Origin of the sequence: Enterobacter cloacae complex sp. IR53041, assembly GCF_049238285.1 — a bacterium.
Taxonomy (GTDB): Bacteria; Pseudomonadota; Gammaproteobacteria; order Enterobacterales; family Enterobacteriaceae; genus Enterobacter; species Enterobacter roggenkampii.
In genome coordinates this window covers 1-52,765 of record NZ_JBMKHB010000032.1, presented here as the reverse complement: position 1 = coordinate 52,765, position 52,765 = coordinate 1, and the positions used below count along the sequence as shown (strand labels likewise).

Annotated in this window: 39 protein-coding genes and 3 pseudogenes; 17 read left to right on the top strand and 25 right to left on the bottom strand. The window is 54.7% G+C overall.

Annotated features, from left to right (window positions below; all coding sequences use genetic code 11):
* Positions 1–78, top strand: a 78-nt coding sequence (locus tag ACOTXF_RS19385; protein ID WP_001401901.1) for an IS1 family transposase, incomplete at its 5' end; no start/stop codon positions are given.
* A gap of 15 nt (positions 79–93) precedes the next feature.
* On the opposite strand, the pseudogene ACOTXF_RS19380 reads toward ACOTXF_RS19385, so the two are convergent.
* From ACOTXF_RS19380 to ACOTXF_RS19360, 5 genes and pseudogenes are all read right to left on the bottom strand, one after another.
* Positions 94–1,221, bottom strand: a pseudogene (locus tag ACOTXF_RS19380) (TniQ family protein); the annotation flags it as partial.
* A 40-nt stretch (positions 1,222–1,261) separates the two neighbouring features.
* Positions 1,262–2,710 (bottom strand): ATP-binding protein, encoded by a 1,449-nt coding sequence (locus ACOTXF_RS19375; protein ID WP_001049180.1) that lies wholly within the window; start codon positions 2,708–2,710, stop codon positions 1,262–1,264.
* The gene (locus ACOTXF_RS19370; protein ID WP_000351433.1) at positions 2,710–4,833 is read right to left on the bottom strand and encodes a transposase; all 2,124 of its coding nucleotides are present in this window, start codon (positions 4,831–4,833) and stop codon (positions 2,710–2,712) included. The genes ACOTXF_RS19375 and ACOTXF_RS19370 overlap by 1 nt, the downstream gene beginning before the upstream one ends.
* Positions 4,820–5,662, bottom strand: a complete 843-nt coding sequence (locus ACOTXF_RS19365) for a TnsA endonuclease N-terminal domain-containing protein (RefSeq protein ID WP_000090707.1) — start codon at positions 5,660–5,662, stop codon at positions 4,820–4,822. The genes ACOTXF_RS19370 and ACOTXF_RS19365 overlap by 14 nt, the downstream gene beginning before the upstream one ends.
* A 142-nt stretch (positions 5,663–5,804) precedes the next feature.
* A complete protein-coding gene (locus ACOTXF_RS19360) occupies positions 5,805–7,007 on the bottom strand; it encodes an NAD(P)/FAD-dependent oxidoreductase (RefSeq protein WP_046092622.1) in 1,203 nt (400 codons plus the stop codon).
* Between the two features lie 228 nt (positions 7,008–7,235).
* Between ACOTXF_RS19360 and pitA the strand changes: the two genes are divergently transcribed.
* The 3 genes from pitA to ACOTXF_RS19345 all read left to right on the top strand — a co-directional run bounded on the left by pitA (position 7,236) and on the right by ACOTXF_RS19345 (position 9,684).
* Positions 7,236–8,735 carry an inorganic phosphate transporter PitA gene (gene pitA, locus ACOTXF_RS19355; RefSeq protein WP_008503116.1) on the top strand — a complete coding sequence of 500 codons (1,500 nt, stop codon included), beginning with the start codon at positions 7,236–7,238 and terminating at the stop codon, positions 8,733–8,735.
* A gap of 174 nt (positions 8,736–8,909) precedes the next feature.
* A complete protein-coding gene (locus ACOTXF_RS19350) occupies positions 8,910–9,299 on the top strand; it encodes a polymorphic toxin type 44 domain-containing protein (RefSeq protein WP_032637895.1) in 390 nt (129 codons plus the stop codon).
* Positions 9,277–9,684 carry a hypothetical protein gene (locus ACOTXF_RS19345; RefSeq protein ID WP_047746371.1) on the top strand — a complete coding sequence of 136 codons (408 nt, stop codon included), beginning with the start codon at positions 9,277–9,279 and terminating at the stop codon, positions 9,682–9,684. Before ACOTXF_RS19350 ends, ACOTXF_RS19345 begins: the two co-directional genes overlap by 23 nt.
* Before the next feature lie 43 nt (positions 9,685–9,727).
* Here the strand turns inward: ACOTXF_RS19345 and uspB are convergent, their stop codons facing one another.
* Positions 9,728–10,063 (bottom strand): universal stress protein UspB, encoded by a 336-nt coding sequence (gene uspB, locus ACOTXF_RS19340; protein WP_003861224.1) that lies wholly within the window; start codon positions 10,061–10,063, stop codon positions 9,728–9,730.
* A 283-nt stretch (positions 10,064–10,346) separates the two neighbouring features.
* On the opposite strand from uspB, the gene uspA reads away from it, so the two are divergent.
* A complete protein-coding gene (uspA, locus tag ACOTXF_RS19335) occupies positions 10,347–10,784 on the top strand; it encodes a universal stress protein UspA (RefSeq protein ID WP_003861223.1) in 438 nt (145 codons plus the stop codon).
* Between the two features lie 60 nt (positions 10,785–10,844).
* On the opposite strand, the gene rsmJ is transcribed toward uspA, so the two are convergent.
* Both rsmJ and prlC read right to left on the bottom strand, forming a co-directional pair.
* The gene (gene rsmJ / locus ACOTXF_RS19330) at positions 10,845–11,597 is read right to left on the bottom strand and encodes a 16S rRNA (guanine(1516)-N(2))-methyltransferase RsmJ (RefSeq protein WP_048963141.1); all 753 of its coding nucleotides are present in this window, start codon (positions 11,595–11,597) and stop codon (positions 10,845–10,847) included.
* 7 nt (positions 11,598–11,604) lie between these two features.
* Entirely contained in the window at positions 11,605–13,647 is a 2,043-nt protein-coding gene (prlC, locus tag ACOTXF_RS19325; protein ID WP_048963142.1) for an oligopeptidase A, read from the bottom strand.
* 207 nt (positions 13,648–13,854) lie between these two features.
* Here prlC and ACOTXF_RS19320 point away from each other — a divergent pair, with 207 nt between their 5' ends.
* From ACOTXF_RS19320 to ACOTXF_RS19310, 3 genes are all read left to right on the top strand, one after another.
* Entirely contained in the window at positions 13,855–14,697 is an 843-nt protein-coding gene (locus tag ACOTXF_RS19320; protein WP_048963143.1) for a 23S rRNA (adenine(2030)-N(6))-methyltransferase RlmJ, read from the top strand.
* Positions 14,698–14,768: 71 nt separating this feature from the next.
* On the top strand, positions 14,769–16,121 hold the full coding sequence (gene gorA / locus ACOTXF_RS19315; RefSeq protein ID WP_008503120.1) for a glutathione-disulfide reductase: 1,353 nt from the start codon (positions 14,769–14,771) through the stop codon (positions 16,119–16,121).
* A 183-nt stretch (positions 16,122–16,304) separates the two neighbouring features.
* Complete coding sequence (locus ACOTXF_RS19310; protein WP_008503121.1) at positions 16,305–17,954, top strand: alpha,alpha-trehalase; 1,650 nt, start codon at positions 16,305–16,307, stop codon at positions 17,952–17,954.
* Positions 17,955–18,001: 47 nt separating this feature from the next.
* On the opposite strand, the pseudogene ACOTXF_RS19305 reads toward ACOTXF_RS19310, so the two are convergent.
* Positions 18,002–19,590 (bottom strand): annotated as a pseudogene (locus ACOTXF_RS19305) (STY4199 family HEPN domain-containing protein).
* Between the two features lie 147 nt (positions 19,591–19,737).
* Between ACOTXF_RS19305 and ACOTXF_RS19300 the strand changes: the two are divergent.
* Both ACOTXF_RS19300 and ACOTXF_RS19295 read left to right on the top strand, forming a co-directional pair.
* Positions 19,738–20,277, top strand: a complete 540-nt coding sequence (locus tag ACOTXF_RS19300) for a GNAT family N-acetyltransferase (protein WP_023294760.1) — start codon at positions 19,738–19,740, stop codon at positions 20,275–20,277.
* 71 nt (positions 20,278–20,348) lie between these two features.
* Positions 20,349–20,687: a lysozyme gene (locus ACOTXF_RS19295; RefSeq protein WP_008503124.1), complete on the top strand. Its 339-nt coding sequence runs from the start codon at positions 20,349–20,351 to the stop codon at positions 20,685–20,687.
* Here the strand turns inward: ACOTXF_RS19295 and ACOTXF_RS19290 are convergent.
* Together ACOTXF_RS19290 and ACOTXF_RS19285 are read right to left on the bottom strand one after the other, a co-directional pair.
* Positions 20,666–21,268 carry a response regulator transcription factor gene (locus tag ACOTXF_RS19290; protein ID WP_232926878.1) on the bottom strand — a complete coding sequence of 201 codons (603 nt, stop codon included), beginning with the start codon at positions 21,266–21,268 and terminating at the stop codon, positions 20,666–20,668. The two genes, ACOTXF_RS19295 and ACOTXF_RS19290, sit on opposite strands and share 22 nt — an antisense overlap.
* A gap of 154 nt (positions 21,269–21,422) precedes the next feature.
* Positions 21,423–22,181, bottom strand: a complete 759-nt coding sequence (locus tag ACOTXF_RS19285) for an SDR family NAD(P)-dependent oxidoreductase (RefSeq protein WP_045909056.1) — start codon at positions 22,179–22,181, stop codon at positions 21,423–21,425.
* A gap of 119 nt (positions 22,182–22,300) precedes the next feature.
* Here ACOTXF_RS19285 and ACOTXF_RS19280 point away from each other — a divergent pair, with 119 nt between their 5' ends.
* The 3 genes from ACOTXF_RS19280 (at position 22,301) to ACOTXF_RS19270 (ending at position 25,859) form a co-directional block, all read left to right on the top strand.
* Positions 22,301–23,200, top strand: a complete 900-nt coding sequence (locus ACOTXF_RS19280) for a LysR family transcriptional regulator (RefSeq protein ID WP_045909057.1) — start codon at positions 22,301–22,303, stop codon at positions 23,198–23,200.
* A gap of 50 nt (positions 23,201–23,250) precedes the next feature.
* Positions 23,251–24,276, top strand: coding sequence for an inner membrane protein YhjD (yhjD, locus tag ACOTXF_RS19275; RefSeq protein WP_047746383.1), 1,026 nt, complete (start codon positions 23,251–23,253; stop codon positions 24,274–24,276).
* A gap of 260 nt (positions 24,277–24,536) precedes the next feature.
* A complete protein-coding gene (locus ACOTXF_RS19270; protein ID WP_008503129.1) occupies positions 24,537–25,859 on the top strand; it encodes an MFS transporter in 1,323 nt (440 codons plus the stop codon).
* Positions 25,860–25,952: 93 nt separating this feature from the next.
* Here the strand turns inward: ACOTXF_RS19270 and ACOTXF_RS19265 are convergent, their stop codons facing one another.
* Entirely contained in the window at positions 25,953–27,995 is a 2,043-nt protein-coding gene (locus ACOTXF_RS19265) for an AsmA family protein (protein WP_047746385.1), read from the bottom strand.
* Positions 27,996–28,060: 65 nt separating this feature from the next.
* On the bottom strand, positions 28,061–28,834 hold the full coding sequence (pdeH, locus tag ACOTXF_RS19260) for a cyclic-guanylate-specific phosphodiesterase (RefSeq protein ID WP_048963146.1): 774 nt from the start codon (positions 28,832–28,834) through the stop codon (positions 28,061–28,063).
* Between the two features lie 229 nt (positions 28,835–29,063).
* Here pdeH and ACOTXF_RS19255 point away from each other — a divergent pair, with 229 nt between their 5' ends.
* Complete coding sequence (locus tag ACOTXF_RS19255) at positions 29,064–29,993, top strand: sugar kinase (protein ID WP_045336755.1); 930 nt, start codon at positions 29,064–29,066, stop codon at positions 29,991–29,993.
* Between the two features lie 57 nt (positions 29,994–30,050).
* On the opposite strand, the gene ACOTXF_RS19250 is transcribed toward ACOTXF_RS19255, so the two are convergent.
* The 9 genes and pseudogenes from ACOTXF_RS19250 to bcsR all read right to left on the bottom strand — a co-directional run bounded on the left by ACOTXF_RS19250 (position 30,051) and on the right by bcsR (position 45,920).
* Positions 30,051–31,544, bottom strand: coding sequence for a M16 family metallopeptidase (locus ACOTXF_RS19250; RefSeq protein ID WP_008503229.1), 1,494 nt, complete (start codon positions 31,542–31,544; stop codon positions 30,051–30,053).
* Between the two features lie 227 nt (positions 31,545–31,771).
* Positions 31,772–33,058, bottom strand: a complete 1,287-nt coding sequence (locus tag ACOTXF_RS19245) for a dicarboxylate/amino acid:cation symporter (protein ID WP_021242141.1) — start codon at positions 33,056–33,058, stop codon at positions 31,772–31,774.
* Positions 33,059–33,217: 159 nt separating this feature from the next.
* Complete coding sequence (hmsP, locus tag ACOTXF_RS19240; RefSeq protein WP_023345069.1) at positions 33,218–35,224, bottom strand: biofilm formation regulator HmsP; 2,007 nt, start codon at positions 35,222–35,224, stop codon at positions 33,218–33,220.
* Positions 35,225–35,343: 119 nt separating this feature from the next.
* Positions 35,344–38,826, bottom strand: a complete 3,483-nt coding sequence (bcsC, locus tag ACOTXF_RS19235; protein WP_232926875.1) for a cellulose synthase complex outer membrane protein BcsC — start codon at positions 38,824–38,826, stop codon at positions 35,344–35,346.
* On the bottom strand, positions 38,808–39,914 hold the full coding sequence (gene bcsZ, locus ACOTXF_RS19230; protein ID WP_047746392.1) for a cellulose synthase complex periplasmic endoglucanase BcsZ: 1,107 nt from the start codon (positions 39,912–39,914) through the stop codon (positions 38,808–38,810). Before bcsZ ends, bcsC begins: the two co-directional genes overlap by 19 nt.
* 6 nt (positions 39,915–39,920) lie before the next feature.
* On the bottom strand, positions 39,921–42,341 hold the full coding sequence (gene bcsB / locus ACOTXF_RS19225; RefSeq protein WP_045353332.1) for a cellulose biosynthesis cyclic di-GMP-binding regulatory protein BcsB: 2,421 nt from the start codon (positions 42,339–42,341) through the stop codon (positions 39,921–39,923).
* Positions 42,342–42,351: 10 nt separating this feature from the next.
* Entirely contained in the window at positions 42,352–44,967 is a 2,616-nt protein-coding gene (gene bcsA, locus ACOTXF_RS19220; RefSeq protein WP_232926872.1) for a UDP-forming cellulose synthase catalytic subunit, read from the bottom strand.
* Positions 44,964–45,720, bottom strand: a pseudogene (gene bcsQ / locus ACOTXF_RS19215) (cellulose biosynthesis protein BcsQ). Before bcsQ ends, bcsA begins: the two are co-directional and overlap by 4 nt.
* 11 nt (positions 45,721–45,731) lie before the next feature.
* Positions 45,732–45,920, bottom strand: coding sequence for a cellulose biosynthesis protein BcsR (gene bcsR, locus ACOTXF_RS19210; protein WP_008503237.1), 189 nt, complete (start codon positions 45,918–45,920; stop codon positions 45,732–45,734).
* Between the two features lie 174 nt (positions 45,921–46,094).
* On the opposite strand from bcsR, the gene bcsE reads away from it, so the two are divergent.
* The 3 genes from bcsE to bcsG are packed head-to-tail and all read left to right on the top strand — an operon-like array spanning position 46,095 to position 49,520.
* Positions 46,095–47,657: a cellulose biosynthesis c-di-GMP-binding protein BcsE gene (gene bcsE, locus ACOTXF_RS19205; RefSeq protein ID WP_048963149.1), complete on the top strand. Its 1,563-nt coding sequence runs from the start codon at positions 46,095–46,097 to the stop codon at positions 47,655–47,657.
* Complete coding sequence (bcsF, locus tag ACOTXF_RS19200) at positions 47,651–47,848, top strand: cellulose biosynthesis protein BcsF (RefSeq protein ID WP_024908822.1); 198 nt, start codon at positions 47,651–47,653, stop codon at positions 47,846–47,848. Before bcsE ends, bcsF begins: the two co-directional genes overlap by 7 nt.
* A complete protein-coding gene (bcsG, locus tag ACOTXF_RS19195; protein ID WP_421635292.1) occupies positions 47,841–49,520 on the top strand; it encodes a cellulose biosynthesis protein BcsG in 1,680 nt (559 codons plus the stop codon). The genes bcsF and bcsG overlap by 8 nt, the downstream gene beginning before the upstream one ends.
* A gap of 54 nt (positions 49,521–49,574) precedes the next feature.
* Here the strand turns inward: bcsG and ACOTXF_RS19190 are convergent, their stop codons facing one another.
* The 3 genes from ACOTXF_RS19190 to murB are packed head-to-tail and all read right to left on the bottom strand — an operon-like array spanning position 49,575 to position 52,571.
* Positions 49,575–50,567 carry a glycosyl hydrolase family 8 gene (locus ACOTXF_RS19190; protein WP_047746399.1) on the bottom strand — a complete coding sequence of 331 codons (993 nt, stop codon included), beginning with the start codon at positions 50,565–50,567 and terminating at the stop codon, positions 49,575–49,577.
* A 16-nt stretch (positions 50,568–50,583) separates the two neighbouring features.
* On the bottom strand, positions 50,584–51,546 hold the full coding sequence (gene birA, locus ACOTXF_RS19185) for a bifunctional biotin--[acetyl-CoA-carboxylase] ligase/biotin operon repressor BirA (RefSeq protein ID WP_008503241.1): 963 nt from the start codon (positions 51,544–51,546) through the stop codon (positions 50,584–50,586).
* Positions 51,543–52,571, bottom strand: coding sequence for a UDP-N-acetylmuramate dehydrogenase (murB, locus tag ACOTXF_RS19180; RefSeq protein ID WP_047746401.1), 1,029 nt, complete (start codon positions 52,569–52,571; stop codon positions 51,543–51,545). Before murB ends, birA begins: the two co-directional genes overlap by 4 nt.
* Positions 52,572–52,765 lie beyond the last annotated feature (194 nt).

Genomic DNA, 52,765 nt, shown 5'->3' with positions numbered 1-52,765 from the left:
TCACTGTCGTTCTCAAAATCGGTGGAGCTGCATGACAAAGTCATCGGGCATTATCTGAACATAAAACACTATCAGTAAGTTGGAGTCATTACCAGCTCCTTCCGATAATGAGTTTTTCTCAGCTATGGATGCCAGACTAAACCCCCTTACAGCCATAGACTTGATAAGCAATTCAGTGAATATATTAATTTTTGTGTTTCGTTTAAACGCCCTCAGGTATTTTTTATAAATAAGTGTTTTAATGTAACATCTGCTGCGACTAAATTCCTTCCCAAGGTTGCTAACACTAGTATTATTTTCAACTATATGAAAACTGTATTTCTTATGACTTTTAAAGATTTCTTTCTTTTTATTAGTACGACTTCCTGCATACGTTGGCCAGCAAGTATTTAACAAACAATAACAAAGCAAAAGATGCTTTGTGGGATGCTGACAACATTTGTCTTTGAGTATAGGCTCCCAGTAATGATAATCAGTTAGGGATGTTGGTATAAGTCCCGATGAACCCTCCCCAAATAACTGGCACTTAGCATAAACATGTGCGTAGAATACATTTTTCTTTAAATTTCCATCCAATGATAATAAATTCAACTTTTTAAGTACATCCATGTAATTGGGGTGTGTAATATCTTTTCTTCTGATTATATTTAGGGACTCATAACAAAACTTAGCAAAATCGAAGTCTATCTCATTGCTAAGTTGTTCTGTATACGAAACAGGAGGCATCAGTCCAATACGTATGTGCGGTGAAGAAGGGACATGGATGCTTTCAAGCGCTACCGGATGCCGATGGCAGGTTGTAACCCCATGAAGCTGATGCGCCAGATGCCAATAAGTAACACCATAATGAAAAGTATCTTCACGAGCGCAAACCGGGCAAAACTTCAGTAGTGTGCGCTGCCCTAGTGAAAAATTACTAAGGCGGCACAATCGATTAAGCCTGGCAGGGGTCGTGTTGAAATCCATAATTTCATTACGACTGATTGGTAGTGCCCAGGCAAAAAGAGGGAGTAAAGTCTGTTCATGCCAGAGCTGATCTGCACTTTCGGATGTATGAAGAGAAATAGCCTTTAATCCTGAATTGAGAATTGGATGGACGTTCATATCAGGTTTGTTGAAAATGATCGTTAACAGAGAAGATGGGGACATACCATACACGGTAGTTGTCCGACAAAACCGGCTGAACAAGGATTCATCAGGCAAAACAGGCAACATTCTCATTTCCCACCCCTCTCTTTGACCGTTACGAACTGTTACCTCATTACAATTTATTAAGTGGATCTATATTTATAAGCCCGCAACGCTGAAGAGCATCGTAGGTATTTTTCTTTTCAGCTGTTCTGTTGATAACAAGATCGTGGTCAAGAGACAGTATTTTCTCGTCGAAATTGCGCAAAACCTCGTCTATTTTTCCTACGAATTCCTTGTGCTGTGGCCTGTCTATATCCCCAGGGATCAAAGACTTTAGGGACTTCTCTGCCATGATTTTAGCCGAAGCATCACCCTCATTAGATGCAGAGAGCCATTTAGCTTCCTCATCTTCAGTCGCGGCCCCCGGGAGTGGAGTATCCTTATATTCCTCCGTATGACTCACGAGTACCGGTACAGAGGCCGACAAGACTGCGCCAGTGATGATTTCATTGCCGCTACCGATAACCTTTAATTGTGCCCCCCGATAAATCATCTGAGCCAATCCAATATTGCCTTTAGATAAAATGAATAATTTTTCGTTTAACTCATCATTTAATGGAGTTTCAACATTTGTCCATTGTAATGGCCATAAATAATGAATAAACGATTGCCAGTCTTGTGAATCGTATCTAACATTCTTAATTTTCATGTAACCACCAGACTCTGCCCGCCTGGCAATTCTCATTTTCTTTGTCAGCGTCTCGTCAAAAGGATGATTTCCACAAAAAACCATAGATACCCCCATGGAATCTACAATTTCATGTAAAAAATCAATCAACTTACTCTCACCCCCGGTTCTTGAAAATTTAAGCCTCTGCATTTCATCAATAACAAGGATACCCAAAAATGATGATTTAATTCTTTGTGCAATCTGGCGAGCCAGAGCACCATTTCTAATCTCAGGTGTAGTTCGTTCAATACCAATTGCATCATCTAATTTTTGTAAAATCTCTTCACAAAGGTCTCTCACACTTGAATTGTATGGACAATTAATCTTTACCCATACAATTTGCTTACTGAAGCCGGGAAAAACTCCTTTATAGCTGCTGTGTTCTATAATCTGAGGGAAATGATCCATGACTTGCTCAATCATGGTAGTTTTTCCAGAACCACTCATTCCAACTATCGTAATAGTTTCAGCCTGGGATTTAAAATATCCACTTTCTGGCTCAATATCAGGACGCTCATTTCCATAGTAATGAAGATATTGAATTGTTCCGCTTTTTAAAGGATTACGAGCTGCATAGCTTTCCCTAAGTGCCCGTAAGATCATCTTATAAGCCTGGATAAGATTGGTTTGAGGGCAACGGAATTTCTTTATACGTTCGACATACTGCTCTCTAACATTCGCCGGGGCAGTCCAGCGGATTTTTTCGTCAATTTCGGGGAAATAACTCATTTCCAGAAGTACTTCATCTTCCGTAAGCGCTTCAGGAAGTGCTTCAATTAAGGGATTGCCACGATACTCAGGTAACTCCTGTTCTTTATATATCGCTGAAACGCGCCGTATAAGGTTCATTATTCTGCGTCCTCAGTCTTCTTCTTACCTTTTAACCATCTTTGTTTCTCCTCCCGGCCAGGCAAAAGCAGAACATTACTGGATGAAGGAAGTAGGGGTTCAGATCTTCCATTAGCAACATGAGTTCGCCCTAATGAATCAAGTTCATTTTTCCTGTTCTTTTTAATATCTTTACCATGTACCCGGCGAGATTCGTATATTTCATTTAATCTTTCGTTACCTTTCCTGTTAAATTCATCTTTATTATTGATATTGCTGAGCGAATCCAGAGTAAATAAATTAATTTCTTTTTGAGTATCTACCCAATCAGCCATTACATCTGTATCAAGATGAGCTTTCCCTTTAAATACATCTCTTTTCTTAAGTAGGTAATGTTTTTTGAAAATGCTATTTTTGTCAAATCTTACATATATATAATCTACGCAATTGTCATCTATTCTTGCTTCACAAGTGGTTCTTCCAAATACTCTGACACCTGATGCAATTTCAGGATCACATTCATAAAAAAGATTATTGTACTGAATCCCACCGGCGGTAATGTTAGCGTTCACAGGGATTAACAATCGTGCGATCACTTCGTCGGCCCCAACGGCTCTTGCGCTGAATCTCCCGTGCTTTAAGCTTATCATCCAACTATTTTTTGGTGATATTACGAGATCATTTTCAATCAGTAAGGGATTGATATAAGCCAGTTCCTCATACGTTCTCTGATTATGTGCAAGTATCTCCCGAATCAGTAAAGACGTGACCTCCTGAATCGTTAAACAAGCCCTGGATTGCGGTGTTGGCTCTCCTTTAACAATCTTTCCCCTTCGTGTTGTTCCAATAAGCCTATGAATAACCTCATCATTCAGAATGCCGAAACAGCGTTCAACAATGCTTTTTCTGTCGCCTCTACCGACTGGCGCAAACTCAAGTTTTGTCAGGGGGGTCATCTCTTCCTGAGGTTTAAGACCAATCATCTCCCCGTTGTCACACATCAATGTTAATGGAATGTGAGAACAAGGCCAATCATCATCAGTAATAGAGATTCCAAATAATCTACAATATTCTTTTTTTGGCATAAAGCAATTTGCTAACGCTTGTCGGGCGGCTCGCCATGAAGCATGGTATAAAGAAACATGAAGGCCAACAATCATTCTTGTTGCACGATCCACCACTGTATAAATAGTAGGACGCCCAATGACTTTTCGTCTGTTTAAACTCGAAATAAGATGTACATCAGCGACAGTTGAGTCTATTTCGAAAACATCACCCGGCAAAACAGTTGTATTAGCCACACTACCTAAAAGCGCCCGCATTTTGAGGTCTATTTCTTTTTTCGTGTTCTTCTTATTTATCGAGAAATCTTTAGTGAAGAGTTTTTTATTCCAGTATGAAAATTGTTTTAAAGAAGGAACATATGGAGCTCTATTTTCTAGGTTTGCTGTTTTAATTTCATCCCTAAAATACAAATCAATATGTCTCTCTAATGTTTTCTTTATCGTATCTCCGTTAACTTTATAATGATACGTAATGAGAGATTTTCTAATATTATTTATATCTCTTTCATTAAGAATGAAAACACGTGATCGTTCATTAGGTAATGCTCTGTTTTTTTTGGAATTCCCAAGTTTAATTTCATGTTTGATTCTACTTTTCCCAGCGGCGCCACAGTTCGAGAATGCGGGTAGCAATGCATAAATATCCTGCCCATGTCGCCAATACAACGCCAGAAGCGTTCTGATAGTATATTGTGATATTTTTTTATTTCTGGAGTAATCCATTAAAAGGTGCGACTTTTTATGTAATGCATAGTCGAACAGAAACATTCTGTCATCTACAAGATCTTTAATGATATTGTAATTTTCATCTCGCCTTCCTCTGTCTTTATCTGTTATTTCTTTCTCATCTACTAACATATATGAAGGATATATATAATCTTTACAAGTTATGCTATTTGATTCAATATAATATTTAAACATTGAAAATGAGAAAGGGATTGGCTTACCCGTTCTTTCTGATTTTATTTTAAACAAAATTAACAAATCGACCTTTCTGTCAAAATCCAAAACACGGTAAAGTCCCTCTGCAAGCAAATCAGTGCCTTGAGAGAGCCAGACTGAATTCCTAATAATATCCATTTGCGTTCAGTCCTATATAGTGGTCATTGGAAATTATCTTTATCAGACCGGTTTCGAGTATTGGATATGATAAATCAACATTTATCATTTTTAATCCAATCATTGCCTGCAATAACATCATCGCTTCTTGTGCATCTACCCCAAAGATTGATGAAATCATTGCACGTAGTCCTACTATGGGATAAACATCTGGTTTAAGCTTCCATAGGATTTTATCAAGAGGATATTTATCATAAAATTCAGAACCATCTCTTAATACAGAAGTAGCCCAGCAAATGTTTTTACCGACGACGTTATTGAGTTCCGAGCCAACATAAATTTGAAACTCAACATCAATCAACTGCCAAAACATCCTCTCTATTTCAAGTTTTTGGGCTTCGCGTTCAGGTATGCTCTCGTTATGTTTTACTGCTATAGCTTTGTATCGAAGTCCGCCTTCAGGAGTTCTCAAGGTCAGTAAAAAATCGGTTGTCATAACATTCAGAACTTCGACAGGTACTCCTCTTACTCCCCTCACCATAGGATGTTGAAAATGTAGATGATTTGCTATTTGTTGGGTAAGCCGGAGAGGAAAGAGTGGGAATTGTTCCCGGATATCAATCACCGAGTCATTAAACTCAGCCAGATAGAAAAAGTTACTTTCGACAGAAGAAAGGAGATGATGGTTTCGAAACGTCTTAAGGCCAAAGACTATCGAACGGTTTCCACGGGATTTAACGTCCTGAGCTCTAAGCCAGGGCTGATAACTTTGGCCATAGCCCACTCCTATGCCGTCACCTAGCGCATTTTCATAATCCAAATAGGATTTGAGACGCCTACCCCTAGCCATGATCGTACCCTAAAAACGACATTGATACGTACCTATATGTGCATTTTATAGTCTCCAACCCTATAACCACACATTCAGTAAGTATACAACATTAGCGTCGTTTTTTGAGAATGGTTACAACTTTAGTGCTTTGTGTACAACTTTATTGTCCTCGGACATCTGCCAGCGCCTGAGCACACGCCCAGGCACTTGCCCAGGCCCACTGGAAGTTATACCCGCCGAGCCATCCGGTCACATCCATCACTTCACCGATGAAGTAGAGCCCCGGCACGTTGCGCGCTTCCATGGTACGGGAAGAGAGTTCATTCGTGTCGACTCCGCCCAGCGTGACTTCCGCCGTGCGGTAGCCTTCCGTGCCGTTTGGCTGCACGCGCCAGTTTGTTAGCGTCTCGACCAGCGTTTCCTGCTCGCGGCTGTTAAGCTGCTTTAGCGACACGTCGGGGATCTGCCCCAGCACCTGCAAACATTCCACCAGACGCTTCGGCAGCTGCATTGCGAGGGTGTTTTTCAGGCTCTGATTCGGGTGCGCGGTACGCTGCTCGTTGAGGAAGGCATCCAGATCGCAATCGGGGAGCAGGTTAACCGTGACAAACTCTCCCGGCTGCCAGTAGCTGGAGATTTGCAGGACCGCCGGGCCGGAGAGGCCGCGATGGGTAAAGAGCAGGTTTTCGCGAAACACCGTGCCGTCTTCGGCGGTGATAACGGCGGGAACGGACACGCCAGACAGCGTCTGAAGCTGTTCCAGAAGCGGTTTATGCAGCGTGAACGGCACCAGCCCGGCGCGCGTAGGCAGGACTTTCAGGCCAAACTGCTCGGCGATTTTATAGCCGAACGGGGAAGCGCCCAGCCCCGGCATAGACAGGCCGCCGCTGGCAATCACCAGATTATCGGCGCTGACGGTTTCACCGTTGAGCTGCAGCGTGTAGCCCTGGTCATCGCGGGAAACGTCCAGCACTTCGGTGCGCAGGCGCATGACCACGCCGCCCTTCTCGCACTCGGCCACCAGCATATCGACAATCTGCTGGGCGGAGTCGTCGCAGAACAGCTGGCCCAGCGTCTTCTCATGCCATGCGATACCGTGCTTACCCACCAGGTCGATAAAGTCCCACTGGGTATAACGCGCCAGCGCAGATTTACAAAAATGACGGTTTTGGCTCAAATAGGCCGCGGGTTCAACATACAGGTTAGTAAAGTTGCAGCGCCCGCCGCCGGACATCAGGATCTTGCGGCCTGGCTTTTTACCGTTATCCAGCAGCAGCACGCGACGACCCGCCTGTCCGGCCATTGCCGCACAAAACATACCCGCCGCACCGGCGCCAATTACCACGGCATCAAACCTTTCCACGTCAAAACCCTCTTTGTTAACTGCCGCGGATTGTAAAGTTTCCTCTGTGGTCACACCAGCGTAAAAAGATATTACAAAGCCATTCCATTGAAATTTAAAGAATATCCTTTCAGGCACTTTTCTCAAATCAGGTGGTATGTCAAAAAAAGTCTATATTTCACTTTGCCCGTTGCGCATTTGTCCTGGATAATGCGCCGCGTTCATGTCCTCAAAATGGCGTAACGTCCTATGCTACATTTGTTTGCCGGCCTGGATTTACATACCGGGCTTTTACTCTTGCTTGCTCTGGTTTTTGTACTGTTTTACGAAGCGATCAACGGCTTCCACGACACTGCAAACGCAGTAGCGACGGTTATCTACACTCGCGCAATGCGATCGCAGCTTGCGGTTGTTATGGCGGCGGTATTTAACTTTTTTGGTGTCCTCCTGGGCGGACTGAGCGTTGCGTATGCGATTGTGCATATGCTGCCAACAGATCTGCTGCTTAACGTAAGTTCTGGCCATGGCCTCGCTATGGTGTTCTCAATGCTGCTTGCTGCAATTATCTGGAACCTCGGTACCTGGTATTTCGGCCTGCCTGCATCCAGTTCTCACACCCTCATCGGCGCGATTATCGGTATCGGGTTAACCAACGCCCTCATGACCGGTACATCGGTTGTTGATGCGTTAAATATCCCGAAAGTACTGGGGATCTTTGCCTCTCTCATCGTCTCCCCTATCGTGGGTCTGGTGGTGGCGGGCGGGCTGATCTTCATCCTGCGTCGTTACTGGAGCAATACCAAAAAACGCTCCCGTATTCACCTGACGCCGGCAGAGCGTGAAAAGAAAGACGGCAAGAAAAAGCCGCCATTCTGGACGCGTATTGCCCTGATCATTTCCGCTATCGGCGTGGCTTTCTCACACGGCGCGAACGATGGTCAGAAAGGCATTGGTCTGGTGATGCTGGTACTGATCGGTGTTGCTCCGGCAGGCTTCGTGGTTAACATGAACGCCTCCGGCTACGAAATCACCCGTACCCGCGATGCGGTCAACAACGTTGAAACTTATTTCCAGCAGCACCCTGAACTGCTGAAAAAAGCGACCGGCGTTGACCAGTTAATCCCGTCTCCGGAAGCCGGTGCCACGACTGCGCCAGGCGAGTTCCACTGCCATCCGGCAAACGCGATTAACGCGCTGGAACGTGCGAAAGGCATGCTGGGCAATATCGAAAGCTATGACAAACTGACCGTTGAGCAGCGTGGTCAGCTGCGTCGCATTATGCTGTGCATCTCTGATGTGACGGATAAAGTGGCGAAGCTGCCAGACGTGAATGCTGACGACCAGCGTCTCCTGAAGAAACTGAAAGGCGATATGCTCAATACCATTGAGTACGCGCCAATCTGGATCATCATGGCGGTCGCACTGGCACTCGGTATCGGTACGATGATTGGCTGGCGCCGCGTGGCGACCACCATCGGCGAGAAGATCGGTAAGAAAGGCATGACCTATGCGCAGGGTATGTCCGCGCAGATGACGGCGGCAGTGTCTATCGGTCTGGCGAGCTACACCGGTATGCCGGTATCCACCACCCACGTACTCTCCTCGTCCGTGGCAGGTACCATGATTGTTGACGGTGGCGGCCTGCAGCGCAAAACCGTGACCAACATTCTGATGGCCTGGGTGTTCACCCTTCCGGCGTCCATCCTGCTGTCTGGCGGGCTGTACTGGATTTCGCTGAAGCTGATATAATCGGTTGAAGGCGACAAAAAAGCGGGTCAGGAAACTGACCCGCTTTTTTTATGGCTGTTAGTTGCAATCGGAAAGTGTATAACATCAGGATTTCCTGAACATTTTTTGCCCAACGAAATTGCGCAGGTAATACTATGATGGCGATCGGAAGAAAAACCAGACAAAGGAGAATGTATGGCTTCTGTCCCTCTTTCAGGACCAGGTTCAATGGTTATAGCAAACAACATGCGTGAAGCACGCCTTCATGGCATGTCGCGTAATATGGCCACGCCTTCAACGTATTACTGGTTCTACCAAAAAGTACGAAATGGTGGTCCCTGGGATTACAAGAAATTCGACCCTTATTTTGCTGCATTTGGAAATTTCAACTTCGGAGCCGCCGGGACTGCAGCAGGAATTCCTGCAAACATCCTGCTTATGGGCGCTGGCTGGGCTCAAGGCCGCGCTGGCACGTCAAAACCTGAATGGGGAAAATGGCACGAAAAGCCGCCTTACGGGGACGATCCAACGGACCAACGCAATATCAGAGAAGGAATAGAGTATGCCATTCAAAACGGCTACTAAATGGATTCATCGCCTTGTTACCGTTTCGCTTCTGGCGCTGGTCATTGGATTTTTGTGGCTCAACCACCAGCCCAACCGGCAAGGGAGCGATGAATTACAACACGTTTATAAATTATCTGACAGCGTCTGGCTCTATATGACCGTGAACAATCAGGGTGACGCAACCGTACCCACAATCTACCGTTACTATCTTTCGGAAAAGATAACAGGGAAAGACACCGACATTATCCATCAGTTGGCTAAGAAGCATCCTGTCATTGAAGGTACGGGTACAATTACTGCGGCCAGCATTGATACAAACGGAGACGTTAACATCGCCTATAGCGGGAAGGTTACTTCGATTGAGACCAATATCTCCAATCTGCGGTTCTCAGTGAAGCCCTGAACCAGAGGAAAGAAGGCGGGGCTGGCCCCGCCTGCTGTGGTAATCAGTGCCAAATCATCAATGCAATCATGCTGACCACGACCAGGCCACACAGGGCACTGGTCAAAATGAACTGACGACGCAGGCGCTCGCAGCGACGGATAAATTCTTCATCGTGATGATCGCGGTAGCGCTGGTAGTAGATATATCCCACCAGACGCATCTGTTTGCTGGGCTGTCCATGCGAGGTGAAGAACCCTCCACCGTCCACATACTGATACAGCAACGGATCGCAACCACGAAGTACCACTAACAGCGCACGTAACGATGAGAAGTAGCGCGCCATATTCACTATGCAAACTACGCATAACGCCCAAAACAATGCGACGGTGCTAATCATACATCCTCCCCGGCGTCCGCCCACGAAGCAAGGCTCCTGAGCTACCGCACCCCAATGCCCTGACAGACAGTTCAGTGAAAGAATGACTAAAAGTCGATCCGGTTCGCGTTTTAATATCCGAACGGCTCATTAAATAGTGTAGGAGATCCGTTAATTTTTTTGCCACAAGGTTAATCGTTATCAACACCAAAGCTTGAAAAATATGTTTAACTGGGCCGTAATGAAAGCATCAGACGACGGCTTTCCCATTTAGTCATCGATAACTTAAGGAAGGAGTAACACTATGGCTTACAAACACATTCTTATCGCGGTAGACCTCTCCCCGGAGAGCAAAGTGCTGGTTGATAAAGCGGTATCTATGGCACGTCCCTACAACGCGAAAGTCTCCCTGATTCACGTTGATGTGAATTACTCCGACCTCTACACCGGTCTGATCGACGTCAATCTGGGCGATATGCAGAAACGCATCTCTGAAGAAACGCATCACGCGCTGAGCGAGCTCTCCACCAACGCGGGCTATCCGATCACCGAAACCCTGAGCGGCAGCGGCGACCTGGGTCAGGTGCTGGTTGATGCGATTAAGAAATACGATATGGATCTGGTGGTATGCGGTCACCATCAGGACTTCTGGAGCAAGCTGATGTCTTCCGCGCGTCAGCTGATTAACACCGTTCACGTGGATATGCTGATTGTTCCGCTGCGCGATGAAGAAGACGAGTAAGTGCAAAAAAAGCGGCACTGAAAGTTGGCCGGGTAAGGCGAAGCCGCCACCCGGCTTTTTTTATTCCGGCGTGCCGGAGTAGATATCAAACCGGTGCCCTTTCGTGGTCACCGCGTTGGTCGTAGCAACGTCCGCCAGCGGCGGCGCGTAGTCCGGGCGCTTCACCACCACCCGCTTCGTCGCGAGCTGACGAGCCGGCTCCAGCAGGCCATCCGCATCCAGATCCGGTCCCACCAGCGACTGAAATACCCGCATCTCTTTCTTCACCAGCGCGCTTTTCTGCTTGTGCGGGAACATCGGGTCGAGGTAGACCACCTGCGGACGCGGGGTGATGTCCGTCAGCGCCGTCAGGCTTGACGCGTGGATAAGCTGCAAACGCTCCTGCAGCCACGGGCCGATTTCCGGGTCCGCATAGCCTCGCGTCAGCCCGTCGTCGAGCAGCGCGGCGACAACCGGATTACGCTCCAGCATCCGCACCCGGCAGCCCACCGACGCCAGCACAAACGCATCGCGCCCCAGCCCCGCCGTGGCGTCCACCACGTCCGGAAGATAGCTCCCCTTAATGCCGACCGCTTTGGCCACCGCTTCGCCGCGACCGCCGCCGAACTTACGCCGGTGCGCCATCGCGCCACCGACAAAATCGACAAAAATCCCGCCGAGCTTGGGTTCGTCGCGCTTGCGTAATTCGAGATGTCCTGTCGTCATCACCAGCGCCATCAGGTTATCTTCATCATGTTCCAGCCCCCAGCGGGCGGCCAGAACAGATAAGGCGCCGTCTCCGGCGCCTGTTTCATCCACTAAGCAGATCTTCACGTAACAATCAGCCTTTGATCCCGTAATGCTCAAGCATCGCGTCCAGCTGCGGCTCGCGCCCGCGGAAGCGTTTGAACAGCACCATTGGCTCTTCGGAACCGCCGCGGGTCAGGATGTTGTCGAGGAACGACTGGCCGGTTTCGCGGTTGAAAATCCCCTCTTCTTCGAAGCGCGAGAAGGCATCCGCCGCCAGCACGTCGGCCCACAGGTAGCTGTAATAACCTGCCGCATAGCCGCCTGCGAAGATGTGGCTGAACGCGTGCGGGAAACGACCCCAGGTTGGCCCAGGGATCACCGCGACCTGCTTTTTAATCTCCGCCAGGGTTTCAAGGATTTTCGCCCCCTGCTCCGGGCTGAACTCGGCGTGCAGGCGGAAGTCGAACAGGCCGAACTCCAGCTGGCGCAGGATAAACATCGCCGCCTGGTAGTTCTTCGCCGCCAGCATTTTATCCAGCAGTTCTTTCGGCAGCGGTTCGCCGGTCTCGTAGTGGCCGGAGATAAACGCCAGCGCGTCCGGCTCCCAGCACCAGTTTTCCATAAACTGGCTTGGCAGCTCGACCGCATCCCACGGCACTCCGCTGATGCCGGCGACGCCTGCGGTTTCGATGCGGGTCAGCATGTGGTGCAGGCCGTGACCGAACTCGTGGAACAGGGTGATCACTTCGTCGTGGGTGAACAGCGCAGGTTTGCCGCTTACCGGACGGTTGAAGTTACAGGTCAGATAGGCGACCGGTTTTTGCAGGGAACCGTCTGCTTTACGCATCTGACCCACGCAGTCGTCCATCCACGCCCCGCCGCGCTTGTTCTCACGCGCGTAGAGATCGAGGTAGAAGCTGCCGCGCAGTTCGTTTTTCTCGTCATACAGCTCGAAGAAGCGCACGTCCGGATGCCAGACGTCGATATCGGTACGCTCTTTGGCAGTGATGCCATAGATACGCTTCACCACTTCAAACAGGCCGTTAACGGCTTTGTTTTCCGGGAAGTACGGGCGCAGTTGCTCGTCGCTGATGCTGTAGAGGTGCTGCTTCTGTTTTTCGCTGTAGTAAGCAATGTCCCACGGCTGCAGCTCGTCCACGCCGAACTCCGCTTTCGCGAAGGCGCGCAGCTGGGCCAGCTCTTTTTCACCCTGCGGACGGGCGCGTTTCGCCAGATCGGTCAGGAAGTCGAGCACCTGCTGCGGGTTTTCCGCCATTTTGGTGGCGAGAGATTTGTCGGCGTAGTTTTCAAAGCCCAGCAGTTGGGCCAGCTCGTGGCGCAGGGCGAGGATTTCCGCCATCACCGGGCTGTTGTCCCACTTACCGGCATTCGGCCCCTGATCGGAAGCGCGGGTGCTGTAGGCGCGGTACATCTCTTCGCGCAGGGCCTGGTTGTCGCAGTAGGTCATCACCGGCAGATAGCTCGGGATATCCAGCGTTAACAGGAAGCCGTCCTGCTCTTTCGCTTCGGCCTGCGCTTTTGCCGCCGCCAGGGCGCTTTCCGGCATACCCGCCAGCTCTGCTTCGTCGGTAATCAGCCTCGTCCAGCCCATGGTGGCGTCGAGCACATTGTTGCTGTACTGGTTGCCCAGCTCGGACAGGCGCGCGGCGATTTCACCGTAGCGGGTCTGCTTCTCTTTTGGCAGGCCAATCCCGGACAGCTCAAAATCACGCAGGGCGTTATCGACCGATTTTTTCTGGGCGGTGTTCAGCTCGGCGTAGTGATCGCCGTCGCGCAGGTCGCGGTAGGCTTTGTAGAGCCCTTCGTGCTGGCCGACCCAGGTGCTGTACTCAGAGAGCAGCGGCAGGGTTTGCTCGTAGGCTTCACGCAGCTCCGGGCTGTTTTTTACCGAGTTCAGGTGGCTCACCGGGGAGAAGATACGCCCCAGCACGTCGTCCACTTCGGCCAGCGGCTGACACAGATTTTCCCAAGTGTACGGCCCGCCCTGCGCGACCACGCTTTCTACCGCCGCGCGGCAGTTGTCCAGCGATTGCGTAACCGCTGGAACCACATGCTCGGGGAGGATTTTAGAAAACGGTGGCAACGAAAAAGGCGTCAGTAATGGATTGGTCATAAACGCTGTCCTGTTGAATGAGGTGAATGAAGCGCGCATCCGGCGCTGTGCATATGCGATCTAGAATGGGGTTAAGTGTAGAGGATTTCAATGCCAGACGTGGCGGAAAAGAGCCCGGTGGCGCTGCGCTTACCGGGCCTACGGGTAATCTGCGCCGTTCTGCTGTAAACTGTGGCAAATCGTCAATTCAGCGGAATATCATTACCCATGCTCAGTTATCGCCACAGCTTCCACGCAGGCAACCACGCCGACGTCCTTAAACACACCGTTCAGAGCCTGATCATCGAATCGCTCAAAGAGAAAGAGAAGCCGTTTCTCTATCTGGACACGCACGCGGGCGCGGGCCGTTATCAGCTGAGCGGCGAGCATGCCGAGCGTACCGGTGAATATCTGGAAGGGATCGCCCGCATCTGGCAGCAGGACGACCTGCCTGCCGAGCTGGAGCCGTACATCGGCGTGGTGAACCACTTCAACCGCAACGGCCAGCTGCGTTACTACCCGGGATCCCCGCTGATTGCCCGCCAGCTGCTGCGCGAGCAGGACAGCATCCAGCTGACCGAGCTGCATCCGAGCGACTTCCCGCTGCTGCGTTCTGAATTCCAGAAAGACGGCCGCGCCCGCGTGGAAAAAGCCGACGGCTATCAGCAGCTTAAAGCCAAGCTGCCGCCGGTTTCCCGTCGCGGTCTGGTACTGATCGACCCGCCGTACGAAATCAAAACCGACTATCAGGCGGTGGTGACGGGTATTCACGAAGGCTACAAACGCTTCGCCACCGGGACATACGCCCTGTGGTATCCGGTGGTGCTGCGCGCGCAAATCAAGCGCATGATCAAAGACCTGGAAGCCACCGGCATCCGCAAAATCCTGCAGATCGAGCTGGCCGTGCGTCCGGACAGCGACCAGCGCGGCATGACCGCCTCGGGCATGATCGTCATTAACCCGCCGTGGAAACTCGAAGCGCAGATGAACAACGTGCTGCCGTGGCTGCACAAAACGCTGGTGCCAGCCGGTACGGGTCATACCTCCGTCAGTTGGATCGTGCCGGAGTAATCGCAGCCATCGGTGGAAACTATTGATTTCAGGTATACAATCGCGGCAATTCACGATTAAGGACAAAAGCTATGACTAAGCATTATGACTACATCGCCATCGGCGGTGGCAGCGGCGGCATCGCCTCCATCAACCGCGCGGCCATGTACGGCCAGAAGTGTGCGCTGATTGAAGCCAAAGCGCTGGGCGGCACCTGCGTGAACGTGGGTTGTGTACCGAAAAAGGTGATGTGGCATGCGGCGCAAATCCGTGAAGCTATCCATATGTATGGCCCGGACTACGGCTTTGACACCACCATCAACCACTTCGACTGGGACAAACTGATCGCCAGCCGTACCGCCTACATCGACCGTATTCACACCTCGTACGACAACGTGCTGGGTAAAAATAACGTCGACGTTATCCACGGTTTCGCCCGCTTTGTGGACGCGAAAACGATCGAAGTGAACGGTGAGACGATCACCGCCGATCACATCCTGATCGCCACCGGCGGCCGTCCGAGCCACCCGAACATCCCGGGCGTGGAATACGGCATCGACTCCGACGGTTTCTTCGAGCTGCCTGCCCTGCCAAAACGCGTTGCCGTGGTGGGCGCGGGTTACATCGCGGTGGAGCTGGCTGGCGTGATTAACGGTCTGGGTGCCGAAGCGCACCTGTTCGTGCGTAAACACGCGCCGCTGCGCAGCTTCGATCCGCTGATCGTTGATACGCTGGTTGAAGTGATGAACACCGAAGGTCCAACCCTGCATACCAACGCCGTGCCAAAAGCGGTCGTGAAAAATGCAGACGGCAGCCTGACCCTGGAGCTGGAAGATGGCCGCAGCCAGACCGTCGATTGCCTGATCTGGGCGATTGGCCGTGAACCGGCGAACGATAACTTCAACCTGGGCGTGACCGGCGTGAAAACCGACGAAAAAGGCTATATCGTCGTCGATAAATTCCAGAACACCAGCGTACCGGGCATTTACGCGGTCGGCGACAATACCGGTGCCGTTGAGCTGACCCCGGTTGCCGTTGCGGCGGGCCGCCGTCTCTCCGAGCGCCTGTTCAATAACAAGCCGGACGAGCATCTGGACTACAGCAACATCCCGACCGTGGTCTTCAGCCACCCGCCAATCGGCACCGTCGGCTTAACCGAGCCGCAGGCGCGTGAGCAGTACGGCGACGACCAGGTGAAAGTGTATAAATCGGCGTTTACCGCCATGTACACCGCCGTCACCTCGCACCGTCAGCCGTGCCGCATGAAGCTGGTCTGCGTCGGCCCGGACGAGAAGATTGTCGGTATCCACGGCATTGGCTTCGGCATGGATGAGATCCTGCAGGGCTTTGCGGTAGCGCTGAAGATGGGCGCGACCAAGAAAGACTTCGACAATACCGTGGCGATCCACCCAACGGCCGCCGAAGAGTTTGTCACCATGCGTTAATGCATAAGCCCCTCTCCGGAGGGGCTTTTTTTATTCACATTCATAAATCGTTGCAAAACGAATGCTCCGAAAAGAGTGATCTACCGCACATATCCCTCCACATCTACCGAAGCGAATGTCTACGCTTATAAGACGCCCGGATAAACCTGTCTTTTGAACACACAACCGGAGGTCCCTATCACCATGTTCAACCAGAAACTACAGGCTACCGAGAACATCGAATTCGAGATTGCAGAAGAGCTGCGCTACGAGACCGATCCCTGCGAGTTGAAACTGGATGAAATGATTGAGGCGGAGCCGGAACCCGAGATGATCGAGGGGCTACCCGCCTCCGATGCACTGACGCCCGCAGACCGCTATCTTGAACTGTTTGAGCACGTGCAGTCCTCGCGCCTGTTCACGGACAGCAAAACCTTTCCCGACTGCGCGCCGAAGATGGATCCGCTGGATATCCTGATCCGCTACCGCAAGGTCAGACGCCACCGGGATTTCGACCTGCGCCAGTTTGTGGAAAACCACTTCTGGCTGCCGGAGACCTACAGTACGGAATATGTCTCCGACCCCGGTCTGTCCCTCAAAGAGCACATTGACAGCCTGTGGCCGGTGCTGACGCGCGAGCCGCAGGATCATATTCCCTGGTCTTCCCTGCTGGCGCTGCCCCAAGCCTATATCGTTCCCGGCGGACGATTCAGCGAGACTTACTACTGGGATTCCTATTTCTCCATGCTGGGGCTGGCGGAGAGCGGTCGTAACGATCTGCTGAAATGTATGGCGGATAACTTCGCCTGGCTGATTGAACGCTACGGGCATATTCCCAACGGCAACCGTACCTATTATCTCAGCCGCTCCCAGCCGCCGGTCTTTGCGCTGATGGTGGAGCTGTTTGAGGAGGACGGCGTTCGCGGTGCGAAACGCTATCTGGAACACCTCAAAATGGAGTACGCCTTCTGGATGGACGGCGCGGAGTCGCTCCTGCTTAACCAGGCCTACCGCAGCGCCGTGCGTATGCCGGACGGCTCGTTGCTCAACCGCTACTGGGATGACCGTGATACCCCGCGCGATGAATCGTGGATTGAGGACGTGGAAACTGCCCGCCATTCGGGCCGTCCGCCAAACGAGGTGTATCGCGATCTGCGCGCCGGGGCGGCGTCCGGCTGGGACTATTCCTCCCGCTGGCTGCGCGATCCGTCGCGGCTCGCCAGCATCCGCACGACGCAGTTTATCCCCATCGACCTGAACGCCTTCCTGTACAAGCTGGAAAGCGCAATCGCCAACATCTCGGCGTCGAAAGGGGATAAAGAGACGGCCGACCTGTTCCGCCAGAAAGCCAGCGATCGCCGCGAGGCGGTGAACCGCTATCTGTGGGACGAGGAGAGCGGCTGTTACCGCGACTACGACTGGCGACGCGAAGAGCTGGCGCTGTTTTCTGCCGCCAGCATTGTGCCGCTGTATGTCGGCATGGCGACCCATGAGCAGGCCGAGCGCCTGTCGGATGCGGTCAAAGCGCGACTGCTGACGCCGGGCGGAATTCTGGCGACCGAGTACGAAACCGGCGAGCAGTGGGATAAACCCAACGGCTGGGCGCCGCTGCAGTGGATGGCGATCCAGGGGTTCAAGCAGTACGGCAACGACTCGCTGGGGGATGAAATCGCCTGGAGCTGGCTGCATACGGTAAACCATTTTTATCAGACGCATCATAAGCTGATTGAGAAGTACCACATCGCCAGCAGCACGCCGCGCGAAGGGGGCGGGGGTGAGTATCCGCTGCAGGATGGTTTCGGCTGGACGAACGGCGTGGTGCGGCGGCTGATTGGGTTGTATGGGGAGCCTTGAATAGGGTGCGGTCTGGTGCCCTCTCCCACGGGGAGAGGGAGGAGAAATCAGCGAATCACCTCATAAATGGCGCTCTGAATAGACTGCCATTTTTTGGTGGTGGCATCCGGCTGTGACTTCGCACGGCGTGTGGCCATGTCGAGATCGTGCTGCTGGCGTTTCACCACCGCTGGCACGGTGCAGAAAGCTTTGAGGTACTCTTTACGTACCGAGGTCAGAGACTCGCCGTTCGACATCGCGTGGCTGAGCGTGTTGATGAAGCGCCGACACGGCTTCTCCTCCACCATGTTTTGCCGGTAGCGTAGCATCAGCTCCAGCACGTCGTCATAGCCTGCCGACATCGCCTCTTCGGTCCAGGACAGCTTCCAGTCCATACCGCCCTGCAAAAAGAGCTGGGTCACGCGGGTGTCGTTGCGGTTAATGGCCGAGCGGAAATTATTCTCGTCCCAGGTCACTCCCATGCGCGTGAGCGTTTCGCGCGAGGAAGGCGTCTCACGCATGTCCTGTGGCGGCGCCGCTTCAGCCGCGCTGACGGCCGCAGGCTGCGGTTTACTGCTGGTCACCAGCCAGAAGCCTCCCGCCACGATGGCAATCACCATAACGCCAACCGCCCCCCATAACGCACCGGAAATGAGCTGCTCGCGTTGTTCGGGGGTGCGCGGCGCGCGCTGGGTCAGCTTTTCAATGGTGTCACGGACTTCAAACAGATCCCCACCGGTGACCCGATCCATTTTCTGCGCCTTTTCCCAGAAGGTATGCAGTTCGCTGGCATCTACCGCCATGAATCCCGCCGGATTGACGCGCGTTCTCCCCTCTTCAAACGCGCGTTGAACGGGCCGCGCGATCTGCGCGTAGTAGTTATCCAGCAGCTGGATTTGCGCCGAGCTTAACGTTTTCTGGACGGTGATGTTGTTGCGAATTTGCCGAATGTCATCGAGGAAGGTTTGCAGCGTTTTACGCGGTTCAACCAGCAGCGTCAGCATGGACGGGTCGCTGAACAGCGAAGCGTAATAGCGGCTGAACTCTTTTTATCCACCAGCATTTGCGCCAGTTCGCTGAACATCATGCCGCTCAGGACATCGTTGATCTCGCCCAACTTCAGCCAGCGCCGTACGCGATCGGCGTTAAACAAAGTCTTGAGATGGTTATTCAGCCTTACCTGATCGGGCCAGGCCTGCTGGATGAGCCCTTTTATCATGAGCTCTATCGCCCGCACCTGCTTATGCGCCTGCTGCTGCTGGAGTTCGCTGCCCGGAGCCAGCTCCGTGCTGTAGGTCAACAGCGGCTGCTGCAGGCGAAGGTGCTCCAGCGCGGTGACAAACCGCATCGCCGCAATCAGCTGGTTTTCACTCACATCCTGTCCGCTTTCATACTGCGGCACGCGCTGCTGCAGCAGGCGCAGCTGGAGCGTAAATTCCGACATCTCGGCATCATTCAGGTTGAGCTTTTTCGCCACGGCTCCCCAGCCGCCCAGGGCTAATCGCGCGCTGTCCAGTTGTTCCAGAAACCAGCGTGGATCTTTGCCCTCAGAAGCATGTACATTCAGAAGAAGCAAAATTTCCACCGACGCATGGCGAATGACCGCCAGACAGTGTTCGAACTGTTCGCGAATATGATGTGATGTGCTGAGAGTCATTGTTTTCCTTAAGCGACAACGAAGACATCCGGATTGGCACGTAACGGCCTTTTTTCTTTTTATTTATACGCGGTTAACCATACCTGACTTTCTGTTGAAATAAAGTGACAACCCTAAAATCATTTAAAATGTTTCAGGAGAATCTGAATGCCGGTTTTAATTACCCCTCGCCTGAACTGCTCGCCTTTACAAGAAGAAGACTGGCCCTTTTTTCTGGCGCTACAGCAGCATCCCGACGTCATGCGCTTTGTGGCGGAAGACCGCCCCGTCGCGGCGATCCGCGAGGCGTTTGATTCGCGCCTGACGCCCTGGACGCCAGGGAGCGCGCACTGGCTGTGCCTCGTCGTGCGTGACGCCGCTTCCAGGGCTCCGTTGGGCGTCACCGGGTATATTCATCGGGAGGAGGATTGCGCTGAGGTCGGTTTTCTTTTCGCTCCCGAGGCGCAGGGGAAAGGTTACGGCTTTGAATCCCTGAAAGCGCTTTGCGATTACGCTTTTCATCAGGGCGGTATACGTCGACTTACCGCCACCGTCACCGCCGGGAATATCGCCTCACGACGTCTGCTGGAAAAAGCCCGCTTTTGCCTGGAGGGCGAATTACGCGAGAGCTATTACCTTGCGGGACGTTGGCATAATGACTGGTTATTTGGTTTATTGCGGCAGGAATATCTGAATAACAATCCCTGATCAATAGCCATTTGGCGGATATTTCTCGTACCTCATTTCCTCTACAGTGTCGCCATTAAGAGGAAATGAATATGAAAGAGCATGCGCTGAAAATATCTTCTGCCGCCATCGCGTTAATAAAGAAACATCAGGGTCTTTCTCTGGAAAAATATCGTGACGAAAAAGGATTATGGGTTATCGGCTATGGTCACGTTATCCGCGATCAGGAGCATTTTCACGGCCCTGTCACACCTCTGGAGGCTGAGACTTTGTTGCGCGAAGATATCCGGTTGTGTGAAGCGCTGCTGCGGGAAAATATGACACGTCCATTAACCCAACAGCAGCATGATGCGCTGGTGATGATGATATTCAGTTTCGGAGAGATAACGTCGCTCCCAAACGCGCTTTTTCAGGCCGTCGCCCGGGTATAATACATGGCTGCCTGCGTTCTGTTTTTCACGTCCAGCCGCCGGAATAGCGCCTCGAGGTGCGCTTTTACCGTGGCCGCACTGATGTTCAGATTGCGGCCAATCTCTTTATTCGACTCCCCCGCCGCCAGCAATTTCAAGACTTCGCGCTGGCGCTCGCTCAAGGATAATAATGCCTGAGGCGACGTCGGCTCTCTGACCCACTCTCCGGGAAAACAGACCATCCCTCTGGATACCGAATCCAGTACGGCGGCAAACCGTTCGGGATTGGCGTTTCGGGGAACAATGGCCATGACGTTTCGCTGCCGTAGCTGCTCAGCACATTTGGCCTCTTTTTTCGCCAAAATCAAAATCACACGTATCGCCGGAAAGCGATGCAGGATCGCTTCCAGCAAAGTGCTCCCTTCGTCCTGAATTAAATTCCCATCAATCATGGCGATAGCCGACGGTGAAGCAGAAATCTGAGTCCATAAATCTTCTGCCTGACAGGTCCCAGTTATATTTATTTCCGGAATCAACCTCTGAAGACTGTGTATCGCTCCGTGAATAAAGAGTGACTGCCTGTCAAACATGATTACTCGCATCGTTTTTTCCCCTCTGAGAATAGCGAAGGGGGATTCTACAGAGGCATTATTTAAGAAAAAACTCAACGAATGGATACGTTACAAATCCCCGGTGTTCTTTATATCTGTCAGTATTTAGACACATTTATCTTAAGGATTTACTCAAGCGCATACCTCACAGGAACATGCCGCCTGAGACTTCAATACGTTGCGCAGTCATCCAGCCCAGTTTGTCGCTGAGCAGTGCCGCAATGGCATCGCCAATATCGTCCGGCAGCCCCACCCGTCCCAGCGCCGTCTGGGATGCCAGCATTTGGTTCAGTTCCGCGTTGTCGCGCACGCGTCCGCCGCCAAAGTCGGTTTCGATCGCACCGGGCGCAATGATATTGACGGAGATGCCGCGCGCCCCCAGCTCTTTCGCCTGATAACGCGTCAGCACTTCCATCGCCCCCTTCATCGCCGCGTAGGTTCCCGAGCCCGGCTGGGTAAAACGGGCCAGTCCGCTGGAGACGTTAAGGATCCGTCCGCCGTCGTTAAGCAACGGCAGCAGGCGCTGGGTCAGGAAGAAAGGTCCTTTGAAATGAATGTTCAGCGCCTCATCAAACTGGGCTTCCGTCGTGTCGGTGTAGGGCGCATATAAACCCGTTCCGGCATTGTTCAATAAATAGTCAAAGGTTTCACGCTGCCAGACGGTTCGGAGGGTTTCCTGAAGCTGTTGGGCAAAATGATCAAAACTTGTGACTTCTCCGACGTTAAGCTGTATTGCCGCCGCGTTAACGCCTTTTTGCTGAATTTCATGCACAACCGCCAGCGCTTCCTGCTGGCTACGGTTGTAGGTCAGCACAATTCCCGTGCCGTCTGCCGCCAGCTTTAAGGCCGCGTTTTTACCCAAACCACGGCTACCACCCGTCACTAATGCGATACGTTCAGTCATCATAAACCTCGTTTTGGCTGTTATGGAGATTGAGTAAGAGCTTATTAGGTGATAGAAGATCAATAAAGGTGGGTTAAAACGCTTCACTGTTTCATCGGAAACAACAATGAGCTTCATCTATGGATAAAATTCACGCAATGCAGCTGTTTGTCCGCGTCGCGGAACTGGAGAGTTTTTCCCGCGCGGCAGAAACTTTAACGCTGCCAAAAGGCAGCGTGTCACGGCAGATTCAGGCCCTCGAAAACCGGCTTGGCACCCAGCTATTGCACCGCACCACGCGTCGCGTCAGCCTGACGCAGGACGGCATGGTCTATTACGAACGGGCAAAAGATCTGTTGGCAAACCTTGATGAGCTCGACGGGATGTTTCAGCACGATCCCTCCAGCATCAGCGGACGGCTTCGCGTGGATATGCCCGTCGCCGTTGCTCGAAATTTAGTCATCCCCAAACTCCCTGCGTTTCTGCAGCATTATCCGGGCATCGAGCTGGAGCTCAGCAGCAGCGATCGTCTGGTGGATGTGATCCGCGAAGGGTTTGATTGCGTGGTACGCGTCGGCACGCTGAAGGATTCAGGGCTTATCGCCCGACCGTTGGGCAAGCTGTCGGTGATTAACTGCGCCAGTCCGGACTATCTGGCGCGTTTTGGCTACCCGGACACGCTGGACGATTTAGGCTCGCACGCCGTCATTCACTACACCGCTATGCTGGGAACTCGCCCGCAGGGCTTTGAGTTTTATAACGGCAGTGCGACGCAGTGGATAAAAACGGGCGGGGTATTGACCGTTAACAGCACCGAAACCTACCAGGCGGCCTGCCTCGCCGGGCTGGGCATCATTCAGGTTCCACGGGTTGGGGTACGAGATTTGCTGCGCGCGAAGAAGCTGGTTGAGATCCTCCCGCAATACCGGGCCGAACCGATGCCTGTTTCCCTGATTTATCCCCACCGGCGCAACCTCTCCCGCCGGGTACATCTGTTCATGGAGTGGCTGACCGAACTCACAAAAGCTTACGTGGACTAGTCGCAAGCTATAATTCAATAACATCCAGCCAAACGAAAAGGAAAAGTCGCGTGACGCCGGAAAACAACCCGCAACGACCCACCCAACATTTAGAGTTTGAGCCCGTCAAAAAGATGGAAACCGGGCCTGAAGAGGCCAAGTCCCCTGGTACCGCCAGCAAAGCGCTGGGGACCGTAACCGGCATTGTCGCCAGAATTCAGCAGTTTCCCATGATTGCGCATCTGATACGCGCGACCGAACGCTTTAATGACCGCATGGGAAACCAGTTTGGTGCCGCCATCACCTATTTTTCCTTCCTGTCGATGATCCCGATCCTGATGGTGTCGTTTGCGGCGGCCGGTTTTGTGCTCGCCTCGCACCCGACGCTGCTGCAGGATATCTTTAATAAGATCCTGAATAACGTCAGTGACCCAACCCTTGCCAGCACGCTCAAAAGCACCATCAATACCGCCGTGCAGCAGCGTACTACCGTCGGTATCGTCGGCTTGCTGATTGCCCTTTACTCCGGCGTTAACTGGATGGGCAACCTGCGCGAGGCCATTCGCGCCCAGTCGCGCGACGTCTGGGAGCGTAAGCCGCAGGACCAGGAGAAAATCTGGGTTAAGTATCTCCGTGATTTTGTTTCGCTGATTGGCCTGCTCGTCGCGCTCATCGTGACGCTTTCCATTACCTCCGTGGCGGGCTCCGCGCAGCAGATGATCATCTCCGCGCTCTATCTTGATTACATCGAATGGCTGAAGCCCGCCTGGCGCAGCATTGGGCTGGCCATTTCCATCTTCGCCAACTACCTGCTGTTCTTCTGGATCTTCTGGCGCTTGCCGCGCCATCGCCCGCGCAAGAAGGCGCTGATCAGAGGGACACTGATCGCGGCGATAGGCTTTGAGGTGATTAAAATCGTGATGACCTACACCCTGCCGTCGCTGGTGAAATCCCCTTCCGGCGCGGCGTTCGGCTCGGTGCTGGGGTTAATGGCGTTCTTCTACTTCTTCGCACGTTTAACCCTGTTCTGCGCCGCGTGGATCGCCACTGCCGAGTACAAAGACGACCCGCGAATGCCGGGCAAAACGCACCGTTAACCCCTCTCCCGGGCTGAAATTTCAGCCCGATTCATCATTTCAGCATATAAATCCAGTCCGTAACTTTTATTTAACCGAAAACCAGTTTTATTGACTGATATTTAAAATCTGTGAAGCATTTCATAGACGTGTTTTGGCTGGCCTGAAAATTATCCGCTTTTTGTTGCTTTTATCACCAGGTCGCGGCTTTGTTACAGATTGAAATGTCGCTTTTGCTGTGCGTAATATGGCCTTTCGTTCGACAAAAATAAGAAAATATTATGCAAGCAACCGCCACCACACTCGACTCAGAAACGGAAAACGTTCCGGTAAATTCGCGCAATAAAGTTGTCGTCGCCTCGCTGATTGGCACCGCCATCGAGTTCTTCGACTTTTACATTTACGCCACCGCGGCGGTCATCGTCTTCCCGCACATTTTCTTCCCGCAGGGCGATCCGACGGCGGCCACGCTGCAGTCCCTGGCGACCTTTGCTATCGCGTTTGTTGCGCGTCCGATTGGCTCCGCGCTGTTTGGACACTTTGGCGATCGCATCGGACGCAAAGTCACGCTGGTGGCCTCGCTGCTGACGATGGGGATCTCCACCGTGGCCATCGGCCTGCTGCCGACGTATGAGACCATCGGCATTCTGGCGCCGGTCCTGCTGGCGCTGGCGCGTTTTGGTCAGGGTCTGGGACTGGGTGGTGAATGGGGTGGCGCGGCGCTGCTGGCCACCGAGAACGCCCCGGCGCGCAAGCGCGCGCTGTATGGTTCTTTCCCGCAGCTTGGCGCACCGATTGGCTTCTTCTTCGCCAACGGGACGTTCCTGCTGCTCTCCTGGCTGCTGACGGATGAACAGTTCATGAGCTGGGGCTGGCGTATCCCGTTTGTCTTCTCAGCCGTGCTGGTGCTGATTGGCCTGTACGTGCGAGTTTCTCTGCATGAGACCCCTGTTTTCGCGAAAGTGGCCGCGGCGAACAAGCAGGTGAAAGTGCCGCTGGGCACGCTGCTGACCAAACACGTCCGCGTGACCGTACTGGGCACGTTCATCATGCTGGCCACCTACACGCTGTTCTACATCATGACCGTTTACTCCATGACCTTCAGTACCGCCGCCGCGCCGGTTGGGCTGGGTCTGCCGCGTAACGAAGTGCTGTGGATGTTGATGATGGCGGTGATCGGGTTTGGCGTGATGGTTCCGATTGCGGGCCTGCTCGCGGATAAGTTCGGCCGTCGCGCAAGCATGATCACCATCACCACGCTGATCGTTCTGTTTGCTCTGTTCGTCTTCCCGCCGCTGCTGGGTTCAGGCAGCCCGGCGCTGGTGATGGCCTACCTGCTGATTGGCCTGAGCCTGATGGGGCTGACCTTCGGCCCGATGGGGGCGTTGCTGCCGGAGCTGTTCCCGACGGAAGTGCGTTATACCGGCGCGTCGTTCTCCTACAACGTCTCGTCTATTCTGGGCGCCTCCGTTGCGCCGTATATCGCCACCTGGCTGCAGGCAAACTACGGCCTGTTCTATGTGGGCGTTTATCTGGCGGCCATGGCGGCGCTGACGCTGATTGCGCTGCTGCTGACGCACGAGACGAAGCACCAGGCTCTGTAAGCTAATGCCGGGTGGCGGCTACGCCTTACCAGGCCTACGATTCAAATGTAGGCCGGGTAAGCGCAGCGCCACCCGGCAAAAACAGGCCGCACCTTACTTCTTCATCTGTGACAAAATGGTCCGGCACTGATTCGCCTCGCCCTCTGACGGCGATATCAACGCCAGCAGCGCTGCGGCGGGGGTAACCAGCGTCGCAAGCGCCGCAGCCACCGCACCACGCGCAATCAGCGGTCCGGGCTTCACGCCCGCCTGCGGATTTTTGAAGGTTCCGCGCACGTACAGCGGCGAGCGCAGGGTGATGATACGGATCCCCTTACTTTCCGGATCGATGGTCAAATCCAGCTGTTCGGACGCCATACTGGCGGTACCGGTCACGTTAATCACCGCATTTTCCGTGTCGAAGGCAAAAATCTGCGGACGCGCCACGCCGTTAACCAGATCCAGATTGGCCGCCGCGCAGTTCACCCGCACCTCATCATCACCGAAGATTTGCCCGATGATGTAGTTCCCGACGTTCAGCCCCAGGATCTCCATCAGGTTGCGGCTCACCAGCCCGTCGTTCATCAGCAGCTTCAGGTTGCCATTACCGCTGCCCAGCAGCGCCGCCACGGAGTTCCCCACGCCGCGGATGTCGGCATCGCCGTTCATCTCGCCGAGGGTCTTCTGCATCAGCTCGACGTTCGGCATCAGCGCTTTCAGCTTAAGCCTGCGCGCCTGAATCTCCGCGCGCCCCTGCATCGGCTTTTTATCGCCTTCCAGGTGAATGTTGGAGGAAATCGTCCCGCCCGCCATGCCAAACTTCAGCGGCTGCAGGCGCAGATCGGCATTTTTCAGGATGATATGCGTCGAGAGATCGCTCAGCGGCAACGTGCTGCCATGCTCAATTTTACGCCCTTTGAAGCGCACATCCGCATCCATCACGTTCCACTTATCGGTTTCAAAGCGATCGTAAGGCAGCACTTTTCCCGCAGGTTGAATGTCCTTTTTCACCTCTTTTGACTTCGTACCTTTACCGGAATCCACGCCGATCAGCGGGCCGAGATCGGCCAGACGCAGCTGGCGGGACTCAACGTCCCCTTCCAGCTTCGGCCTCGGTTTTCCGGTGGTGTAGGTCAGCGAGCCGTGGATATCGCTGTCGCCGATGCGGCCGTTAAAATCACGGTAGTCAAAAACCGACGATTTTTCGCTGTCGATTTTGGCGACCAGATGCCCGTCCGTTTCGAACGGCGGGGTATCCGGCAGCAGCACGCCGGTCAGCTCATACAGCTCGCCCAGCGAATCACCGGCAAATTTAAGCTGAAGATCGACGCCGCCCATGTTCATCGGGTCGTTAACCGTTCCCACGAACGCCACGCGGGTGTTACCGGAGCGGAAGTCCGCCTGCACCGGGAACGGCGTGCCTTCGCTCCGGAGCGCCAGCATGCCGCCTATTTTCCCTTTGCCGCTGAGCGGCTGGTCGTTGTAGTGTCCTTTTGCCGTCAGGCCGAAGACATAGTCGCCCACGCTTGCCGTGTCACCTTTGGCTTTCGTCCCCGTGACCTCGCTAAACGGCAGCGGCTTGCCGAGCGGATCGACCAGGATCTCCACGTCGGCCTTGCTGACCTTATCGTCGATGGCGATCCGCCCGCGATCGAAGAGAATATTGTCGAGACGGAATGACCAGGAGGAAGGCTGGGCATTCGGATCCTTTTCGCCATCGCTGGCAAGGTTAAACGTCCAGTTGTTGTTTTTTTCTGAGAGGCGGATCAGGCGCGCGTCGGGCTGCTGAAGTTTGATCCACGGCAGATAGACCGTTTTGGTCAGCAGCGCGAGCGGGGCCAGCGTGGCCTCAACGCGCGGCAGGTGGATCATGGTGACGTCCGGGATATCCGGCGGGTTACCGAGAATGATGTCGTCGGCGTGGACGTGTGGCCACGGGATCCAGCGTCGCCAGCCGGGCTCCTCTTTCTGACGCTCCCACACGACCCCTAAATCACCGCGTATGGCGAAGGGGCGGTTCAGTTCGGTTGAGACTTTCTGGTTGATGGTCGGCTTAAGACGGTTCCAGTCAAACGTCGCGATAATGATGGCGACGACCACGATCAACAACAAGAAAATCCCTGCTGTCCAGGAGATCACCCTGGTTGTTCTTGTCATTTTTATCCCCTTTCCTGATGACCTGTCCTGTAAAACTATAGTCCAGACAAAGGGAAGCGGGCTTATCAGAGGGTAGTTATCACGCTATCGAGGCGATCCATGGGTACCGGTCGGGAGAGGAAATAGCCTTGCGCCGCCGCGGCAGGCGAGCTTTGCACATCACGCCACTCTTCCAGCGTTTCCACACCTTCAACAATCACGCCCTGGCAATAGCGGTTCATCAGCTGTAATAACAGCGTAAACAGGTTCCGCCCTTCCGGGGTCTGACGCAGCATAATGAACAGATCGCGGGCCACTTTAATGTAGTCATAACGCACTTCACTCAGAGCCGAAAAGTTCGCCATGCCGGTGCCAAAGTCATCCAGCCACAGCGGGCCGTATTCGCATATGGAGGCAAACGAGGAGTCCTGCGGCAGGCGGACATGCTCCACCAGCTCAAAGCGCACCCACGGCAGGGTGGCGATCAGCGCCTGCAATTTCGCGTTCTGACGCAGCGCCAGCAGAGTGGGGCCATCAACATTCACAGAAGCGAGGATATCGTGCTGTTCGAAAAAGGGCTGCTTCGTTGCCAGCATACGGAGCTGCTCTTCCAGCACGTCAAGACGCTGGCGAACGGCCACTTCGGCAAAATAGCGATCCGGTGCGATGCGCTGGGTAGGGTTTGAGGGATGCGTCACGACGGTCAAAATTTCAATGGCCATCAGTCGACCGTCTGTTCGGTATATCGGCTGATAGGTATACGCACGCTCACATTGCAGCCAGTAGCGATGCTCCTGCAAGTTCTCAATACTTGCCTCAGGCGTGGTGCTCAGCCGCTGGGTAACCTGCTCTGACTTCATTTCAGATGTCCTGTTGTTGGGATGGCCTTTCTGGACTCGTCACAGGATTATCGGCGCGACAATTGAGAACTTTATGTTCAATTCACCGGGAAAATGAAATTAAGATGACAGAAATGCGCAGGAACACGCGCTGGCTCAAATAAAATAATGGAACGTTGTTTTAATATAGTTGACCTGTTAATTCACTCAGCGCACACTGCTGATCATTCTTCTGTTCAGGTTCACGATTATGTCTAAAAAAATTGCCGTGATTGGCGAATGCATGATTGAGCTGTCACAAAAAGGCGCGGAAGTGAGCCGCGGATTTGGTGGCGATACGTTAAACACCTCCGTTTATATTGCCCGCCAGGTTGCGCCTGAGGCGCTCACCGTGAACTACGTTACCGCCCTGGGGACGGACAGCTTCAGCCAGCAGATGCTTGAGGCCTGGCAAAGTGAACATATTGATACCTCGCTGATCCAGCGTATGGAAAACCGCCTGCCGGGTTTGTATTACATTGAGACCGACGACACCGGCGAACGCACGTTTTATTACTGGCGTAACGAAGCCGCGGCCAAATTCTGGCTGGAGAGCGAGGATGCCGCGGCCATCTGCGAAGCGCTGGCGACCTTCGACTATCTCTATCTGAGCGGGATCAGCCTGGCGATCCTGAGCCCCACCAGCCGTGAAAAGCTGCTCTCGCTGCTGCGCGAATGCCGTGCCAACGGCGGCAAGGTCATTTTCGATAACAACTACCGCCCGCGCCTGTGGGCCAGCCGTGAAGAGACGCAGCAGGTCTATCAGCAGATGCTGCAATGCACCGACATCGCCTTCCTGACGCTCGACGATGAAGACGCCCTCTGGGGGGAAAAACCGGTAGAGGACGTGATTGCACGCACGCAGGCGGCTGGCGTGAGCGAAGTGGTGATTAAGCGCGGTGCGGAGTCGTGCCTGGTCGCGACTACGGGTGAAGCGACGATTGAGGTCCCGGCGGTGAAGCTTGCCAAAGAGAAAGTGATTGATACCACGGCGGCGGGTGATTCATTCAGCGCGGGCTATCTGGCAGTACGCCTGACGGGCGGAACGCCGGAAGCGGCGGCACAGCGTGGACATCTGACGGCCAGCACGGTGATTCAGTATCGCGGGGCGATTATTCCGCGTGAGGCGATGCCTGTTTAAGTAGGGTGCGGGCTGATGCCCTAACCCTCTCCCACAGGGAGAGGGTTAGTCTACGTCTTACTGCCCTTGCGGGATATCCGTCGCGTCCGGGTGTAAATCATCAGCCGTCGCGGCCTGCGTCGGCTGCGGCGCGGTCGCCATGATGGAATCCCAGGTCTTCTGAAGTTCCTTCATGTCATATTCCGGTTCGCCCTTCGGCTGCAGAAGGATCAACGCCATCTCCTGCGACAGCTGCTGACGGAGATCCTGGTTGAGCATTTCGACGGTCAGACCGTTCAGGAAATCCTGACGGAGCTTCTGGTACTGTTCCGGCGCAATATCCACCACCTGATTCTGCAGGGAACGAATACGCTGGCTGATCAGAATATCGGTATCGGCGCGCGCGTAGGTCGCAAACAGCTTCTGCAGCTCGAGTTTTTTCTGCGCCACAAGCGCGTTGAATTCCTCTTCGGAAAGCCCCTCTTTACGCACTTTTGCCAACTCTTTCGCGACGACACCCAGATTGGCATTCAGCTTATCGCCCGGTGATTCAACGTTAATGGCGCATTGCGCACGCTGGAACAGCACGCGGCAGTCAAAGCCAAGACCGATATTCTTCACGTTGTTCTTACTGAGCGTCTGCTGAACGTGCCAGAACAGCGCTTCACGCGCCAGGTCGGCACGCCAGTAGCGCAACAGCGCCGCGGACTCACGGATGGGCTGCCAGGCGTTATCCCACATCACGGAGAGTCGGTCCTGACGCACGGTGTCCGTCATAATGCTGACAGGCTCTGCACGCAGCGGGGAGAGTGTCGGAACAGGGGCAGGCGATTCACGCTTGCCTTTCAGATCGCCAAACGCTTTGTTGATCTGCTCCACCACCGCGCGGCTGTCCACGTTACCCACCACGATCAGCGTCATCGCGTCCGGGGTGTACCACTTCTGGTAGAACGATTTCACCTGTTCGGCGTCCACCGGCTGTTTTAGCGGCTCGGCAGGGTCATGTCCCAGCAACGTCGAGCCTTTCAGGCGGTAACGCCACCAGCCCTCTTTGGTATCACCAGGCCAGGTCGCCACCATGTCGCTGTTGCTCAACGCATAGTTGACGGTGTCCGGCGTAATCGCCAGATTGCCGGAGGCATCGGAGAGATACGTCAGGGCTTCTTTAAGCAGATCGTTGCGGTTATTAGGCAGGCTCAGGTTAAACATGGTGTAGTCATACGAGACCACAGCCGGAGGAAGCGGGCGTTTCGGATCGATGGCCTGTTGCCAGAGCGAACGCACCTGAACCGCTTGCAGGCTGCCGCTCTGCGTGAGCGCCAGCCGGGGAATAAAGTGGCTGAAACCGGTTTGCTGAGTGCTTTCCGTAAGGGAACCGGTATTAACAGACAGACGGATTTCAATACGGTCACTGGGACGTTGCGGCGTGGCTAACACCTGCCACTGAAAACCGTTCGCTAGTGTCCCTTGTTGCCAGGCCGGGTCTGGCTGGAGCGCATCTGCCTGCACATAACTGGCTGCTGCCATCATCAGCAAACCGCCGGTTAAGAGTCGAATTTTTGTGCCCTGCATGTGAACCCCTGATCAACATTCCTGGTTAAAAAAGAGTGCCTCGCGACGCGCTTCACTCTTAAAGATGACGATGAAAACACGTCGATTAGACCGCGCGTTCGGCAAAACGTCACGGTCCGAAGTGAAATATACCCAAAAAAAATCTTGTCGAATTATGACAGGTATGAACAGTTATTATGCGCAGGAGCCCGCATCCCCACAAGGGAATACGGGCATTTGTGACAAGATTAAGAGGATAAGCCAGGATTTTTGCTGTCAGTTGAACGATTATTCAGAGTATCGTCGAGCTTTTTGTGATCCAGCTCTTTCACCCATTTCGCGACCACTACCGTTGCCACGCCGTTACCCACCAGGTTAGTTAACGCACGCGCCTCTGACATAAAGCGGTCAATACCGAGAATCAACGCCAGGCCCGCCACCGGCAGGTGCCCCACTGCAGAGATAGTGGCAGCCAGCACGATAAAGCCGCTGCCCGTTACGCCCGCCGCGCCTTTAGAGGAGAGCAGGAGCACCACCAGCAGGGTGATCTGATGGAAAATATCCATATGGCTGTTGGTGGCCTGTGCGATAAACACCGCCGCCATCGTCAGGTATATCGAGGTGCCGTCCAGGTTGAAGGAGTAGCCCGTCGGGATCACCAGCCCCACCACCGATTTACGACACCCGAGTTTCTCCATCTTATCGAGCATGCGCGGCAGCGCCGATTCTGACGAGGAGGTTCCCAGAACAATCAGCAGCTCTTCGCGGATGTAACGGATAAATTTGAAGATGCTGAAACCGGTCGCGCGGGCGATGGAGCCCAGCACCACCACCACGAAAAGAATACAGGTGATATAGAAACAGATAATCAGCTGACCCAACTGGACCAGCGTACCGACGCCATACTTACCGATGGTGAAGGCCATCGCACCGAAGGCACCGATGGGCGCCAGGCGCATGATCATATTGATGATGCCGAAGATGACCTGCGAGAAGCTTTCGATCACGTTAAAGATCAGCTGGCCTTTGCTGCCCAGACGGTGCAGGGCGAAGCCAAACATCACGGCGAACAGCAGCACCTGGAGGATGTTTCCGCTGGCGAACGCGCCAATGACGCTGCCAGGAATGACGTCCAGCAGGAAGGCCACCACGCCCTGATCCTTCGCCTGTTCGGCATAGACCGCAACCGCTTTGGCATCCAGCGTCGAGGGATCGACGTTCATCCCCGCACCTGGCTGCACCACGTTAACGATGACCAGACCAATAATCAGCGCAAGGGTACTGACCACTTCAAAATAGAGAAGCGCCACTGCACCGGTACGGCCAACCGCCTTCATGCTTTCCATGCCAGCGATGCCCGTGACGACCGTACAGAAGATCACCGGCGCGATGACCATTTTAATGAGCTTAACGAACGCGTCGCCAAGCGGTTTCATTTGCGCGCCCAGTTCAGGGTAATAGTGACCCAGCAGAATACCGATGGCGATGGCTGTCAGGACCTGGAAATAAAGACTTTTGAAGAGTGAGGTTTTCATAGGGTGTCCTTGGGAAGAAAAACCACAGGCTTTGTAAGGTTATGGTTAACCTGCGGCTTTAAAATAACACCCGCATAACAGGACAGAAATAAACTCAGTTCAAATTTGAAACACAAATGTTAAGAAATTTGAGCTGGCTCGCACAAGCCAGCAAAAAAATTACACTTTTGCGTTATTGTCAGCACCAGAAAGGTATCGTTCTTCAAAGACATCCGAAGGCACTGCGGGGGCAAACAGGAAACCCTGCCCGCTCTCCACGCCCGCCTCTGCCAGCCAGGCGCGTTGCGCGTCGGTTTCAATTCCCTCGGCAATAAGATGCAGGTTGAGGCTGCGCGCCATCTGGATAATCGCCTGCACCATGCTGCTGTCGTCCGGCAGACCGTCGACAAACGCTTTGTCAATTTTTAGTACATCCACCGGAAGCGTCTTCATGTGCTGAAGCTGGCGCAGCCCGGCGTAGCCCATGCCAAAATCGTCCAGGGCAATGCGAATGCCGGCATTACGCAGCGGCTTAAGAATCGCGACCGCCTCATTAGGGTCGTCAATGCGTCGACTCTCCGTCACTTCCAGGGTCAAGGTATCCGGTTTGATGCGGTAACGATGGATCAGCTCCAGCATCTCAGAAACCATGGTCGGGTGCATAAGCTGCATGGCAGACAAATTGACCGACAGCGGCAGCGTTATGCCGCGCTCCTGCCAGGCGGCAAGCTGACGACAGGACTCTTCGAGCACCCAGTAGCCGACGGTGACCATCAGGCCGCAGGACTCGATGCGCTCAATCAGCCCTTCCGGCAGCTCCCATGTGCCATCCGGCTGCTGCAGACGCAGCAGGGCCTCGGCGCTTTTTACCTCTCCCGTCCGCAGATCCACCTGCGGCTGCAGCCAGAGGGCAAACTGGCGGTTATCCAGCGCGGTCAGGATGTCACTCTCTTCCGTCAGGCGCTGCTGCGCCTTTTCCATCTGCGCCGGGTCGAAGAACTGGATTTGGTTTTTCCCTTTGCGCCGGGCGGTAAAGGCCGCCGAGAAGGCGCGGCGATAAAGCTGTTCCGCGGTCAGGTCGCCATAGAACATGGCAATCCCGATACTGGCACTCGGGCGAAGCTGGATACCCTGAATCGGCAGCCGCTCATTAATGACAGTGAGTACTTGCTGACCTAACGTGATCGCATGCCAGGGTTCTTTTACGCCGTTGGCAATCACCACCAGGTCGTAACCGCTGACCTGGGTCAGCACCATGCGCGGGGCAAGGACAGATTTGATCTTTTCCACCAGGGTGAGCAGCAGCATCTCTCGCTGGCTCTCCTGAAGCACGCCAGCCGTGTCCTGCAGGGTTTCACAGGCAATGACCATCAGCGCGGTGGTTTGCTGGCGCTCAACGGTTTGCTCCAGCATCGCCATCAGGAACGCTTTATTGGGAAGCTCCGATACCGGAAAACGGGTGGCGCTACTGTTCATCTCATCCTGCTGACGCTGGATGCGCTGCTGGTTGAGGTTGTAGCTGCGCACCAGCATGCCGATCTCATCGTCATGATGCAGACGCGGCAGCTCAAGCTGATGTCCCATCTGATCCTGCGGCGCAAGCGTGTTCAGCTCGCGGGCGATACGGCGCAGGGGATGGACAATCAACCGGTTAATGCACCACGTCAGCGCCACGCTGAGAATAAGCGTCATAAGTAAGCAAGTGGTCACTAACGTAACCACCCAACTCATGACGAATTTATACATGCGGTAGGAGTCTGCCTGTAACACCAGGTAGGCCAGAGGCTGTGGATTCGCAGGGCGCTCAAGCGAATAGACGGGAAGCGAAATTTGCACCGGCAGTTCAAACAGGCGCATCACCATCATCGGGACGGGACGCTCCGGGATAAAGCTCATCCGCAGCGCCTGAAACTGATTGGGTAGCACGACGTCCGCCCGGCTCACAACACCGGCCGGCTGAATACGTTTCAGAATGGTTTCCGCTTCGGGGATATCCCCTTTCAGGATGGAGGCAGACAGCGGGCCGCGTACCGAGCGGGCGATACTTTCTAATTGCGAAGCCGTGTTATAGCGATTCTGCTGTACGGAATGAAACAGCAAAATTACGCAGAAGAGCAGGACAAACAGCATGGTGACGGCAGAGACCATCGCCATCTGTTTGATTGTTAAGGAACGGCTGACACGCAAAATGACTCTCCACAAAACTCGAAGCGCAGGGCGCGCCAGGGTGTAAACCTGGCGCGCCTGAGTATACCCGATTGCTGCGCTGTTAAGAGAGACTTACAAATGGATTAAGGAAAATCCGATTACCAGTCCGCGTAAGGGATGAGCGGTTGCGGCGGTAAGTCCATATCGCCCTGCCAGCCTGCAGCAGAGTAGCGCACATAGATCAGCGCATGGCTTGGGGTATAGTCTTTCGCTTCCTGAATGTCCACGCCCATGCCAACAAACCAGTTGGACGTAACCCGGCGCTCAATAATGGCCCGCGCGGTATAACCCGTGCCTGAGGAGCTGCTGCCGGTTTCCATCACGCCCCGGTCGGTATAGCGGTCTGGCTCATCGGTCGGGATCAGATTCTGAATCGGGTAGCGCAGCTCGTCTTTGGTTTTGGAGTGAGACCAGGAGACCGAGCCCCCCAGCTCCCAGGACCAGTTTTCCGTGCGCTTACGCCAGATCACCGGCAAGGCGAAGGAGACATACTCCTGCGGGCTGTAATAGCCGCCCTGACCCAGGGTATAACCGCTCAGGTCTTTGTCGTAGTGCCAGAGCATGTTGGAGACGCCGACCGTCAGGCGCTCATTGTTTTTATTAATGAGCTTGTAGTAGTAACCCGTCATCCAGCGGACGCGCCAGTTATCCTCAACATTTTTACCCGTCAGCGTTTCCGCGTTCAGGCTTGACCAGACGCCGTTCGCTTCCCCTTTGTCATAGCTGATGCTGACGCCGCCACCGGTCGCGCGTACGCCGCCCCAGGTGGTGCCGGTGTTGGTGTCTTTTTGCCCGCCGAAGGCCAGCAGAGAGCTGGAGATTGGCCGACGATGGGCGTTAACGGTATAGCCGATAGGGCCCAGATCGCTGCTGTAGCTGATGCCGCCCACCACGTCGACGACGTCAAAGCCCATCGGCGTGGTGCCAATATCCATCGCCCAGGTTTTATTCTGCCAGCCGACAGCGACGCTTGCGCCATTGTCTGACTGATGGGTGTTACCGCTACACGGCGTTTCGTAGCAGGTTCCCCATTTAGGGTCGTAAGTCCCGTTCCTGGTATCGAATGACCCGACGTCCATATTGACCAGATCGCTTCTGAAGAACATGCGCCCGTCAGAGAGCGGCGCATCCACCTGCAGCATGGTGGTATGCGCTTTCAAGTCGGAATAGCCGCCCGTGCCGCTGGAGCCCCAGTAATCGTGCTGCAGCGTGACGTTAACATCCTGCTGGCGGTACAACTCACCGGCATCACTGCGCACGCCGCGCTTCAGCCAGTCGTCTTTTTCATCGTTACGCGTCAGACGGGTGAAACTGTCGTTATCAGCCGGACGCGTCGTGGTGATACCCGTCGATACCATCGCATCTTTATAGGTTTCCAGCGCCTGCTGAGGCTGCCCGTTCTGCGCCTGGAAACGCGCGGCATCACGCAGCACCAGCGCGTTTTCCATTGATCCGGGCTGCGATTTAGCCTGCGGAATGATTTTACTGAAGGTCTGTTCTGCCGCGGCGGAATCACCCAGCCCCGCCTGCGCCATCGCGATGCGGCGCTGCATATTGAGCGACAGCGGCTGGCCGTTCTGCGCGGCGGGCAGCTTCGCCAGCTCCGCGCGCGCGGCATCTTTGTTACCCTGGGCGCTGTAAATCTCGGTCAGGCCGAGGATCGCGTCTTCGTTCTGCGGCTCACGCTGCAGGACGGCGTTGTACGTCGTTTTCGCGGAGTTCAGATCGCCACGCTGCTGTGCCCAGTCCGCCAGCGTCAGGTCGATGCGGGTGGAGGTTGGCTGCTGGCGAAGAAGATTCTCCGCCTCCTGCTCTTTGCCGCTGTCCCGCAGGCGGTTGGCGGTTTCCAGCACCTGATTGCTTTGCAGGCGGTCGGCAAGTTCCTGAATATTGCTGTTCCACTGGCTGCGCGGCAGCGTGTCCAGATGCGCCAGCGCGGCACGGTCCTGATCGTTTCCGGAAAGATAGAGCCCGCTGGCATAGACCTGATCCGGATCGGACGGTTTCTGGCGGGCAAGCTGACGCATCAGGGTGTCTGCCTGGCTGCGCTGACCCGCGCTGTAGAGATCGCGCGACAGACGATAGGTTATCCACACGTCGCCGGGAGAGAGCGCCAGACGACGACGCTGGATTTCTGCTGCCTGGGCGTATTTCCCCTGATTTTCCAGCTGTTCGGCCTGGGCGGAGAGCTGCTCGTTGGTCAGACTACGCTCGATATCATCAATGCTCCGACGCTGGCTGGCGGAGAGCGACTGGATAAACTGCGAGGCTTTCTCCGGGGACTGCGCGCGGTAAATATTGGCCAGGCCGCGAACCGCGTTGCTGTTGCCGCTGTCCATTCGCAGCGCCTGACGGTAATAACGCTCCGCCGCGTCGTTATCTTTACGCGCCGCGGCGGCGTCGCCCAGCCCCAGCACCGCGTAGCTGTCGGTATTGTCGATGTTACGCGCCTGCTGATAGTAACGCTCTGCCTGCGCCGGGTTATTCGCCTTCAGCGCCGCATCGCCCTGCTGGATCAGCAGCCAGTAGCGGTTAACCTTCAGAAGACTGTCCCATTTACCCCGGTTATCGCTCTGCGGATCGAGGGCAATCGCCTTTTCAAACTGGGCTACCGCGCGGGCACGGTCGCCCTTCTGGGAATACGCCTGCCCCAGGGCACCCACCGCTTCACTGTCGGCATGGTTGGCGCTGACGGCTTTTTGCAGCTCGGCCACCGCCTTACTGCCCTGCCCGGCGTCCACCGCCGCGAGCCCTTCCGCTTTCGCGCGGAACGCCGGATCGGCGAGCTGTTTTTGCTGCGCTTCAAGCTGGGCACGCGCCGCAGCGACGCTATCCCCGTCGCTGAATACGCTCAGATATTTTTGCAGCGCGCTGACGCTGGCGCTGCTGGCAGGCTGGTCTTTGATTTGGTCGTACCACATATCAGACGCCTGGCCGCGGCCATTGGTGGATTTGGCCATCTCCTGCAGTACCGCAAAGCCTTCATCACGTCGTCCGCTCTGGAACAGAAGCAGGGCCAGCGTTGTCTGCAGCTGCGTATTCCCGGGGCTGCTGCTGTTAATTTTTTTCAGCTGGTTAATGGCCGCACCGCGGCGAGCTGGATCTTTCGCCACGACGTTCCAGTATTCCGTCGCCACATCGCCACCCGGCGGGTTGCCGTCAAACAGCTTGTCATAGGCGGCAATCGCTTCCTGCGTGTGCCCCGTAGTGGCGAGCAGTCGCGCCTGCTGGAGCTGCTGTCGGCCATCCGGAGTAGAAAGCAGCATGGTGTTGCGTGAGGACTGGTAAGCGCTCGAACCCGGGGCGATCCCTTTCAGACGATCCAGCTCTTTTTGCGCGCCGGCGTTATCGCCCTGACGCAGCAGGTAGCGAAAGCGCGCGGCAATGACGTCAGGGTTGTTGGGGTCAATCAGCTCAAGGCGATAGAGCGACTGACGAACCAAATCCTCACGCTGTGTCGATTCGCCCAGCCTGACCTGCTCCAGCAGCTGTTTCTGCTGCGGAGAGTTGGCGGCCTGTGCCCACGGCATAAGCGCCAGGCCAAGCGATAAACTGAGTAGATTTACTGTGAACTTGCGCATTCCTGGCCCCAATCCGGTATTAATTCACCTTTTGCGGTGAAGCGAAAACGATGCTGATCCCATCCTTGCCCAAAAAGCGTCAGCACATAGCTGTAATAGGCATTGTTATCGGGAAAATGGTCTGCAACGCGCTGGCGCTGAACCGCCTGGGCATCACGTTGTTGTAAAAACGGCAGCATAGCGGCAGAGAACCCGACCGGGCCGTCGCCGATACGTTTCCCCGTCGCCACATCCACTTTCTCCGGCGGCACACCCCGTTTCATGGTCTTTGCCGCCATCGGCTGGAAGCGCGTCAGGAGCCGGGCTTTCTGAGGATCTTTATCACTCATCATGCCCACCCAGAGATACACGCGGATGGCGTCGTAGCCGCCCACCAGCGCTTTCTCCTGCTGTAACCGCCAGCCTTTGTTTTTCTGATACTGCACCCAGTCCGGCGAAAAACCTTTCGGCGCACTCTCAAGCAGCAGGCGCAGGTTAGTTTCACGAAGCTGGGTCCACGGGGAACCAAAGCGCGTGAAATAAGCCGCTAGCTGCGGAGGAAGATAGCTGGGGTTAAAACGCCAGGCGTTCTCATCGGCAAAGCCGACTCTACCAGGAAGCAGCATTGCGCCGAGCCCCGGGACGTTGACCACTTCCTCGCTGACAATGCGTTTCAGCAGCGCCTTACCCGTGCGGGTATAGTCCCGATCTTTCCACAGCCGACCTGCTTCGAGCAGTGACCAGGCGATCCAGACATCGGCATCAGAGGCGGAGTTGGTATCAATCACCGCCCAGGCGTCTTTATCTTTCTGACCCCATAGCCAGGCAGGCAGATGGGCGTTGAGATCGCCGCTGGCGAGATTATCGCGCGTCCACGTCAGCAGCAGGTCAAAGGCTTTGCGATCGTTCGCCGCCAGGGCAAAGAACAGGGCGTAGCTTTGCCCTTCCGAGGTCGTAATTTTGCGCGTGTCACTGGGATCAATGACGCGCCCGCCTTCACTGATGTAGTCCTTTTTAAACTGCTCCCAGGCAGGCCAGGTACAGGCGGCGCGAAGAGGAAGCGCCGCCAGCATCACCGCTGCTAATACACACCAGCGAAAGGCTTTCATCACATCTTACTCATCCGGGTTCAGACGACGACGGCTAATGATTCGCAGCAGACGCCACAGCACCCATGCCAGCAAGACCACGCTGACCGCAGCCAGGATAGCGAGCAGAACCGGATGGTTAGCCAGCGCATACCACAGGCGTTCGAACCACGGCAGATGGCCCACGTAGTACACATCCCCCACGCGCAGGCTATTGACGCCGGACTCACGGATCACCGACACGGAACCAAACATCGCGGCACGTTTACCGCTGTCGTTCATGGCCGTATTGAGCAGTTCATACCCGCGCGGGCTGTCCGCGAGGAGAGCCACCACGCTGCGCTGTTCGTTGTAAGGCGACTGGAAGCCCACCACCGCGGCCATCGCCCCCTGAGACGTTACCGTCGTCTGCGCGCTGGCCTGACGATCGTTCACATCCGGCATAATGCTCGGGAACTCGGTCTGTCGCAGCGGCGTATTGACCCAGGACTGAGCCGCTTTCACCAGCAGATCGATACGTTTGTCATCCTTCAGCTTATCCGGAATGGTCCCGATCACCATGATGTCAGCATCTTTGTTCTGAATCTGGCTGCCATCGTCCGTCAGCGTGACGTTAATGGCCGGTAATCCTGTTTGTCCTCCAACGGTCGCCATGGTGTCGAGCAGGGTCGTAACCTGACCTTCGTTTGGCGCTTTTGGCATTACCACAATGGACTCAGAGAGATCGGCCATACGGCTGAACGGGAAGCCCGCGTTAGCAAAGGCGCGCAGGTCCGGCATCGCCAGGAAGTGATAGTACTTCGAGAAGTCGATGGTCGACTCATCGCCAATCACCACGTGGTTCTGCACCGGCTGGAAGGTGATGCAGTTTTCCGCCGAGCCGCCAGGCATCGGGTTCATGTACTGGAAATCAAAGCGCAGCTGGTTTATCGCACCCAGCTTCAGTGCCGGAATAGAAACATCCGTTTTACCGTCCAGCAACCCCTGCAGCACCGGCAGGCGAAGCATCAGGCGGTTCGTATCCTGCGTGCTTTGCAGGCTGAAGGATTGCAGGAACTGGTTGTTCAGGCTGATATCCATACGCGAGCTGTCTTTGGTGGCTGGCGCGGTATAGCGGTAGTTCAGATTGATATCAATGCCGTTGGTACGCAGCAGGTACAGATCCGGCGGCAGATTCAGCGACAGGCTAATCGGCGCTGGCTCAAGCCCCGTCGCCTGCAGCTGTTCTTCATAGGTTTTCAGCTCGCCAAAGGTGACCGCACGGTCGGTACGCACCCAGTTTGGCGCATCATAAGGTTTACGCGCCAGCAGCGGTTTGACCTCATCTATCACGACGCTGTTGCCGCGGAAAAGGACGTTGCCCTGGGCAATGGCTTTTGCTGCCTGCACCAGATCTTTATCATCACGACCAAAGACCACCAGCAGCTTCACGTACGGGTTTTCCGGGTGGCTTATCATCTCAACGGTCGGCGCGTTGACGTCCGGATGATCGCGCAGGAAGGCCGGACGTTTCGCATTGGTGGCAAACACAATGGCATTTCTGTCCGGCAGTTTGTCATACATCGCCGGGAAGCTCTGGCCGCGCCAGCCCGCGCGTGAACCAAACCAGGAGGCCACAATGGTGGCCGCCAGCTGCTCGGTCACGTCCGGGGACGATGCGAACACCATCGGCAGCGTGAGCGGACGGTTATCACGCGGATCGAAGAACGGAACCGGGAAGGCCGAGAGATCGTTTTTCAGCGCCAGCGACTGGTAGGTCATCTGCAGCGAGGAGTTACGCCCGACGTCCATCCACAGCGTGTTGCTGGCCGGGTTTTCGCAGACATCGCGGTAGTGGCCGACAAACTCCAGGCGGATACGGTTAAAGTCGGTGATGAACAGCGGGTTGATCGGCACCTGCGCCTGCGTTTTCTTGCCGAGCTGCTCTTTCGTGACCGGCAGAACGTCCATCAGCTCGTCATTCAGATAGACCTTCAGCTGAGACTGGGTCGGCAGCAGCGACGGCGACGGCGTGTATTCGAGATTCAGCACCGCATTAGAGACGACCTCGTCGCTGCGCATGCCAAATTCAATGCCGCCGTTAGGGTTGATGCCGCGCAGCACCATGCTGCCCGGAGGCGGCGCAATTTGCGCGAAGGTCAGCTTCACGTCACGCGACGGCGCATTGTCCGCAACGACGGGCGCATTCGCCCCCCGGACGCCCGGCATCACCTGCCCGATGACCTGGCCGTCTGCCGGCAGGGTGTTCCCCTCCGTTGGCTGGTTCGGCATGATGTTTTCAGTTTGACCCGGTGCCGCGGTGACAACCGGATCGGTTGCTTGCGCGACGACAGGTACGGTTGGCGCAGGCGTTGCCGCTGCGTTACCCGGGGCTGCGTTAGCCATTGTTGCGGGGATCGCATTCATCCCCATTGCCACTGCACATAACCAGGAAAGTTTTGTTTTCATCGCGTTATCATCATTGTTGAGCCATAACCGGGTCCGCCTGCTTCGCCTCATCCCGCTCAGGACGACGAGGAATGAACGACACGACCCAGGAAACCAGCGAAGTAAGTGACCGGAAAATTAATTTCACCGACGACGGGGCAAATTCTGCAAGGTGACGATAGCCACGGAACCCCAGCTTCAGAATATCCAGCAGGCTTTCCAGAGGCTTATCCTCCGGGAAGCTGTCCTGCCAGAGAGCCCACGTATCCGCGCGGGCAAACGTACACTGCACAAAATCGATATGTTGCTTTTTGGTCAACGGCATCAGCTGCAGGCCGACTTCATTGCCCACCACGCGAACGACCTGCGTCGGGAAGACATACTCCTGCTGGCCGCGCTTAAGCAGCAGGTTAACTTTTTGCCCTTCCAGCACCTTTGCCTGGCCGTTGATTTTGATCCCCAGACCGCCGTCAGAGAAGTCGTGCACGGTACAGGAGAAGAGATGGCCATCTTCACGGGCGATCGCCGCTGGCATGCAGATTTCCACGCGATGCGCGCGACGAACCTGTTTGCTCTCCACCGACACCGCCACCGCGCCGCCGAGGATAATCAGGTTGTAGAAGACCCAGGCCATACTGACGAAGACGGTCAGGATTTCGTTTTCGGGGCCGTAGAAGTAGCGCCAGATACCCGCAATGACGCCCACGATATTCAGCAGCACCAGGAAGATATACGGCCGGGAGATCACCCAGTCGACGTACTCCTCCTCCACCAGCCCGCCCTTCGCGGTGACGTTGAATTTCCCTTTATGCGGGTTAATCAGCGCCACCATCGTCGGCGGCGCGATGTACCAGGCCAGCACCGTTTCGTAGATTTCACTCCAGAAGGAGTGGCGGTATTTACCCTGTATCTTCGAGTTCGTCAGGCTCGCGTGGATCATGTGCGGCAGAACAAACAGCGCAATCATCAGCGCGGGAGCGTAGATGATATAAGCATGAAGAAGCAGGAACGCCAGCGGCGCGGTCAGGAAGATCAGCCGCGGAATGCCGGACAAGAAGTGGAACATGGCATTGACGTAGCAAAGACGCTGCGCCAGCTTGAGTCCTTTCCCGATCAGTGGGTTATCAAGACGGAAGATCTGCACCATGCCGCGCGCCCAGCGAATACGCTGACCAATGTGCGCCGACAGTGACTCGGTTGCCAGACCGGCTGCCTGCGGGATACGCATATAGGCAGAGGTATAGCCACGACGGTGCAGGCGCAGAGAGGTGTGCGCATCTTCAGTGACCGTTTCGACGGCGATACCGCCAATTTCATCCAGCGGCTTACGGCGTATAACGGCGCATGAGCCGCAGAAGAAGGTGGCGTCCCACATGTCATTTCCGTCCTGTACCAGCCCATAGAACAGCGTGCCTTCGTTCGGAGTTTTGCGGAAGCGGCCAAGGTTACGTTCAAACGGGTCCGGCGAGAAGAAGTGGTGCGGCGTCTGCATCATCGCCAGCTCTTTCTCCTTCAGGAACCAGCCCATGGTCATCTGCAGGAACGAGCGCGTCGGCACGTGGTCGCAGTCAAAAATCGAGACAAACTCCCCGGTGGCATACTTCAACGCGTTGTTGATGTTCCCCGCCTTAGCGTGTTCGTGCGTCGGACGGGAGATGTACTCGACGCCAACCTCCTCCGCGAACTGGCGGAACGCCGGGCGGTTGCCGTCATCCAGGATCCAGACTTTGAGCTTGTCTTTCGGCCAGTCGATGCCCAGCGCGGCATAGATGGTGTTCTTCACCACGCTCAGGTCTTCGTTGTAGGTCGGCACGAAGAGATCGACGGTTGGCCACTGGGTGGTGTCCTTTGGCAGCGGAACCGGCTGGCGGTTGAGCGGCCAAATAACCTGGAAATAGCCCAGCACCAGCACAATCCAGGCATAGGTTTCAGCAAACAGCAGCACCAGGCCGCACACCAGACTCACCGGGTCGTCCCAGTTCAGCGTCGAGGTATAACGCCACCAGATGTAGCGGCAGGAGACGGTCAGCGACAACACGATCAGCATCAGCGCCGAGAAGCGGCCCGGAATTCGGCGCACCAGTAGCGCCACGCCCCACAGCAGGATCAGGAAAGTGAACTGCGCCAGAGGGTTGAAAGGCTGCGTAATACAGACCAGCGCCAGAATGAGCGAGAACACGACGATTACGCCGAGGATAAAACGCCGCAGGCCCGGGTGGAGATGCCCGAGCTCTTTATGGTTATCCAGATGGCTGGTCTTATCGCTTACGCTGTCGGGCAGTCTGTCCAGCCACTGATGATAGCGTTCACGTAACTGCTGCACGCGGGAGAAGCTCCGCCAGTGCGGCGTTTTTGTCTCCGCGCGGGAGGAGGTTGCCACCAGCCAGATGGCCTGAATGAGATAGCGCGCCGGATCCAGTGGACGCGGCCGGTCAGGATTAATGTGCGGATATAGCTCGCTGTGCCGGGCACGTATGCGCTGCCAGCGCGGGTGTTCAAGCGGTATAAACATCCAGGCCAGAATCATCCAGAAACAGCCGAGCGCGGCGCTAAATGCCGACGCACCGTGACGGCGAAAATGCCGGTAATGTTCGCTCAAACGCGAACTGACCGGTGGGATGAGTAACCAGCTGGCGAGACGACTCATACAGCACTCCCTGCATGCTCCGCCCTGTTGGCGAAGTTCAGCAGACACCAGTTAGCCAGCGTCAGGATCTCTTCTGCCGCCAGTGAATCGCTGCGGTATTCACCGAGCGGTTGCTTAGACGCAAGGCATTCCGCCATTCCCTCATCACGATGGATGACAATCGGAAGCAGGCGGCGCTGGCTTTGCAGCCAGACCTGATAGAGATCGTCCTGGATCTGGCTGCCAATGCGCAAATCGTTAATCAGGATATGGCCATTTTGAGGCAGTCCCTGCTGGTGCAGGCGGATATGGCAGTTCGCATCGACGTTAACGATCGAGAGGACATGATCGCACTGGGCGATAAGCTGTCGGGTCAGCGTGCCGGCACCGTGCGGCAGATCCAGCAGGATCCACTTGTAGTGCCCCTTTTCCTTCAGGCTCTGCAGCGCCAGCGTGAACTGTGAAAACAGGCGCTGGTACGCGGCTTCATTCTCGCGTTCCGTAGTGGGTGGTCAGTTGACCAAACGGCAGCAGGTCAAGAAGGGAGGTATAGCGCATACCTGCATCCTGCCAGTCTTTATCGTCAAGCAGCGCGCGGGCCCAGCCCTCTTCGCGAGTAAAGTCGACGTTAAACGACATACGCAGCAAATTATCGGCGCAGGCGTCAATAACCAGCACCGATTCACCTAAAAGCTGTAATGACCACGCCAGCGCCGCGGTAACAGATGTGGTACCCACACCCCCACGGACACCCTGTAATCCGAGTATGGCCATCAATGGCTCCCTTATTGTTGATGGGCGAATTCAGCTAATAACGGCCAGCGTTTAATAGCCGCAGCCAACTGTTCCCGCTGGGAAATATCGGTGTAATCTATTTCAGGTAAAGAAAAGGCCTGCGTCAGCGCCAGAAAATCGTTTTGGAATGTGTAACCCAGGGTCGAGTCGACTGGGGTTCCGGGTTCGTTATTATCCATTCTTTTTCCATCCCTTTGCGTAAAATCGCCAGTTCAGAAGTAGCGAGGCATCCTGCCCTATGAAATTTCATTTACATGCTAAATCTGATGTTCTTTAATTTCAATGTTAGGTTTATTTCTACGCTTTCGCTAGTAAACTGAGATACAGATAAATTAGACGAAAAGAGGGACACCGTGGACTCCATATTTTCTATTGGCATCCAGTCATTATGGGACGAATTGAGCCACATGCCAGTCGGAGGAGTCTGGTGGATTAATACGGACCGTAATGAAGATGCTATCAGTCTGGTAAACCAGACAATTGCTGCCCAGGATAAGGATTCCCGCGTGGCTGTCATTAGCATGGGCGAAGATCCGAAGAAAATTATCACGCTGGAAAACGATCGCGGCCCTCAGACGGTGCGATTATTTTCCATGACATCGGAAGCCGATAGTCTATACTTTTTGTCCCGCGACGTTCAGTGCACTATTGATCCGGATCACTATTTAGTAATTCTTAAATGTGCAAATAACGTCCTGCAAAATATCCCTGCTGAAAAACTGCTGCCCTGGCTGGAAAAAATCAATAAATGGGCAAAATTTCAAAATTGCACGCTACTGATAGTCAATCCCGGCAGTAATAATGACAAGTTGTTCTCACTTTTAATGGGTGAATATCGTTCTCTGTTCGGTCTGGCAAGCGTTCGTGACCAGGTGGGCAGCTATCTCTACGATATTGCATTCTGGTGTAATGAAAAAGGCGTGAGCGCCAGACAACAACTTACGCTGAAACATATCGAGGGTAAGTGGCACCTGGCACAGCAGGAAGAAACCGTGGTGCAACCGCGCAGTGATGAAAAACGTATCCTGAGCCATATCGCGGTTTTAGAGGGGGCACCGGCCCTGTCGGAAAACTGGTCGCTGTTTGAATCTAACGAAGACCTTTTCCACGAAGCCCGCATAACCCAGGCGGCGACCCTTATTTTCTCATTGATGCAGAATAACCAGATTGAGACGCTGGCAAGGCAAATCCACACCCTGCGCCGCCAGCGCGGAAGCGCGTTAAAAATCATCGTGCGCGAAAACAATACCAGCCTGCGCGCCACCGATGAGCGCCTGCTTCTTGGCTGCGGGGCAAATATGGTTATTCCGTGGAATGCGCCGCTGTCACGCTGCCTGACGCTGATCGAAAGCGTTCAGGGCCAGCAGTTTAGCCGCCATGTACCGGAAGACATTTCCACACTGCTCTCTATGACGCAGCCGATGAAGCTGCGTGGATATCAAAAATGGGATACCTTCTGCGACGCCGTCGGCAATATGATGAGCAATACGCTTCTTCCTGCAGACGGAAAAGGGGTTATGGTTGCCCTGCGTCCTGTACCGGGTATCCGCGTTGAACAGGCGCTCACCTTGTGTCGCCCCAACCGTACGGGAGATATCATGACCATTGGCGACAATCGCCTGGTACTGTTTTTGTCCTTCTGCCGGGTAAACGATCTCGATACGGCGCTAAACCATATCTTCCCCCTGCCTACCGGGGATATTTTCTCGAACCGTATGATTTGGTTCGAAGATAATACGATCAGCGCGGAGCTGGTACAGATGCGTGCGCTCCAGCCTGAACAATGGGCTAAACCGCTCGCAATTAAGAGCGATGCGAAACCGATCCTCAATGCCAGACATGATGGCCATATCTGGCGCCGGGTTCCGGAGCCCCTTCGCTTATTAACGGACAACGCGGAGAACGCACCATCATGAATATCAGCGATATCATCCAACTGGTTATATTCTGTGCGCTGATTTTTTTCCCGCTTGGCTACTATGCACGCCATTCCATACGTCGTATCCGTGATACGGCCAGAGTGCTGTTTATAAAACCTCGCTATGTAAAACCAGCCGGAACACTGACACGGGCATCACACGTCAAGGCAGACCGAAAACATGACTAATTCTACCTATACCGCTTCGTCACCCTCGCCGCTCTGGCAATACTGGCGCGGCCTTTCCGGCTGGAACTTCTACTTTCTGGTGAAGTTTGGTCTGCTGTGGGCAGGCTATCTGAATTTCCATCCCCTTCTCAACCTGGTGTTTATGGCCTTCCTGCTGATGCCCCTGCCGAACATCAAGCTGCATCGCTTGCGTCACTGGATAGCCATCCCTGTCGGCTTTGCGCTGTTCTGGCATGATACCTGGTTACCGGGGCCGGACAGCATTATGAGCCAGGGGTCGCAGGTGGCAGGCTTTAGCGCCGGCTATGTCCTCGATCTGACCGAGCGGTTTATTAACTGGCAGATGATTGGCGCGGTATTTGTGCTGCTGGTAGCCTGGCTGTTCCTGTCACAGTGGATCCGCATCACGGTGTTTGTCGTCGCGATTATGATCTGGCTGAACGTGCTGACGCTGGCTGGTCCGGGCTTTTCGCTGTGGCCTGCTGGTCAACCGACCACCACGGTGACCACCACAGGGGGAAGCGCAGCAGCAACCGTTACCACGGCCGGCGATACGCCTGTAGTGGGCGATATCCCAACCCAGACCGCACCGCCGACCTCCACAAATCTGAACGCCTGGCTCTCCAGCTTCTACACTGCGGAAGACAAGCGACAGACTAAATTCCCGGACGAGCTGCCGGCGGATGCTCAGCCGTTTGAATTGCTGGTGATCAACATCTGCTCTCTCTCATGGGCCGACGTGGATGCAGCCGGTTTGATGTCCCATCCGCTGTGGTCGCATTTCGACATTCAGTTTAAAGATTTTAACTCTGCCACCTCGTACAGCGGCCCGGCAGCAATCCGCCTGCTGCGTGCAAGCTGCGGTCAGGCATCGCATAAGAATCTGTATCAGCCTGCCGGCAATCAGTGTTATCTGTTTGATAACCTCGCCAAACTGGGCTTTACGCAGCATCTGATGCTGGGACATAACGGCCAGTTCGGTAACTTCCTGAAAGAGGTGCGTGAACAGGGTGGTATGCAGGCACCGTTGATGGATCAAACTGGTCTTCCCGTTACTCTGCTGGGCTTCGACGGCTCGCCGGTTTATGACGATACCGCCGTGCTGCAGCGCTGGCTTCAGACCATCGAGAAAGACAGTAATCCGCGCAGTGCGACCTTCTTTAACACCCTGCCGCTCCACGACGGTAACCATTTCCCGGGCGTGAGCAAAACGGCAGATTATAAAGTGCGTGCGCAGAAGTTCTTCGACGAGCTGGACGCGTTCTTCACGGAGCTGGAAAAATCAGGCCGTAAAGTGATGGTGGTTGTGGTACCTGAGCACGGCGGCGCGCTGAAAGGCGACAGAATGCAGGTGTCGGGTCTGCGTGATATCCCAAGCCCATCCATCACCAACGTGCCTGCTGGCATTAAATTCTTTGGTATGAAAGCACCCCATCAGGGCGCACCGATTGAAATCACCCAGCCGACCAGCTATCTGGCGATCTCTGAACTGGTTGCCCGTGCCGTTGACGGGAAGCTGTTTGTGGAAGATAGCGTGAACTGGGATCAGCTCACCAGCAACCTGCCGCAAACGGCAGAAGTCTCTGAGAACGCCAACGCGGTCGTCATTCAGTATCAGAACAAACCGTACGTTCGCCTGAACGGCGGGGATTGGGTACCGTATCCGCAGTAACTGATTTACCCCTAACCCTCTCCCCATTAGGGAGAGGGGATAGTCAGTGCGTTGTTATTGCGCCGAAATCCACGCCAGCATTTTCAGACTTGCCGAATAGTAGTCGTCTTTAGAGGTAATTTCGGGTTCTCCGGAAGACTGTCCCATCGTTAAATCGCGTACAGCCAACAGCCCGCCTTCCATCATGTAGGGCGCATATTCGTTGGTCATGACGTTAACCCAGGCGGGCGTTTGTTCCCGGGGGAACTGACCAAACCAGGCTTTCCACGGCGCCAGGAGCGGGCTTTGCTTATCAGACCAGGCAAGGTACAGCGGAATACGAATCGCGTCATAGCTCATCCGCGGCGGCCAGCTTTTGGCAGGTTCCAGCTTGCCATCTGATGCCAGCGAGACCCAGTCAGCGGGCAGATCCGCTTTACCCGAGCCCATTTTTCCCAGCAGGCGCTTCCCGTCCTTAATCAAATCGCGCCAGACCGGTAAATGACTGCGTCCGGCGAAGGCCTGCCAGGCCGGAAACACGAAGTAGGAAGGGTTAAGGATCGCTTCACCGTCAAGCTTAAATCCCTGGACGCCGGGCAGCATCACGCGGTAACCCGCATAGCGGATGACGCTATGGGCAACCAGCGCTTTTGTAATGGCATCCGATGCGGCACCGTAGCGTTTTTCGTGCCAGCGGGCATCGGCTTTAAGCAGCGCCCAGGCAATCAGCACATCGCCATCGGCGGCATTGTTTTTGTCAGCGACCGGGTTGGACTCTGCGGGGTTATAGCGCCAGTAAAACAGACCGTTCTCTTTGTTCTTCAGTTCACGGTTTGTCCATTGCCAGAGCTTATCGAACGTGGCCTTATCGTCGTTGGCCACTGCCATCAGCATGGCAAATCCCTGACCTTCCGTATGCGACACGCCGCCATTGCCGGTATCGACAATGCGGCCTTCCGGTTTGAAAAAGCGTGCCTTATAACTCTCCCAGGCCTGACCCGCCTGAGAGAGGGGTGAGAACAACACGCTCATCATGACGGCCAGCGTCGCGCAGACGGTTTTTCGCATCATTCACTCCATCCGGTTATTCGGCACTCCGCAGGGAAATCTCACCGCCCATCCAGGGTTTGATCACGCCATCTTGCTCCAGGAGCAGCGCGCCCTGAGCGTCAATACCGCGGGAAGTGCCGTAGATCTCTTTATCCCCAATCAGCAATTTCACCGGGCGGTTGATGAAGTTATCCAGTTTTTCCCAACGAGACAGGAACGGTGCCAGCCCTTCCTGCTCAAAAAGCGTGAGCGAGCTGCGCAGCTCTTTAATCATACGTACGGCAAGGGTGTTACGATCGATGACGATCCCCGCCTCCTGGAGGTTAGTCCAGGCCTGATTCACCACATCATTCTGGACATTGCGCATCACCATATTGAGGCCCGCGCCAATGACGATTTGCGCCGCATCGCCCGTTTTGCCCGTCAGTTCCACCAGAATGCCGGCAAGTTTACGATCGTTGAGGTACAGATCGTTAGGCCATTTAACACGCACTTGATCCGCCCCCAGATCGTGAAGCACCTCCGCCATAACGATACCGATGACCAGACTCAGGCCAATGGCAGCGGCCGGGCCCTGATCGAGTCGCCAGTACATAGACAGATAGAGGTTGGCACCAAAGGGGGAAAACCACTTGCGGCCACGACGACCGCGACCGGCCTGCTGATACTCAGCAACGCAGGCATCGCCGGATTTCAGCTCAGGCAGACGATCCAGCAGATACTGGTTCGTCGAATCAATCACCGGCAGCACCGCCACATTACCGTGTCCAATCTGGCTGCGGATCGTGTCTTCATTCAATAATTGTATCGGCTCCGGCAGGCTGTACCCTTTTCCGGGAACCGTGAACACATCAACCCCCCAGTCGCGAAGCGTCTGGATATGTTTATTAATGGCGGCGCGGCTCATGCCAAGCTGTTCACCCAGCTGCTCGCCGGAATGAAATTCACCATCCGCCAGGATACCAATCAGGGTTAACGGGACCGTATTGTCCTTCATGCGATAGTCTCCACGGCGTTGACTTCACCTGTGCGACCAATGAAGCGGACTTCTGGCTCCAGCCAGACGTTAAATTTTTCGCCCACACGCTGGCGAACATAATGAGCCAGCTGTACCACATCGTCGCTGGTTGCATCGCGCTGGTTAATCAGCACCAGAGCCTGCTGTCGGTGAACGGCTGCCCCGCCGACTGAAGTGCCTTTTAGCTGGCATTGATCGATAAGCCATCCTGCTGCCAGCTTCACGCTGCCATCCGCCTGAGGGTAATGTGGCGCGGTTGGCCACTCCTCCAGAAAACGTCGGGCATTTTCGCCGCCGATCACCGGGTTTTTGAAGAAGCTTCCTGCATTTCCGTTAACTTTGGGATCGGGAAGCTTGGTCATCCGCATATGGCAAACCGAGTCAAAAACGTCGCGTGCGGTAACGGTAGCCGGATCGAGACGCGTTAAATCCCCGTAGGTCAATACGGGCTGCCAGTTCTTCAACAGACGCAGGCCCACGGCGACAATCACGTAGCGATCCTGATATTCATGCTTGAAGATACTGTCACGATAGCCAAAACGGCACTGTTCTGCCGTTAAACGCTTGGCCGTTCCGGTCGCCAGTTCGATGCAGTCGACATAGCCACAGACGTGCTTCAGTTCGATGCCGTAGGCGCCGATGTTTTGAATGGGTGACGAGCCGGCGCAGCCTGGAATAAGCGCAAGGTTTTCCAGACCCGGAATCTCTTTTTCGAGGGTAAATTGCACCAGGTGATGCCAGTTTTCTCCGGCACCCACGTGCAGATGCCAGCTATCGGCATGCTCTTCCACATCAATTCCCATGATGCGGTTAATAATCACCGTTCCCGCAAAATCCTCGAGAAACAGGACATTACTTCCTTCGCCCAAAATCAGTACGGGTTCGTTATTTTCTGTTGCGCTTTGCCATGCATCCAGCAGCTGCTGTGCAGTATCGGCACGTACAATTTGATTAGCATTGCGTTGAATGCCAAAGGTATTCCAGGGCTTAAGGGAGTGGTTCATAGACGCTATCCTGATGCAAAAACGCAGGTAGTTTACCGTATAAGCAGGGCGTTGGGGGATCTGTTTGTGCAGCGCAGAAACGCAAAAAGGCCATCCTTTCGGATGGCCTCTTCACTTGTTTGATGCCTGGCAGTTCCCTACTCTCACATGGGGAGACCCCACACTACCATCGGCGCTACGGCGTTTCACTTCTG

Bases quoted from the DNA above. Each gene is read 5' to 3' on its own strand.
- pitA (WP_008503116.1), top strand. From the start codon at position 7,236: ATGCTACATTTGTTTGCCGGCCTGGATTTACATACCGGGCTTTTACTC.
- prlC (WP_048963142.1), bottom strand. From the start codon at position 13,647: ATGACCAATCCATTACTGACGCCTTTTTCGTTGCCACCGTTTTCTAAA.
- ACOTXF_RS19365 (WP_000090707.1), bottom strand. From the start codon at position 5,662: ATGGCTAGGGGTAGGCGTCTCAAATCCTATTTGGATTATGAAAATGCG.
- ACOTXF_RS19190 (WP_047746399.1), bottom strand. From the start codon at position 50,567: ATGCGAAAAACCGTCTGCGCGACGCTGGCCGTCATGATGAGCGTGTTG.
- gorA (WP_008503120.1), top strand. From the start codon at position 14,769: ATGACTAAGCATTATGACTACATCGCCATCGGCGGTGGCAGCGGCGGC.
- ACOTXF_RS19250 (WP_008503229.1), bottom strand. From the start codon at position 31,544: ATGCAGGGCACAAAAATTCGACTCTTAACCGGCGGTTTGCTGATGATG.
- ACOTXF_RS19245 (WP_021242141.1), bottom strand. From the start codon at position 33,058: ATGAAAACCTCACTCTTCAAAAGTCTTTATTTCCAGGTCCTGACAGCC.
- ACOTXF_RS19270 (WP_008503129.1), top strand. From the start codon at position 24,537: ATGCAAGCAACCGCCACCACACTCGACTCAGAAACGGAAAACGTTCCG.
- ACOTXF_RS19265 (WP_047746385.1), bottom strand. From the start codon at position 27,995: ATGACAAGAACAACCAGGGTGATCTCCTGGACAGCAGGGATTTTCTTG.
- ACOTXF_RS19280 (WP_045909057.1), top strand. From the start codon at position 22,301: ATGGATAAAATTCACGCAATGCAGCTGTTTGTCCGCGTCGCGGAACTG.
- ACOTXF_RS19290 (WP_232926878.1), bottom strand. From the start codon at position 21,268: ATGCGAGTAATCATGTTTGACAGGCAGTCACTCTTTATTCACGGAGCG.
- bcsC (WP_232926875.1), bottom strand. From the start codon at position 38,826: ATGCGCAAGTTCACAGTAAATCTACTCAGTTTATCGCTTGGCCTGGCG.
- murB (WP_047746401.1), bottom strand. From the start codon at position 52,571: ATGAACCACTCCCTTAAGCCCTGGAATACCTTTGGCATTCAACGCAAT.
- bcsA (WP_232926872.1), bottom strand. From the start codon at position 44,967: ATGAGTCGTCTCGCCAGCTGGTTACTCATCCCACCGGTCAGTTCGCGT.
- ACOTXF_RS19370 (WP_000351433.1), bottom strand. From the start codon at position 4,833: ATGGATATTATTAGGAATTCAGTCTGGCTCTCTCAAGGCACTGATTTG.
- birA (WP_008503241.1), bottom strand. From the start codon at position 51,546: ATGAAGGACAATACGGTCCCGTTAACCCTGATTGGTATCCTGGCGGAT.
- ACOTXF_RS19285 (WP_045909056.1), bottom strand. From the start codon at position 22,181: ATGACTGAACGTATCGCATTAGTGACGGGTGGTAGCCGTGGTTTGGGT.
- ACOTXF_RS19320 (WP_048963143.1), top strand. From the start codon at position 13,855: ATGCTCAGTTATCGCCACAGCTTCCACGCAGGCAACCACGCCGACGTC.
- bcsZ (WP_047746392.1), bottom strand. From the start codon at position 39,914: ATGAAAGCCTTTCGCTGGTGTGTATTAGCAGCGGTGATGCTGGCGGCG.
- ACOTXF_RS19300 (WP_023294760.1), top strand. From the start codon at position 19,738: ATGCCGGTTTTAATTACCCCTCGCCTGAACTGCTCGCCTTTACAAGAA.
- ACOTXF_RS19295 (WP_008503124.1), top strand. From the start codon at position 20,349: ATGAAAGAGCATGCGCTGAAAATATCTTCTGCCGCCATCGCGTTAATA.
- bcsB (WP_045353332.1), bottom strand. From the start codon at position 42,341: ATGAAAACAAAACTTTCCTGGTTATGTGCAGTGGCAATGGGGATGAAT.
- pdeH (WP_048963146.1), bottom strand. From the start codon at position 28,834: ATGAAGTCAGAGCAGGTTACCCAGCGGCTGAGCACCACGCCTGAGGCA.
- ACOTXF_RS19345 (WP_047746371.1), top strand. From the start codon at position 9,277: ATGCCATTCAAAACGGCTACTAAATGGATTCATCGCCTTGTTACCGTT.
- uspA (WP_003861223.1), top strand. From the start codon at position 10,347: ATGGCTTACAAACACATTCTTATCGCGGTAGACCTCTCCCCGGAGAGC.
- ACOTXF_RS19255 (WP_045336755.1), top strand. From the start codon at position 29,064: ATGTCTAAAAAAATTGCCGTGATTGGCGAATGCATGATTGAGCTGTCA.
- uspB (WP_003861224.1), bottom strand. From the start codon at position 10,063: ATGATTAGCACCGTCGCATTGTTTTGGGCGTTATGCGTAGTTTGCATA.
- ACOTXF_RS19350 (WP_032637895.1), top strand. From the start codon at position 8,910: ATGGCTTCTGTCCCTCTTTCAGGACCAGGTTCAATGGTTATAGCAAAC.
- bcsR (WP_008503237.1), bottom strand. From the start codon at position 45,920: ATGGATAATAACGAACCCGGAACCCCAGTCGACTCGACCCTGGGTTAC.
- ACOTXF_RS19310 (WP_008503121.1), top strand. From the start codon at position 16,305: ATGTTCAACCAGAAACTACAGGCTACCGAGAACATCGAATTCGAGATT.
- bcsG (WP_421635292.1), top strand. From the start codon at position 47,841: ATGACTAATTCTACCTATACCGCTTCGTCACCCTCGCCGCTCTGGCAA.
- ACOTXF_RS19375 (WP_001049180.1), bottom strand. From the start codon at position 2,710: ATGAACCTTATACGGCGCGTTTCAGCGATATATAAAGAACAGGAGTTA.